Source organism: Streptomyces sp. NPDC002088, from assembly GCF_040296605.1.
Taxonomy (GTDB): Bacteria; Actinomycetota; Actinomycetes; order Streptomycetales; family Streptomycetaceae; genus Streptomyces.
The window spans coordinates 1-43,181 of sequence record NZ_JBEOXO010000047.1; the positions used below are offsets into that span (position 1 = coordinate 1).

The following is a 43,181-nucleotide window of genomic DNA, read 5'->3' on the forward strand; positions in this document are numbered from 1 at the left end:
CAATACCCGGGACCGGCGACCGACTCGGCGGATCACCGCCAAGGTCATCACGTTGCAGCCCTCGATAGTTCAGTAGTCAAGCAACGGCATTGTCCCGGAACTTCGAAGTGGAACCGGATCGAGCACCGGCTGTTCTCCCACATCACCATGAACTGGCGCGGCAGGCCCCTGACCAGCCACGAAGTCATCGTCCAGAGCATCGCCGCGACCACCACCAAGACCGGCCTCACAGTGCACGCCGAACTCGACACCAACCCGTACCCCACCGGCATCCAGGTCAGCGACGACGAGATCGCCGCCCTGCCGATCACACGGCACCGCTTCCACGGCGACTGGAACTACACCCTCCACCCCCAGCAGCCGCTGGACGCAACACCGACGAACAGCACGCCGGACCAGGCCCCCGCGAACACATCACATCAACTCGCGCCACGTTTACTGCAGGACCCGGAACTGACCGGTATGACCCGCCAACAGCTCAGCGCACTCATCGACACACTGACTCCCGCGCTCGAGGTCCAACGCGAGCAAGTGCTCCGCACGCATCGCGGTCACGAGCGACTGGTCGCCCCCGGCACAGGCGCCAAGGCCAAACTCACCCCAGCCGACCGGATCCTGGCCACCGTGCTCCACCTGCGCAAACTCGCCACCATGGACCTCCTCGGCCAACTTTTCGGCGTCACCGCCATGACCATCAGCCGCGCGAAACAGGAAGTCCGTCCGCTCCTGGAAGCGCATGCAAGATCAAGAAAGCGTGTTAAAGATCTACACGCCCTTAGCCCATGCCGCGCCCGCGCAGTCCTGCACCCTGTCGAGGAGTACGTCGCCCACGCCTGCCGTTCCGCAGCAGCGGCCGTCGTTGTCCCAGAAGCCGGGGCGCAGCCGCTGTGGGACTCCCGAGGTGAGGATCGACGTCAGGCAGCGGTCCCGCAGTTCGGCGACCCCGAGGCCCGCCACCTCGGTCACTCCCGCGTGCGACAGGGCCGCGAACAGATGCGAGGTGCCCGCCGGACCGTGGCACCACGTGTACGTCACCGGCTCCACCTCCCGCTTCGACGGCGGAATCGTGTGCGGGACGATGAATCCCCCGTCCTCCAAGGACCCCACGGACAGGACGTGCCGGGCTCCCTCCACCACGGCCTCGACGAAGTCTTCCCGGTGCAGCGCCGCACCCGCCACCGCCAGCGCCGCGGCCACCCCGGCGGTGCCGTGCGAGTAGTTCGGCATCCTCCCCTGCCAGCCCGGCGCCATCGCCCAGTCCAGGCCCGTCTCCGTACGGTCGGCCATCCGCAGCAGGGCCTCACCGCCGGTTGTCGCGATCGGCTCGGCGAACTCACCGCCCGCCCAGACCGCGGTCAGCACCACACCCGCGGCGCCCCCGATGATGTCGGTCAAGGGAGCGTCGGAACCTGAGTGGGCGTTTGATGTTGATTCACATTGACCGTTTCAGCGCACTTTGCCGCGTCTGTCGCCAACGCGTACGGCCTGAAATCCAGGAAGCTCCCCACCATTGGGGAGCTTCCACCCCATTGCTAAACCAGACGGAATTCGAGCGCCATGTGCGAACCAATCGGGCGATCCGATCATCGCCTCGAAGGGTGCGATTGTGCTCCTATGGAGCGAAGTATCCCGAAAGCCGCCGACCTCGAAGGCGACATATCTCTTCTGAACCCACCTAAACGCCCTCTGAGTGGGCATTTAGAGATGCTCTATGCCGGTAAGTAACTTTCATGACTGTCAGGCTTGAGATGTTTGCCCTATGAGCTCGTAACACGATCATGCGACCCAGTCCCAGCAGTCGTGTCGTGGTGGAGCGTGGGAACGTGGCCCTGGATCGTGGGCGTTGACCTGTGTGGGGAAGAGGGGCTGGATGAGCGTGGTGTGGGCGGCGACGTCGCCGGAATCGGGACTGTTCCATCCGGTTGAGAGACGTTCAGAGGTGAAGGATCTGTCAGACCGCTTCGATGACCTGCGTTCCCGTGGCCAGGGGTACGTCGAGGTTCGCTCGCCGAACGGGGAGTTCCCGGTGCTGATCCTGGCCTTCCGAGATGATCACGCGGTCGTCCATCTGATGAGTGACACCGAGCGGATGTCTCTGCTCGTAGGAGACGGCACCGTGCCCTCGGGTGCCGAGGTCGAAGTTCCGATCATGGACGACCTCGCCGCGTTCACGGGCGACTTTGTCCTGGATATCGATCGGGCGTGGGACCTGGTGCACGACTTCACCCAGACGCGGGCGGCCGGCCCTCTGGGTGAGTGGTGTGAGCTGTAGCTAAAGGCTCGCGACACGATCATGATCGGTGCTTCTTCAGTCGCCTCCAGCAGATGAGGCCGCAGGCCAATGAGACGAAGGCGTCGTGGAGTTCGGTTCTGCGTTCCCAGCGGACGGCGAGGCGCTTGAACTGATGGAGCAGGGCGAAGGTCTGCTACACGACGTAACGGAGCTTGCCCATGCCCTTGATGTTCGGAGCGCCCTTGCGGGAGTTGACCGGCAGGATCCGGCGCTTGCGCAGCTCCTCGCGGTGGGGGTTGGAGTCGTAGCCCTTGTCGCCGAGCAGCGAATCGGGGCGGCGGCGTGGCCGGCCGGGAGGCCCGGCCACGGGCGGGATGCCGTCGGCCAGGGCGAGGGTCTGGGTGACGTCGTTGACGTTGGCAGCGGTGGTGATGACTTTGAGCGGGGTGCCGCGGCCGTCGCAGATCAAGTGGTGCTTGCTGCCCGTCTTCCGCCGGTCGACCGGTGACGGACCGGTGTCGGTCCCCCTTTTTTTCGCACGGATGTGGGAGCCGTCCACACACGCCCTGGACCAGTCGAGTTCGCCGACCGCATTCAGCTCGGCGAGCAGAATGCGGTGCAGCCGGTCGAAGACCCCGGCCTGCTGCCACCGCTCCAGACGCCGCCAGCAGGTCTGTCCGGAGCCGAACCCCAGCTCCAGGGGCAGCAGTTGCCAGGCTATGTCGTTGTGGAGCACGTACAGGATGCCCTGCAGACACAGCCTGTCCGCCACCGGCCGCGGCCCGGGTGATCGCTCAGGCCAGGACGGCAGCAGCGGCTTGATCAGCATCCACAAGTCGTCATCCACCATCCATGGCCGAGTACTCACACTCTCCCGAACGGCCGAATCGTCACATCGGTCACGCCCAACCAGGGCACCTCAACAAGATCGTGTTACGAGCTCTAGGCGGTAGCGGATCGCGCTGGGCTGATGGATTCTGAAGCGGAATTGACGCTGTTTCAGTTCAATTCTGTCTGCCTCCCCTCATCCCGCACTCTCGCGTTGCTAAATCCTGAATCTAACCTCCCCTCAATTCTCGCTATTTTCAAACAAATTATGCGTGGGAGTACGCTCGTCGCGTCTTTCCGGTAATCTGTGGCCAGATCCCACGCCGAGCGTGGAGCCAAAAGCCCAACAGCTCCAGAGCGCGCCATCGGCCCACACGGAGGCTGGGGTGACGGACGTGCCGGCCGTCAGGCACCGCTGGCTTGGTCGTAGCATGGGGATCCTTCCCGAGCCACCCCCAGGCGGCATCTCCCCGCAACCACTCAACTAGCTGGACGTGTCGATGTACTGCTGATTGGCAGAACTCTCAGGTTCCGGCGTTCCGGACCTGTTGACGGAATGTCAGAAACTCGGACCACATGTGCAGGCCAACTCCGCGCCGCCGCCGTCTTAAAGGGCCGCGTCAAGGACACCAGCAGGGGCATATCGATACAAAGCAGTCCGTAGGTTGGTTTCGTCGAATCCGTCCCAGCTGCACTGGCCCTTCATAGACGCACCAGAGGCGGTCGCCGGCGCGGTGGCGAAGTTCGTCCAGCACGGGCCAAGCACTGACCCGACCATCTCGGCTGCGCCGCATCGCCCAGACCGCCCCGCGGGCGCGATCGTGTTCCATCCAGCGTTCCTGTTCCCCGGTAGGGGATGTGGCAAGCTTTCTGATCGCCTACCAGGTGGTGCGGCATTGCTCCCACCCGGCGCGAGCCCGGCAGAGTGGCGCCAACTCTCACCAAGCGATCTCACCGTCGCCACACCTCTACTGCCTCCCACAGGGACGCAGAGCGGGGCGGCGGAGAGACGGCCGGGTGTCGGGGACATCCTTAGGTTTCACTCGCTCTCTACCATGTCCGTCGAGGCGGGTGCGAGGGCAGCATGCATGTCTGCACAGCCGCTGATACGGAACATCGCGCCCGGCTTGGGCCAGCGCCGCCGGGCTTCCACCGCTCAACGGGGAGGGTCTTACTGTGAGTCGAACACGCTTATGCCCCAGAGTGCTCATCGTTGGTGCCGGCCTGGCCGGCACCGCCACGGCGATCCGTCTGCTCTGCTTTGCGCGCAGGCCGTTGGAGATCGTCCTGCTCGAACGGCACTCCGAGTATCGGTCCGCGGGCGTCGCCTACCACCGGGACGGCAACCCCTGGGGCCATGTTTTCAACATCCAGGCGGGCCGGATGTCGGTGTTTCGGGAGGATGTCCTCGACTTCGTCCGCTGGGCCAACGACGAAGCGGACCGTAGCGATTGGCCGGCGCCCTGGGCCGAGTTCGAGTTCGCCGAGCAGGGGCCGGCGCCCCGGCGTATCTTCCAGGACTATTTGATGGATCGTTTGGCCAGGGCCAGACGAGAGGCCTGTTCCGGTGTCGTGCTCGTCGAGGCGGACGGTGAGGCGATCGACATGGAACTGTGCTCCCCGGGAGTCGAGGTGACGGTGCGGCAGTGGTCTGCGCCGCCGGGGAGCTGTCTTCCGGCCTCGCAGGGCCCGGAACCGGCGGTGATCTTTGCCGATCACGTCGTTCTCGCGACCGGCCTCGAACTCCGGGAGCCGCCCTTCGCGGCCGAGGTACTCGCGCATGCCTCTTTCGTGCGCAACCCGTTTTCCGCGGCTGGCGTCAGCAAGCTCGACGGGCTCTCGCCGGAGGCGACGGTCGCGATCGTTGGCTCCACGCTGAGCGCGTACGACTCGGCGGGTCTGTTGCTGCGGCAAGGCCACACCGGGCGGATCTACCTCATCTCGAAGACTGGAACGATTTTCCGGACGTACCCTCGCGGCCACGAGCACGAGGTGGTGCGGTTGCCCTGCCCGAGGTCGCTGATGGAGCCATACCGGAATCGTGAGGAGTTCCTGGCCCGGGTCCGGGCGGAGTGGACGTCGGCGTGTGCGGCGATCAGCCGGGAGTACCCAGGCATCGACCCTGCCGTGGTCGCGGAGCGGGTAGCCAAGGCCTGGGAGCCACATCTGCCCGAGGCCATCGGGCAGATTCCCTCTTCGGAACTGCGGGGCCTGCTGGATGAGTTCAGTACCGCGATGGCCTCGTTCCGCGTCGGCGCGGTGGAGCACACGATGGCGATCATCGAGCGAGCAATGCACCCGGCCGACGGGCGGGTGAAGCTGGTCGTCGGCAAGGTGGAAAGGATCACGCCAACTGGCGCCGGACGACTGGCCGTTTCGGTCACGGCCCCAGAAGGGAAACGCACCCTCGACGCCGATCTGGTGGTGTCCAACTTCAGCCGGGAGTGGGACTACAGAAGGGCCAGCCAGCCTCTCTGGGCGAATCTCCTGCGGAGGGGGATCGCGGTACCCCATGAGCGTACCGGGCGCGGCGTGGAGGTCGACGAACGGGGCGCGCTCCTGGACCTGCGCGGGACGCCTGTGAGGCCGATCTCAGCGGTCGGCCCACTACGCGAGGGCGACGAGATGGTGCGGAACGGGCGCATCGGAGCGTTCACCTTCAATCTCGCCGCCATCAAGAACCAGTCAATTGTTGTCGCCGCGCGCGCGGTCGAGGAATTGGAGTCGCAAGAGGATTTGGCTCCCTTCCGTGATCAACTCCAGCGCTATGTCAGCAATATGAAGGAAGCAGCCCTGGCGAAATTCGAGGACGCTGTGAACCTAGAGGTGAGGAGGCTGGTCGCGAATTCGCGCAAAGAGCGGGAACTGCTCGCTTCCCGCTTGACCGTCAGCATCCGATCCATGGACGAACCTCCGATCCTTTCCCCCTGCGCGTTCCGGCACGACCGCGTGACCAGAGCCCTCGTGCACTGGACCGCCGTCGAGCGGCTCACGGACGTCACCGTGACTCCACGGCAGCTACGTCGGCAATTAGGGATAGTGAACACCGAAGACCTGGAGGTCTAGTTGAACAGGCACCGTATTCAGGGATCCCTCTTGATCAGCGGCGCACAGCGTGTACTACGAGGTGTCTGTAACCGCACAAGAAGTCCGCTGGAGGGATCGATCCTGGTCGCACCTACCCTCGAAGCGGGTTTGTACGAAGCGATCGTGTCTGCGCGGGCGGTCGTCTGCGGTTCGGGTGGGCTGACCGGCCACATGCAGTCCCTCTGCCGCGGCAGGGGGATACCCGTGCTCCGGGTCGACAAGGCGGACCTCGCCGATCTGGTCGGCGAAGTGACGCTGGATCTGGAAAGCCAATCGATCGTCGTCGAGCGCGGCGCGAGTGCCTTGAGCCCCTCACCGGACGATCTCGGTTCGGCATGTGCAGTCATCGCGGACCTGCAGGACATCCGCACGATCAACTCGTCCGGTCCTGACGCGAAGCGGGTCGACTCCTTTTTCATTCGGGAGGAGTTCCTCTGTCTGGCGGCGCGACTGCGTCCGCTCGACGCCCTGGCGGGCAACCCGGCCGACATCAACGCCTACGCTCGTGCCGTAGCGGACCGACTGTGCGCCTTCGTCCATGCACTCCTGCCCGGCCAACGGCTTGTCCTACGGCTTCTCGACCTCCGCTCCGACCACGCCGCCGAGGTCACCGAGCTGGCCACGGTCGCAGTCGAACCGAACCCCGAGCTGGGCCTGCACGGCGCGCGTTGGCTGCGTGGTTCGACCGCGTACCGGGATGCCCTGCACGCCGTACTCGGCTTCCTGCGCGAAGGTCTCGGCGACGCTGCGGACCGAGTGTGCCTCTCGGTTCCATTCGTCACGGACGATGAGGAGTTCGCCCAGCTCAGGGTGCACCTGGATTTGCCAGTTGGCGTGCCTTTGTCCGCGTTCATCGAAACGCCCGCAGCAGTGCACGCCACGGCGGCGATCTGCGCCGCGGGAGCAAACGAGTTGTTCGTCGGCGTGAAGGACTTGGTGCAGTTCTACCTCGCGGCGGACCGGAGCAACCACCTGGTGGCCGACATCTACCAGACCCGGCACCCAGCCGTCATGGACGCACTTCGGAAGGTAGTGGAGTCCGCGCGCACTGCGGAGACCCCTGTGCGGGTGTTCTCGCTGGGGTCGGACCTCGCCCACTACCTGGAGCACCTGCCGACCCCCGACGGCTATATGTTGTGCACCGCGGAACTTCAGCAGATCCTCCTTCGGACGCGCCCCTGACAGATTGGGCTCGACGCACCTCACCAACGTCAGCAGCCGCTCGGCATGCCCGTGCTCGGCCAGGCCCAAGCCGTGGCTTTCTCACGGAGGAGCGCCGGCGACTACACGAGGCAGCCCTGAGGGAGTGACGGAAGAGACCTACGTGGCCGATCTGCTGGTGACTGTCTTCCATGATCTGGAGCCGCCTCGCTGGCCGGTGAGTACCTGCCCGGTGATCGTCTCTGGTGACGGCGCTAGCCCCCTGCGCTCAGGGCATCCAATGTGGCCAGAATGTCGGCGGGTTCGGCGCGGGTGGTGTAGTCGGTGTTGACGTAGGACCAGGGGATGGTGCCGTGGCGGTCGATGACGTAGGTGGCGGGCAGCGGGAGGGTGCGCGGGTAGCCGCCGTTGACGCGCTGGAGGTCGAAGCCGAGTTTGTCGTAAACGGCTGCAAGGTCGTCGGGGAGGTCGAAGGCGAGGCCGTATTGCTTGGCGGTGCCGGAGCCGATGTCACTGAGGACGTCGAAGGCGAGGGAGTGCTTCTCGCTGAGCGTGAGTGACTCGTCGGGGATCTGCGGAGAGAGGGCGACAAGGCGTGCCCCGCGCGCGGTGATGTCGGTGTGGTGCTGCTGGAGAGCGCGCAGGGTGATGTTGCAGTACGGGCACCAGGCGCCGCGGTAGAAGGTCAACACGACCGGGCCGCAGGAGAGTAGGTCGGCCAGCGCCACGTACTCGCCGGTGGCGGAGGGCAGTTGGAACCGCGGAGCCTGAGCGCCGACGCTAAGGGCACGGTCGGCCTGCCCTGAGGCAGCCAGTTCCTGCCCCGCTGTGCGCAGGATCTCCTGTACGTCGGCGGGGATTTGCTGCTGGCGCGCCTCGTAAAAGGCGCGCAGTTCGGCGTTGAGGGTGGTCATGGTGTCCGGTCCTTCCAGTCGGCATCCGATTAACTTGGAATGACCGTTTCAAGATAGTGGCGGGTGCGATCCCATACCAGCGGGTGGTGGGTATATCTTGAAATCATCGTTCCAGGTTGGTGGGTTGAGCATGCCGGACATCAAGCACTTTGCCCCGGATGCGGTCCTTGAGACCGTAATGCGGCTGTTCTGGCGACGGGGCGTGGCCACGACCGGGATCCAGGACATTGTTACCGCGACCGGCCTCAACCGTTCCAGCCTGTACGCCACCTTCGGTGGCAAGCAGGAGCTCTACCGTGCCGCGCTGCGCCGCTACCTTGATCAGCGCTCCCGGCCGGTGCTTCGCCGTCTCGCCGAGGACGGTCGGGGTCTTCCGGCCGTCGCCGGGTTCTTCGACCGGCTCATCGAGGCGCGGTGCGCGGGCGAGTACGCCCGGTGGGGATGCCTCGTCTCCAACGCGCACGCCGGCGCCGAGCACAGCGACCCCGAGGTGCGCGCCCTTCTCGACCACCATCACCAGGAACTGCGGGACGCCATGCAGGCGGCACTCGTCGCGGCAGAGGCCCAGGGGCAGCTCGCCGCTGGCGTTGACCCAAGTACCAGTGCCGAGCTGCTCACGCTGCTCGCCTACGGCGTGAACCTGCGCTCCCGGGCTGATGCCGACGCCACATCGCTGCACTCGACGGTGAAGGCCACCCTGCAAACCCTGAACGGCCGCACTTCCGTGTGACGACAGCCAACCAGCAGGACCCCGGCCAAGCGACCGAACCTCACCTGGGCGGCAGCCTCGCTCAGCGGCTACGCGGCCGCGAACATGGTGGACCAGCCGTTGCGGAGGAGGAACCCCCGGTGTGGACAGGCGCGGGCGGCGATCAGTTCCCGCTCGCGCGGCTGGAGGTGCTGGGCCCGCGCACCGGGGCTTCGGCCACATCATCGAGCGGTTGCGCCGTCCGGACCGGCGTCCCACGGTGCCGGGTTCGCTGTCGGGCCGAACGTGGGGCGCCTCGGCTCCGTTCACACGCCGAGGACCTGGGAGGCCATGGCGGTTCCCCGCACCCGAGCGTCGATCTTGGCGAAGGCAAGGTTGCGGGAGGTGGAGGTGTCGTCGGCGAACGGCGAGAAGCCGCAATCGTCGCACGTGCCCAGCTGGTCCACGGGAATGTAGCGGGCGGCGAGCAGGATCCGATCACGCACTTCTTCGTGCGTTTCGACGGTGGTGCCGATCGGGTCGGTCACCCCCACGAACACCCGGATGCCCGGCCGGAGCTGGTCGGCGATGATCCGCAATACCCGCTCGGGGTCTGCCTCGCTGGCCAACTGAACGTAGAAGTTGCCAACCTCGAGCCGGAAGAGTTTGGGCAGCAGATCCGCGTAGTCGACGTCCAGACTGTGGGTGGAGTCGTGGTCGCCGCCCGGACAGGTGTGCACCCCGAGCCGGGTCCGCTCGTCCTCAGTGAACCGGCCGAGCACCGCGTTGTTCAGCGCGATGAAATCGTTGAGCAGCTCTCCGCTCGGGTCGAGCTTGAGGGAGAGGCGGCCCTCGGTGAAGTCGAGCTGCACCCCGTGGGCACCCGCGTCGAGGCAGCCGCGGATGTCGGCCTCCGCCTCGTCGGCCAGGTCCCGGAGGAACGCCTCACGGGAGTAGCCGTCGAGGGGTTCGCCCGGATAAAGCAGGCTGAGTGCCGAAGGCGCGATCACTGCCTGCTTGAGTGGTCGATCGGTGTGGCGTCGGGCGCTGCGCAGGTAAGTCTCTGCATGGACCTGGTAGCGGAACGGTCCCGCGGTCAGGCAGGGCAGCTGCCGGATGTGGCCGTCGGCGAACGGGATGACCGCGCCTCCCGGGTCGAGGGCGGTCAGACCCGTGATCGGATAGGTGGCGAAGCTTGGCTTGGCCTGCTCCCCGTCGACGAGGACGGAACAGCCTAACGCCTCCAGTCTGGCCAGGGTGTCGGCGGTGGCCTGGTCCTGGAGCCTCGCCAGTGCGGCGTCGCCCAGGCGTCCTTGGGCGTGCTCGGCGAGGGCCGTCTGAAGGGCGCGGGGTCGGGGGATGCTGCCGATCGGTTCAGTGGGAATGCTCATGCGCCGAACCATAGGAAGCGCCTTCGACCCGGGCAAGGGGGCCTGGACCTACTACGCTGCCGACTCGTTGCGGGCGCGACCTGCACTTCGATCCGCATCTCCGCACGCCACAGGCCGCGGCGTGGCTGCGGCGCTCGCCGACATGATCCACGGTAACTGAAAGCAGATTTCATGAAAGATGAGCTCATCGGCGTGAATTCACGGACAAGGGTTGACCCGGCGATCTGGTCGGAGGCTTCGCCGCCGCCCCTTCCCCGCCCATCGCTGCCACGCGTCCGGCCGACTGGAAACACGCCCGCGCCAGCCGCGGCGTCCGCCCCCAGGTCATATCGCGCCAGGTGACCAAGCGATCAAAGAGATGCGGATCGGCGCGGTGCTCACCGTGACGCGGCCCCTGTGATCGCCTGCGGGCGCTGGCCCCGGATCGGGGCGCACGCGGAGCTACGCGCTTTGCAGCAGCGGCCCGACGAGTGCCCGGCGGGACCGGTCTGGCGCTGGCTGGGGGGCAGCACAGAAGACACTGCTTCGCACTCGGGGTGGCCCACTCCCCCTCCGGAGGCGGAGTATGGAAGGGACCCATATCAAGGCCACGCCGTTTCGCTCGTGAGAGGACATCCGCCATGCCGCACATCGCCATTGACAACAACGAGCCCGGGATCCGCGGGTTGATGACCCAGCGGCCGGATACCGCGGCCCCGCTGAGTCAGTTAGCCGAGACGCTCCTGCGCTCCCCCATGTCGCTCCCGCCCGGGGAGCGGGAGCTGATCGCCGCTTATGCATCCCACGTGAACTCCACGCCCTTCTGTTCCGGTTCGCACGGGGCGTTCGCCGCCGCCCAACTCGAAGAGGGGCCCAAGGTCGTCGACGCCGTGCTCGCAAATCCCGACACCGCGCCGATCACGCCGCGGCTGCGGGCACTCCTGCGGATCGCGGCCGAGGTATGCGGGCCTGTGCAGTCCCTCAGGGCCGACATAGTCGCCGCCGCGCGGGCGACTGGCGCCGACGACGCGCAGATCCACGACACCGTCCTGATCGCCGCCGCGTTTTGCATGTACAACCGCTACGTCACCTGTCTCGACACCGCGCTCCCGGACGATCCTGGCTATTTCGGGGACGCCGCGAAGTGGATCGTCGCCCAGGGGTATGTCGCCGAGATCTGACTGCTCCGGCTCACGCCGCAGCAGTCAGCCACGGTCCGCTCACGCGGCGTCGAAACCGTGGAAACGCAGGGGTCCGGCCCCACCCCGGGGCCGCGGTCCTTCGTTCGCCCTCGGGCTTCGCGGATACGACAGCCCAGCCGGATGTGAGTCCCCGTGCACGTGCCCGTGCGCGTTCACTGTCCCGCACGGCCTGGTGCAGGGACCGCTGCCGAACGCTTCTTCCCAGCAGCATCTCAGCTGACGCCGGGCTCCGGTTTGTGTGTTGCTGGGGCCTCAGGTACCGGACCATGAGTAATGGTCCAGGCCTGATGAGGCGTCGGATAAAGTTCCACGGATCCCGTACCGGACGCAGTCGGTACGGGATCCGCCGCGCTCTCCCGACCGACCAGCAGATCGTCGGCGACTCGATTGACGGCGGCCTGTGGATACTCCCCGTAGGCGGTCTTCTATCTAGCACTTTGTGGCTGCGAGCTTCCCCACCGGCGGCCGGATACCTCCCCGGACCTGTACGGACACCGGCCAGCGAAGCTGGCCGGTGTGAAGAACAGCAGGGAGATCATGGAAGTCCTGGAGGCGTACGACCTCACGGGGAGTTACCGTGCCGCGGCCGAGCTGGCCGGCCTCGACCACCACACGGTGTACGGGGACAGCAAGCCCCCTCCGAGCGTCAGGACGTGACGCGACCGTCGGCACACGCCACGGGGGAGGCATGTGCCGACGGAGCCTAGGAGACGTGTTCACGCCAGTCGGCATGGCTCTCCAGCCGACGGAACGCCCCGTCATAAAACAGCAGCGCATCCTCACCCGGGCCATGGCCCAGGTTCAGGACCTCGCCGAGGAAGATCGAGTGGTCGCCGCCGTCATAAACGGCCGCCAGGTCGCACTCGAACCAGGCCAGGGAGCCGCCAAGGATCGGGGCCCCCGTCTGCGGCCCCGGAATCGCGTCCACGGTCTCGAACTCCTGCGCGCCGCGCGGCCGACGGCTGTCGGCAAAATGGCGCGCCAGCCGCTCCTGCCGGTCTGACAGCACCGACACCACAAACGCGTGGTGCTCTCGGATCACCTCATGCATGGAGGCGTCGCGCATCACACACACCAGGACCTGCGGCGGGGAGAGGGAGACCGACGTGAACGAGTTGGCCGTCATGCCGCGCGGCTCATCCCGCCCTGCAGTGATCACCGTGATGCCGGTGGCGAATCGGCCAAAGATCCCCCGCAGTTCCCCGGGGTCGAGATCCCGGCCCTCCGGCGCCCCGACCCGGGTGGGCCGGGGTGCGAGCGCCCGCGGCGGGTCTGCTGGCGAGGGGCGAGCCGCGCTGCTCATACTCATGGCCACCAACCCTCATCCGGCAGCGCGGGTCGTGGCGGCCGGCACAGGGCTGCCCGCACCGTGTGTCGGCGGCCCTGCCGACTTCGTGTAGCGGCCCAGAGCGGCGCGAAGCGATACTGGCACCGGAGCCGGCCGGGTCGCGGCGTTCGGGCCGCGCATGCAGGCGACCCGTTGCCGTCCGCGTGCCACCAGCTCCTCCAGACCGTCTCTCAGCCGCACATAGTCGAAGGCGAACTCGATCTGTGTCTGGGTGAGGTCCACCAGACGCATGCGGATCGAGAGCTCGTCGAATGCGGTGATCTCGGCCAGGAACTCGCAGTCCACGGTCAGCGTGAACAACTTCAGATCGCGCTGCAGATCGGTGATGACGTCCGGCGCCTGCTCACGCAGGAACATCTCCCGGCACCGGCCTTGCCAGCGCAGGTAGTTGACGTAGTAGACGTTGCCGACAAGGTTGGTCTCCTCGAAGCCGACCACATGCCGGTACTCGTAGAACTCTTTCACTCTCCAACCCCGCCTTCGTCTATCGCCATCGTGAACACCACCGGTTCCGCGGCTCCGGCCAGCGTCGTCACGAACGACGCGATCCGGGTGAATCCTCCGCGCAGCGCCGTCCACGGCCCGCTCGCACCGCCCAGCGAAGCCTCGCTGGTCAGCGTGGTCTGCGCATGGCCCGTCTTGCGCAGGCACTCGATCGCACCCCAGACCCGGGTGGCCGCGATGTCGTAGCTCTCGCCCCGCTCAGAGGCGAGCAGCCCGGCCAGCGCAGCACCGTCGGTGCCCAGCAGATCGGCCCACTCACGGTCGGTGCGTGCAACAGCGACCTCCACATCACAGGCGACAGGGCCATCCGCGGCCACGGCGAACGTGACACCCGCGCCGTGTGAGGAGGAAACCTCCAGGCCCGCAACCAGCGGCTTGCCGTCCGGCCGATACCCGACCTCCGTGTCCCGGCCGACGGCCCAGCTCACTGCCTGACGGGTATCTGCGCGCCGGGCATCGCGCGAGGGCGTCGTCGACGGTCCGGCAGGGACGATTGCGGTGCGCAGGCTGGCGGCCAGGTGCGGCTCGGCATGGCGTTCCAGATAGGTGGCCAGCAGCGCCGGCCGCCACGGACCTGCGCCGTCTTGCTTGCGTACCGCCTGGAGTTTCAGCCCTTCCCAGCGTTCGACCAGGGCTCCGTCTGCGTCTCGCACCTCGATGTCGTAGAGATAGGTATCGCCCTCCCGCCATACCTCCGTAGCGTGCGTCGTCACCTCCGTGCTTGTCCCAAGTCGTCCAGGATCGACCAGCCGCAGCTGCTGGATCGACGCCGGAAGCAGCGTTGCGTCCGGAACGCAGCACTGGATCGAGTGCATCAGCGCATCCCGCACCCCTGGATCGGCCAACGTCAGCTCGGCCGGGTGGAAGCCGTCGAACCAGTCATCACGCGGGCGGCTTGAGAGCCGTGCCACGCAGCTGCGTGCAGAAAGCTGCCGGTAGCCCAGCAGACGCTGGAAGCGGTCGCCTTGGAAGAGCACCGAGCCGTAGAGCTCCTCGGCGGGTTGCAGAGGGATCGCCGGGTCCGCTCCGCCGCTCGGCCGCGGGATGTCTGCCGGTGCGGCCAACTCGTAGCGCAGCGTGGCCCGGAAGTGATCGACCTGGAAGCCGGTGTCGCTCGAGCGCAGCGTGGCCCGGACCGTGCCTGGGGCAGCGGCCAGGACCGCAGTCCGCAGCGTGATGCTGCCGTCGGCGGGCACCACGATCGGCCGCAGGAACTCCACATCGGTCAGTGTCGGTGTGGTGGTGCGGCCGGTCAGCGCAGCGGCCGCTTGAGCCATCGCCTCCATGCCGAGCACGGCGGGAAACAGTAGGTCGCCGTCGAGCATGTGATCGGAGAGGTAGCGATCGGAGGCCGCCGACAAGTCGGCATCGGCGACAAGTTCAATCCCCGGGTAGTGGATGCGCGGCCGCTCCAGGAACCGGCCCAGCGGCAGCTCATTGGTCTCGAGTGCGATGGTCGGTAGTCCTGCGGCGCGTCCCATCACCACGACGGCGTCCGGTGTCTCGGGTGCGCCGATCAGTTCCTTGAGCATCGCGACGCCCTCGGCGACCGGTATCGGCGAGATTCCCTCACGCATCAGCGACTCCAGCACACCGAGCCGCTCGCCCATCCCGGAGCCGGACCACACCGACCACTCCATCGCGATGCAGCGGCACTGCGGGTTCTGCTCGCCGTAGCGGCGCGTGAGATCGGTCAGCCAGTCGTTGGCGGTCGCGTAGTCGCCCTCCCCCCGTAGTCCCGCCCGGCCGATGATGCTCCCGAACGTCACCAGCAGCCGCAGGGGAGCGTCATCGACGGCCGTCAGCAGTGTCTTCAGCCCATCGATCTTGGGGGCCAGGGTGCGGCGGAAGGTGTCCTCGTCCAGGTTGACCAGAGCCTGCGGATGGTTTCGGCCGGCGCCGTGCAGGATGGCGGTGACCGGTCCCAGCGACCGGCATACCTCCTTGACAGCCGCCTTGACCTCATCCGCTGCAGTGACGTCGGCCTGCAGGTAGCGGAATCGGAGGCCGGCATCTCTCATCCGGTCCAGGTTTGCCGCCAGTTCCGGATCCGAGCCCGGGTCTGAGCGCCCGAGCAGTGCCAGCCCAGCTCCGGTGTCTTCAACGAGCGCTAGTGCTGCCTCGGCGGTAATGCCCTTGCCGCCACCGGTGACCAGCAGCACGTCCTGATCGCTCAGCACCGGTGCGGCTGGCGGCGCGCCGCTTGGCTGCAGGGCACGAAGCACCGGCACCGACCGGCGGCCTTCGACGTCGTACCAGACCTCTGCGAAACCGTCGGTCGCCGCTGCGTTTGCCTCCACGCGGGCGACTACCTCGGCGACCTGCCGCTCCGACAGCGCTTCCGGATCCGGCAGGACTACGACGGTTGTCGTGACGTTCGGGGCCTCCAGGTGCAGCGTCTTGGCGATGCCTGCGGCACCACGTCGGCCGCCGACCGCAACGAGCCGCACCGGGGTCCTGCGGGCTCGGGACAGCGCCGCCCGCACGGCCGAGATCATGAGCGGCACGTGGTCGTCGTCGGCCTCGCGCGGCAGGCACAGCAGTACACCGTCGCCGAGGCCCGCGGTGCTTAGCGCCTCCTGAAGCGGCACTGCCAGTGGATGGGAACTCGTGGCGAACAGCTCCCACTCGGCTGGCGAGGAGCGAAGCACGACCGGCGGCACCGGCCCAGTCGGTGTCAGGTCCACCGCAAACGACCGTACCCACGGTGCGACGCCTGCGACCTGCTCGTGCTGCCCGTCCTCGCTGAGTGCCGTGTCGGCCAGCTCATCCAGCATCGCCGCCAGCTCCGTCAGCGTCGATGTGGCATAGGCCGACGTCGCAAGCACCGCGCTCACGCCGAGCTCGCGGGCAGCCTGCGTCACGATCTGACCGACCGTGATCGAGCTCAGATGCAGCTCGTCGATCGGATTACTGTCCGGATGCACCGCCTCCAGCGGCAGTTCCGCCCGCTCGGCGGCCAGCCGCCGCAACACGGTCAGGCTGTCGGCCCCCGGTGTCGGCTGCTCGATCCCGGCCGACGGCTCGTCGAGGGGCTGAGGGTCCTGCGTCCCGACGGCAAAGTCCACGTCCGGCGCGGCCTCGCACGGGCTGGCGAGGAATGAAAACTGCTTGTCCAGCGGCAGCGGCTTGACATACCGGTCGCGGAAGAGTTCCTCGTGCCGGATCGGGGCGCCCAGGGCGTAGGCCGCTCCGAGCGCCTGGAACAGCCCGGCCAGCGACGGGCCGTCAGTTGCCACCGAGACCGCGGGCACCGCCGGTGCGATCTGCAGAGCCAGATTCCGCAGGATCTGCCCGGGGCCGACCTCGATGAACAGGTCCGCGTCCGCAGCCAGCGTCTGGATCGCCTCGCTGAACCGGACCGGATCCAGGATCTGCCGGGTCAACAGCTCGGGGACGTCGACGTCCGGCGGTAGCGGCGCACCGGTGACCGTCGAGACCATGGTCCGGGTCGGCTGAGTGAAAGCCTGCCCGGCCAGGTATGCGCGGAAGGCCTGCGCGGCCGGGGCGACGGCTTCGGAGTGGAACGCATGCGAGACCGAGATCCGGGTCGCGGCGATGCCGCGGGCCTGGGCGCGTGCCATCACGGCCTGGACCGCCGCTGCCGGGCCGCTGATCACCGTCTGCGTGGGGCTGTTGAAGCCGGCCACGACCACGGGCTCGCCGCCAATCAGGGCCTGGACATCGCCTGCCGAGGCCGAGATCCCGGCCATGGCCCCACCGCCGGCGCTGGCCTTATCCATGATCCGGCCTCGGGCAGCGGCCGCGCGCAGCAGAGCGTCCTCGTCCATGGCTCCGGCCCAGTGCAGCGCCGACAGCTCGCCGAGGCTGTGCCCGGCAGCTGCCGACGCCGTCACACCGAGCTGCGCCAGCACCCGGAGGCCGGCGACCGAGCCTGCGACGATGCGCGGCTGCGCAACCGCTGTCGCGACCTGGTCTCCGTCTGTCGGCAGCTGGAGGCTGCAGTACAGCTCATCCACCGTGGGGAACCGGCGCCGCAGCGCGCCGCCGTCCGCGCGGCGGCCCGCGCCTTGCCCAGGGAACAGATAGGCGATGTGCGGTGCTTTCCCAGTGGCACCGAGGAAGACGCCGCCGGCGGAGTCGAGGACTCGGCGGGCGCCGTTGTCGAGGGCCTCCAGCAGCTTGCCGAGGCGGTGTTCGGCCTCCTCCGGGGAGCTTGCGACGACTGCGGCCCGGATCGGCCCGCCCGCCAGCTCGCCGGACAGCGTCGCCGCGAGGTCGCCGAGTTCGGCGAACGACAGCTGCGGCACGAACTCGGCGAGCTGCGCAACGCGGCCGCGCAGCTCCGCGGTGCTGGACGCGTCGAGCAGCAGCAGCTCGGTGTCCTGCCGCGAGCGAACCAGGCGCTGCGTCGTCGTTCCCAGGCCGGTGCGGCGGACACCGTCGGCGTGCTCGACGACGATGTGGGCGTTGATTCCGCCGAAGCCCATCGAGGAGACACCGGCCCGGATCGGGGCGCCGTCGGGCCACAGTTCGGCGCTGTCCGGGACACGCAGCGCAGGCGCATCACCTGCGAGTGCCGGATGTGGCCGGCTGTGGCCGGTAGCAGGGGGGATGATCTGGTGCCGGACCGCGAGCACGGCCTTGATCAGGCCAGCGACCCCTGCCGCGGCCTTGGTGTGGCCGAAGTTGCCCTTGATGGTGCTGATTGCGGCGGGCGGGGCAGCCTGGTCGGCGGCGCGGCGTGCACCGGTGAAGGCCTCCAGCTCGGTGGCATCGCCGACCGCGGTCCCGGTGCCGTGGCCCTCGAAGTAGCCGACGCTTTCCACCCCGAAGCCGGCCGTCGCGTAGGCACGGCTGATCGCGCGTCGATGGCCGGTGGCCTCGGGCCGGGTGATGCCGCCCTTGCCGTCGGAACTCTGCCCCCAGCCTGCGATGGTGGCGTATCGGAAGACACCCTGACGCACGGCGTCGTCATCGCGCATCAGCACGAGCATGCCGCAGCCTTCGCCCGGCCAGAATCCGTTGGAGTCCTGGTCGTATACGCGCATCTGGCTGGTGGACAGTGCTCCGGTCTTCGCGAAGCCGACGAGCTCGAACGGGTCGATGCTCAGATCCACGCCGCCGGCCACCGCGGCGTCGATCTGCCCGGTGGCCAGCGCGGTGCAGGCGGTGGAGACGGACAGCAGGGAGGAGGAGCAGGCCCCGTCCACTGTGTAACCGCCGCCGCCGAAGTCGAAGTAGTTGCAGATGCGGCCGGAGATGGTGTTGGCCAGCCCGCCGGCCAGGGTGTCCTCGGTGATCGGTGGGAAGGGCGCCTTGTAACGGTCTTCCAGGCGGTCCAGGAAGGCGGCGAGGTCCGTGTCAGCCCAGCCCTGTTCGCGCAGGGCTGCCCCTACGGTGCGCTTGACGTATGGCCAGCGCAGCCGCATCAGGCTGGCGCGGCTGAACTCGCCCGTCAGGGTATTGCCGATGACAACGCCGGTCGCGTCCTTGGGGAGGCCCTGCCCGTGCGGGAAACCTGCGTCGTCCAGGGCACGCATCACGGTGTCCAGGGCGAGCCAGTGGGTCATGTCGGTGGAGCGGAAAGTGGAGCCGCCGATCCGGTAGCCGATCCGGTCGAACTCGAATCCCTCAAGCACTGCGGCCATGCGGCTGTAGTGCCGGTCTGGTGCGTCAGGATCGGGAGAGTAGTAGTCCTCCGCTCGCATCCGCTCGTCCGGCAGTCGGCGAAAGGCCCGCCGTCCGGCCAGCACGTTGCGCCACAGCTCCTCGGGGCTGTCGGCGTCGGGGTAGCGCAGGGCGATGCCGACGACGGCAATCCGCGGGGTTGTCATGCGATCACCGGCCCGGGGCCGATGGTGAGCGGGCCGGGAACTGTCATGGCCTTCTCCTTCGTGCGTGCGTGTGCGGGCAGGGCCGCGGGAGAGGCAGCGCTGCCGGGTAGCAGGGGTGGATGCATGGCTGGCGCCGTCATCGACGGCTCATAGCGCTGCGGTTTCGCGTTCGGTGATCGGCTCCGGGCCGACCGGGCGGGAGGCTGGCGGGATGGGGGCCCATTTCTTGCCGTGTGCGCTCATCGCGGCCGGCTGGTACGTCCAGTCGCGGTTGCCGGCAACGGCGACGTCCCGGGCCGCCGTGCTCCCGCGGCGCCAGGCGCTGCTCGCTGAGTTGAGGACGAAGCCGAGGGCGTGGCGCGCGTAGGTCAGCAGGGGGAAGGTGCAGTTCTCTCGCCAGGCGGCCGAGCCGTGCCTGCGATACCAGGTGACGTGCCGTGCACCGGCCGGGAGCGTGAACGTCGCGACCGCGCGCTGCTCTGGCTTGCCGAAGCCCATGTAGGGCGGCACGAAGTCGAGTTGGCCGAGCCGGGTGAAGATGCGTTCGGAGGCTGCTGCGTGGGTGATCTCGCCGCTCGCCGCCGCCGCGATGTCCTGTTGGGAGGCGCGGAGCGTGGCGACCACCTCGGGCAGGTGGCTGCCGAGAACGCCCATGCGGGACGGCTCGGTGGTCTTGGCCAGGTCTGCTGGATCGCCGCTTTTCAGGTAGCGGACGAGCAGCGACAGCGGGCCGAAGGCCCCGAGCACGTTCCCCAGGACCCAGTTGCGGTTCCAGGCGTTCCAGGTGTCGTAGCTGGCGAACGACTCAAACGAGGTCGACACGACGTCGTCGTAGTAGTCGAAGGCCCGGTTGACGGTGTCCTCGATGTGCTGGAACCGCTCGGTGGCGAAATCATCCTCGGCGACGGCCTTGAGCAGTGCTTCGGCGATCAGGTCCACGGCGACCACGAGGACGGACATCCCGCTGGAGAACAGCGGGTCGACGAAGCCCGCTGCATGCGGCAGTTGGAGGATCCGGGGCAGGAGCATGTGGGGTGAGGAGTACTGCAGCCGCCCGGAAGACACCCACGGGCGTACCGCCTTGGCCGGTGCGAGATGCCGCTGGATCGTCGGGTACTGCGCGATGATGCGTCGAAACTCCTCCTCCGCAGGACCCTCTGGGTGGGGATGGCGTGTGCGGTCGAGCATCAACCCGACGCTGGTGAGCGGGTTGGTCGACTCACGGTGGTTGTTGAAGGGAATCACCCACAGCCAGCCGCCGTCGAAGATGTGGTGCATCGTCGCCTCGCCCAGCGGCGAGGGCACCTTCTTGCGGGCCTTTTTGTCGAGCAGCAGGTCCGCACTCCTCACACCGATCATGTGGGTGAACAGCGTGCGGGTGTCGGTGCGGAACCGCGGTGTCTCGTCCCGCATGCCGAACAGGTCCGAGACAAGTGACCGCATGCCCGAGGCGTCGATCAGGTACTTGGCCTGGTACACCGCTCCATCGGCCGCCCTCAGTTCGACGCCGGCATCGTGCGATGCGATGTCCTCGATCCGGGCCTGGGAGACGAAGTCCGCGCCGTACTGGACGGACATGGCCGCGAGGTAGCCGTCGGTGTCCTGCCGGAACAGGTGCGAGTCCGGGCCGATCGGCGGTGTGAGCGTCGGCAGCTGATTGACGTGCTCACCTTGGTGCTCGCGACCGGCGGAGTGGTACATGAAGCTGAAGGACCTTTTGACGCCGCAGGCGCTGCTGATGTTGTCCCGCAACGTGTGGAAGGAACCAAGCCAGCCGATTTCGGGAACCCCGTACTTCTCCCCGATGATCCGCAGCCGGATGCCCGTCTCCGGGATGAGCGACTCTCCGATGGCGAACCGCGGATGTGAGGCACCTTCCAGCAACAGGGTGCGGACACCGTGCTTGGCAAGGATGCAGGCAAGCATCGACCCCCCGATGCCGGAGCCCAGGATGGCGACGTCATAGCGAGTGCTGGTAACGGTCACGATTGCCCCTGCCTTCGTCGGTAGTGCTGCACGCCACGCGGCAACCAGCGTCCAGTGGCATCGTGTTGGCCGCCTACTCTTCGATTGCCGCGGTCTCGCTCCATCGGGGCCGTCGCAGGTCAGCACGCGAAGAGAAGCCCTGGTCTCGCCGGGCGCGCCAGCATGGCTGGCGCCGGAGCACGTAGTGACAGACGTGCGGACGGCTCCGGTTGGGGGTCCTTGTGTGCCGCCGGGGCTGATCTGCGTTCACTGCGCGGCTCACTCAACGAGAAGGGGCACCACGGATGACGGCAATGCCGCTTGGCGACCGTGCCGGCCCGGGGGTCGAACGCCCGCTGGCCTTCTGGCTCGGCGTGATCGCCTGCACAGCCGGGGTCGTCCTGCACCTGCCGATGTATCTCCACGCTCGCGACATGGGCTACCGGATGGCGGGCATGCAGGCCGACACACCGATGCTCGTCGGTATGGTGCTGGTCGTCGTCGGCCTGGCCAGCGTGCTCTATGGCTTGCTGCCCGCGAAGGGCGCCGAGGTCCGGCAGGCCGCCTCCCGGGTCCGGGTGCGGGCCCTGGACGATGCGCCACTGCGCAAGCAGCATGCGGCCCTGCTGTTGGCAATGACCGTCGCGATCACCATCGACGTGATGAAGCCGACGACGCTGTCTTTCGTCACGCCGGGCATGGCCGCGGAATACGGGCTGCTGCCGGCGAACCCGCACGGACACGTCACGGTGGCGTGGGTTCCGCTGGCCGGCATCACCGGCACCGTGGTTGGCTCGCTGATATGGGGCGTGCTCAGTGACTGCATCGGCCGCCGCGCATCGCTTCTCTTCGCCGGCATGCTGTTCGTGACGACCTCGATCTGCGGAACCATGCCCGGATTCACCTGGAACCTTGTCATGTGCGCGCTGATGGGTATCGGGGCGGGCGGCATGCTGCCGGTTGCGTTCACGCTGTTGGCGGAGACGATGCCGGCCCGGCACCGAGGTTGGGCCATGGTGCTGATCGGCGGCAACGGCGTCGGAGCCTACTTGCTGGTCAGCTGGCTGAGCGGGGCTTTGACACCGCATTACTCGTGGCGAATCCTGTGGCTGATCGGGCTGCCGACCGGCCTGTTGTTCATGGTGGTCGGCCGGTGGATCCCGGAGTCGCCGCGCTACCTCATCGCCCGCGGGCGCACCGCAGAGGCGCGGGCAGTCATGGCGCACTACGGCGCGGCGGCGCACGACATCAGCCACGGCCGGATCGGCGAGCCTGGCGAGGGCGTCGGCGTCGCGCCCCGCGTCAGAACGCCGCTGCTCGAGACCAGCCTGGCGATCGCCTGCCTCGGCCTCGGCATCGGTCTGGTGACCTACGGCTTCCAGCAGTGGGTACCAACGAACCTGCAGCGACTGGGCTACACCTCAGTGAAGTCCGACTACACCATCCGCAACGCGTCGCTGATCGGGCTGCCGTTGACCGCCCTGTCCGCCTGGATGTATGCGGCGCTCGGCAGCCGCAGAACGCTGCTCTCAGTGTCGCTCGTCACCTCGACAGCACTCGCCGTGTTCGCGATCTGGGGGGACCAGCTGGCGCACACCCGAACGTTGCTGTCGCTCCTGCTGGTGGTGCCGATCGCAGGGACCAGTTCGCTGGCGGCGGTGGCCGTGGGCTACGCCGCCGAGGTCTATCCGACCCGGATGCGCGCCCGGGGGACAGGACTGGCGGCCGCCCTGACCAAGGCTGGCGGCGTGCTTATCCTCGCCGTCGTCGTGGGAATCAAGACAGTGCCGTCGATCGGAGCCACGGCAATCTTCGGCGCAATCCCACTGCTACTGTCGGCACTGGCATTGCTCCGCGTCGGCCCGGAGACCAAGGCTCGACGTCTGGAGTCCATCACCGAGGACGCCACGCCAACTCCGGAAAGGGTCTGACCAGCCCATTAACCGCCGTTGCGCTGCAACTGCCGCACACTACCTTGGCCCGACACGGGTGTCCTGAAATGGCACGAGGCGGCTTCCTCTTTCGCGTCAGGTGGGAAGCTGCCAGGTATTGAATGATCGTCAATACGCGAGGGGGGACTCAGCATGAACGGCGATGCCGGATACCGTGCGCCACGGCGCGCCGAGACCATATCCGGAACCCCCCAGATGGCAGCATATCGCCACATTCGCCGAAACCTGACACAATCGCTGGCCGGCCTCCCGGATGCCGCACAGACGGACGTGCCAGCGTGCCCTGGGTGGACGGTTCACGACACCGTGGCGCACCTGGTCGACAGTTGCCGCCTGGCCGAGCGCAACCTCGCAGGTCGACCGCCCCACCACGTCCGGGGCGAGCTTCCCGCACTACTGGCCGAATGGAACCGCAGCGGTGCGCGCGTAGATCGCGGCCTGCGTAAGTCCGCCAGTCCCAGCGCAGGCTCGGTTCTCGTGATGGATGCCTACACGCACGAGGTCGATATCCGCCACGCCCTGGGACTGCCGGTCCCAGTGGCACACCCGGCTTTTCGTGCCGCCTTCGAGCTTGCGGTGGACGGCTTCCGTGCAGCCGTGCTCATGCGGGGATGTCCTGCGTTGCGTCTGGAGACGACGGACGGGGCGTGGCACGTCGGTGACGGCGCCCCGCACGCGATCGTGTTCGGAACCGGACACGATTTGTACCGGTCTCTGGTGGGGCGTCGCACGGTTCAGCAGATCAGGGAGCTGGCATGGACCACGGATCCCGGGGCCTGGTTGGAGGCGTTCGGCTGGGGGCCATTCCGGCCTCCGCTGGACCCGGTGGAATGAGCAGAGGCCGGGCCCCGGCCTCCGCTCGACCCGGTGGAATGAGCAGAGGCCGGGGCCCGGCGCGGAGCCCTCAGGCGACCCCGTTCAGCGCCGGCGCGCCCCAGTTGTCCAGCTCCGGCAGCGCCAGCAGGATCGGCGTATCGACGGCCTTTATCGGGCGCAAGCCGATGTGCTGGCTGGCATGCGTCTTGTCCGGTCGGACGACTAACCGTGCACCGCGGCCGAGGAACACCGGCTTGCGCAGCCATGGTCGCGGCTCGTGATCGCTCATGGAGACCGCTGCGGCACGCACACACCACGTTCCCGGCGGCACGCCCGTGAGGGTGTATGCGCCGGAGGAGTCCAGGATGTCGCACGCTACTGGAAAGCCTTCGACGACCGGGGTGCGAAAGGCCCCCACGTAGACGCGGACTGACTTGTCGGTCTCCGGGATGCGAATTGTGCCGGTGATGGTCCCGCGGGAGCCTTCGTTCGCCGCGCGGGCGTCCAGGGCGAGCAGGCCGCCCTGCGACAGCGCGCGATAGCGACCCGGAGAAGTACCGACGCTGCGCGCGAAGCGGCTGGTGAAGGTGCCGAGGCTGTTGTATCCCACTGCGTAGGCGATATCGGTGACGCTCCTACTCGTCTCCAGCAGTAGATTCTTGGCCCGAAACAGCCGGACCGCGGCCAGGAAGCGCCCCGGGGATGTGCCGGTCGCTTCACGAAACGTGCGTGAGAAATAGAACTTGCTCAGGATCGCCGAGTCGGCTATATCGTCCAGCGACAATGGCTCGTTGTAGCGGTTCCATATTGTGGCTACGGCCCGCTCTATTGCCAGTTGAGTAACGTCCAAGATTCTCCCCCATTTTTGAATACTTGAACCCGCCTGATCACCTCTTCGTGATCACCTCCCATTCGTCCGCGAGCCGCGATGCCACAGGCGACAAGACCCTCTCGGTCAACGCTGACCAGGGGCTCGTGGCTGCTGCGGCGTTCAGGTCAGCCCTGCCGGACCACCGCGTTCGCACTCGTGCGCGATCGGAGTTTTTCGCTGCACCCCCCCGGGCGGCTTCTTCCTGGCTGCCCTCTTGGCGAGGATCAAGCATGTCAGCGGACTATGCCTGTGAATTCGGCAAACTTTGGTAAAGACGCTGCGCACCAAGACACCGGTCGCGTTGCTGTACAGGGGTTACGGTTCCGTCGAAAATGAAGCAGCGAAGAAGAAAATGTCGCAGTCCACCGCATTAGCGCACGGAAAGTGCGATCGCGTCCTGGTATGTCCGATGCCCGGTATTCATCCCGCGACCCGGAGGATGGACGCGCGTGGGACGGCCGGTCCGACGCGCGGCCGATCACATCGACGATGCCAACCGCGATGCCCGCGCCCGCCCCGGCGGCCTGTCCTCTCATGCTGCTGGCGGCACTTCGGCCCGAGCGTCGTTGACGGCGACTGCAGCACTCGAACGGGGTGGACCTCCCGGACACGACGCGCATGCGAGGCCGAGGCGCGGGCGGGACCTCCGAATACTGGCCACCGGCCGGCTTCAACGGCCGGCGAAGCGACGGCACAGCCAGCCCAATGCCCCGCCGTTGTCCTGAGCGGGCGCATGCGCAGGGCCCTCATCGCAGAGCAGGCCGCTGTGAAACGGTCACCGGCAAGCCAGGAACCCTGCCGCCCTCTCGGCGATCATCACCACGCTGAGCAGCGTGTTGGCACACACCATGGCCGGCATCACCGAGGCATCGGCGACGTAGAGTCCGCCGACGCCGTGGACGGCGCAGCGTTGGTCGACGACCGCGGTCTCGTCGCTTTCCGGGCCCATCCGCGCGGTGCCGACCGGGTTGTATGCGGAGTCCACGGCGTCGTCGATGTAGTTGCGCATCAATTCCTCGTCGCTGAGGGTCTTCTGCTCCACCAGGACCACCTCCTGACCCTGGTCGAGAATCTTCGGAGAATGAGCCAGATCCCAGCAGCCGCGCACGGCCTCGGCCAGCAGCGGGTAGTCGCGTTCGTCAGTGAGGTAGCCGAGGTCGATCCGCGGCGGCGTACTCGGATCGGCCGACTCCAGAAAGACGCGCCCGCGCGAGTGCGGGCGTCTGGCCACCGCCATCACACCGAAGACGCTCCGCGCCCCGGCGACCTCACGCAGCTTCGGGAAGTGGTGTGTGAGGTCGAACCGGTTGACCATCGCGTAGTACATGTCATTGAAGCGGGACGTACTGCCGGACGATGACGTGGTGCGCAGCACAATCTGGCCGGTGGGAGCGCCCTCGCCGGCCGCGTCCGGCTTGGGACTGAGGAACACCCCGATGCGTGGCTGATCGATCAGCCCGGCGCCGACGCCCGGCAGGTCGGCGTGGACGCCTATGCCCAGGCGGCGCAGTTCGTCAGCCGGCCCCACACCGGAACGCCACAGCAGCGCCGGGGAGCCGATTGCACCCGCAGCGAGAATCACGCGTCGTGCGGAGAGTTCCTCGCCGTCGACAACAACCCCGACCGCCTGCTGATCGCGCATCAGGACCCGGTCGACGCGACAGCCGGGGATGATCTCCAGGTTGGATCGGTCCCGGGCGGGCCACAGATAAGCCATCGCCGTGGACACCCGCACCGAGGCGTCTCGCCGGGTCGACGGGATTGCCCCCACCCCGCTGGACGCGGGGTGGTTGTGATCGGCGACGTAGGAATGCCCGGCGGCCGTGCAGCCGTCCAGGAAGGCCTGCTGAAGTGGTGTCAGTTCATGCGCCCGCCAGCGCCGGATGGGGATCGGACCGCCGGCCGCGTGAAACTCACGGTCTCCGTAGTCCAGGTCATCCTCGAGCGCAGTCAGTGTCGGCAGGGTCTGCTCCCAGGACCACAGTGGGTTGCCGAGGGCAGCCCACTCGTCGTAGTCGGCGGGGGTACCCCTGATGGCGACTGTGTTCCCTACAGCCGACGAGCCGCCGGTCACCTTGCCTTGGGGGAACGGAACGCGGCGACGAGCGGTCAGAGCCGCGGTCAGACCCCAGGAATGCTGAACGAGCGACATGGCGTTGCCGTCGAGCAGGTCCGCGGGCGTGGCAGCGGTGTCCCCGTAGTGCGGCCCGGCCTCGATCAGGGCGACGCGCCTGCCGCCCTCCTCACTCAGCCGCGCCGCAAGAACGGCTCCCGCGCCGCCTGCGCCCACCACGATGTCGTCGAAACGCCGCATCCCTCTCTCCTTCCCTCACTCACTTCAGCCTGCTTGCATCGGGCCTTCACGGCTTCTTCCGACTTGCGCAGCGTCGAAGTAGTCGGGCACCGGACTCGGCCATAGCGTCCAGATCCAGATGGGGCATCACGCCGATCGGAAGGGGAGAGTGCTGTGGAAGATGCAGCGATGGCGAGGCCGGGGTTGGCGATTCAGGCCGGAACTGTGCCGCTGGCCGTGCAGGTCGCCCAGGAGGCGGAACGGCGGGGACTGGCGTCGTTCTGGTCGAGCGAGTTCTACGATCGCTCTGCGGTGGTGACACTGGCTGCTGCGGCGGCCGCCACCTCGAGGATTCGGCTCGGCTCGGCCATCGCCTGGGGTCTGGGCCGTACCCCGGTGACCTTGGCGACGGAATTCCGGTCGCTGGCCGAGCTCGCGCCGGGACGCATCACCCTCGGCCTGGGCACGGGAAATCAGCAGGTCATTGCGGATTGGCATGGGGCGGACGAACGGCGGCCCGCGGCACGACTGGCGGAGCTGGTACCGCTGATCCGGCGGATCTGGGAGCTCGACACCACCGCGGTGGAACACGACGGCGAGTTCTATCGCTGTCGGCTCGCGGCCGATCCGCTGCTTCCGGCATGGCCGCTGGCGGATGCCGACGCATCCGGACAGCGCGGTCACTCCCGGCCGGCGATCCTCGTGGCGGGAGGCCGCCGCCCAATGATCAGCGCCGCGGGCGCCGTGGCCGACGGCTTGATCGGCCTGCCGCTGTGCAGTCGCGCGTTCGTCGAGGAGAAGGTGCGTCCCGCACTGGACGCTGCCGCGGCGCGAGCCGGCCGGGCCGGGCCGATCCCGATCACGGGCGTGATCATTTGTGCGGTCGGTGAGCACTCCGCCCAGGCGCGGGTCTTCGCCGCCCAACAGGTCGCCGTCTTTGCCGCCCGGCCATCGGCCGCCCCGCTGATGGCCTTCCACGGCTTCGGGGCCGAAGCCGCCGACATCCGCGACGCCCTCGCACGCCGCGACGTTCCTGCGGCTGTGGCTGCGGTCTCGGACCGGATGCTCGACGTACTCGCCGCTTACGGCACCCCGAAGGAGGCCCTCGAGCGCTACGCCGCGATGTTCGACGGTCTCTACGACGAGCCGCTGCTGTTCTGCGCCGGCAAGGGCATGCCGCAGGGCGGATTCCGCGACAGCCTGATGGCCGTGTGTGAGGCATTCGCATCCTGATGACATGCCATACGCCGCGCGATCGGGCCGATCGCGCGGCGTATGGCACCCGAGGCAGCTGCTCAGCGACGCATCACAAGGTCATCGTTCATCAGGTAGTCGCCGACCGTCTCGAAATGGGTGTACGACAGCGCGATGTGCTTCGTCACCGAGTGCATGTCGCGGAAGCAGCGCTCCAACCGGCTCGTCGCATACAGCGAGGTAGTCCCGGCCAGCGTGTACGTTGCCTCCACGGCCGCGGTCGTACTCTCGGCGAGCGATGCCGATGCCAGGCGAATCAACGCGCTGAGCTCGTCGCCGCCTTCCCCGGCCGCTGCAACGATCTGCCGCGCCGCCTCGTGCAGCAGCAGCCGCGTCGAGTACACGGCGATCTCTGCCCGTGCGAATCGCTCCTGCACTACGTGGTTCGCCGCCAGCGTCTGCGTTCCGCTGGCCGGGGTCTTTGCGTGCGCGGTTTCATGGAAGGTGTCCAGCGCGTCCCGCGCAATGCCCAACGCTACTGGTGCGGTGGAGAACGGGCCGAAGTCGAAGTACCCGATCGGATAGCCGCGTGATGCCCGCGCCGGAGGGGCCTTGGCCATCCGTGCCTTGCGCACGGCTAGTTCGTCCGGCACGAACCGCTCGTCGATCCGAAAATGGTTGCTGCCAGTGCCGCGCAGGCCGACAGTGAACCAGGTGTCGCGGTACTGCACTGCGGATGTCGGCACGAACAGCATGATGATGTCCGGACCGGCCGGCGTCATGACCGGCTCCCAGTCCTTGCTGACCAGGGCTGTGCAGACCAGCCAGTCGGCGTGCGCCGAGCCGCTGGCCATAGCCCATTCGCCGCGCAGCAGGTAGCCGCCATCGACCGGCTCCGCCAGTCCGGACGGCTTGACGCCGCCGACGACAAAGCCGTCGCTGTCCAGGAACAGCCGACGTGAGCTCTCTTCGGGCAGGTAGTCGGACAGCCTGCCGATGGCGCCCTGCACGCCGGTCTGCCAGGAGACTGACGCGTCCAGGCGGGCCAGAGCCTCCAGGACGGCCATGCCGGTGTCCAGGGCGACCTGCTGCCCACCGAACGTGCGGGAGACCCACATCCGGGTGAAGCCCTCATCGCGTAGCGCCTCGAATACCGGGCGCGGCATCTGACGGGTGTGCTCGGCCTCCTCGCGGTGCCGCTCAATGAGCGGGGCGAGCTTCTCCACGCGGGCCAGCCAATCGGCCTGCTCGGGCGGTACGGGCGGCTCGGGCAGCCGCGGCCGCTGTCGATGGTCGCTCACGCGAGACGTTCCCTTCGTGTCCGCATCGGTTGGGCTCGGGTTCAGCGCTTACGGGCGACGCCGACCCACATCGGCAGCGGCTTGGGGCCCGAGGTGTCGACCGGGCGCCAGTTCTGCGTCTCCACGACACCGGGCTCCACCTGATCAAGACCGTCGAAGAAGCGCGCGACCTCGCCCCTGGTGCGGCGGACCACGGCCTCGCCCAGCTGCTTGTCGAGCGCGTCCAGGGTGGCGTTCATCGCTGTGTCTTCATCGTCCTTGGCGAAGTGCGACACGGCGACGAAGCTTCCGGGCATCATGCGGTCGAGGTAGGTGTCCAGCAGGCGCGCGCCCTCACCGAAGTCCTCCACGAAATGAAGCATGCCGAACAGAATCAAGGCGACCGGGCGGGAGAAGTCCAGCGTCTGTTCGGCGCGTCCCAATACGCTTTCGGCGGCGTGGAAATCGTCCTGCAGAAACACCACGCTGCCGTCGGTCTCGGCCGCCAGCAGGTGCTCGGCGTGTGCTACCACCTGCGGATCGTTGTCGACGTAGACGACTTTCGCATCCGGGGTTACCTCACGCGCCGCCAGGTGCACATTGCCCATGGTCGGCAGTCCGCTGGCTATGTCCAGGAACTGTGTGATGCCGAAGTTGGAGGCCAGATAGCGCACGACCCGGCCCAGCGCGTCACGCGCATGCTTGATGTCGACCTTCACACCTTCGACTCCACCGGTCTCACCAGGCCAGTTGGCGAAGGCGAAGGCGGCAACCTGCCGGTCGGTCTCGAAATTGGCGCCACCGCCGAGCAGATAGTCCATCACCCGCGGAACATGCGGGGTCTGTGGGTCGACGCCCGGGGGAGCCGCCACTGTGATCGTCGCGCCTTGACTCGCTGACGCAGCCTTGTCTGACACGCTGCCGCCCTCCAGTCCTCAAAGCTCCGGCCCTGGTGGCCGGACATGTCCAGAGTGGCCACCGGCAGCACGCCCGGCTTCTCCGTGCGTGCCCTTGCCGGGAGCGATCGCCGCCAGGCAATGAGTGAGTAGTACGCACCAGCCAGCCGGTGCGACGCTCGCCGGGAGTTGGCCGAACCTCGCGCCTGAAGCGCCCGAGCTCCCGAGGACAGATATGACGGCTCAGTATGACGACATCATCGTCGGCGCCGGATCGGCCGGTGCGGCGCTAGCGGCCCGGCTGACCGAGGACCCCGGCCGACGGGTGCTCCTTTTGGAGGCAGGCCCGGACTACACCGCAGCGCAACGCACACCGGAGGACATCCGCTACGGCCGGAGCATGTCGTTCGTGGACCACGACTGGGATATCCGCGCCGACGTCCGGGACGGCCGCAAGATCCGCTACCCGCGCGGCAAGACCACTGGCGGATCCTCGGCCGTCGGCGCAACGGTCGCGCTGCGCGGCATACCGGCCGATTACGACGCCTGGGCGGCCGTCGGCAACCCAGCCTGGTCCTGGTCGCAGGTTCTTCCCTACTTCCAGAAACTCGAAGATGATCTCGACTTCGGTGAGAGCGAGTTCCATGGCTGCGGCGGCCCGATCCCGATCCGCCGGTGGCGGCCCGAGGAACTGGCACCGGGGCAGACGGCATTCGTCGAAGCGTGCGTGCAAGCGGGGTTTCCCGAGGTTAAAGATCACAATCATCCTGAGGCCACCGGTGTCGGGCCGATTCCATCCAGCCGGCCAGACCACGAGATGCGGGCCACCACTGCGACGACGTACCTCGCGCAGGCCAGGGGGCGTAACAACCTCGAAGTCAGGGCCCACACGATGGTCGACCGGGTGGTGTTCCGTGGTTCCAAGGCGATCGGCGTGATGGCGGCGATAGCCGGGGGCTCCTACGAGCTCATCGAGGCCAACCGGATCGTACTGGCCGCCGGTGCGGTCGCCTCCCCAATGATTCTGCTGCGTTCCGGTATCGGCCCCGCGGAGGACCTGCGCCGGCATGGCATAGACATCCGAGCGGATGCCGCCGGCGTCGGCGCGAACCTGGTCGACCACCAGCGCACCGGCGCGTTCATGGTGGCGCAGCCAGGTGCCACCGATCCGAGCCAACCGTTCCTGCAGGAGATCCTGCGGACCACCTCGCCGGTCTCGGGCGAGTTCAACGACCTGCAGTACTACATGGTCAACTACTTTGGCCTGGCGCCTTTCCCGGAACTGCAGATGCTGGCCGGCGCCGACGAGATCCTCGGCGTGATGGTGGTGGCGCAGCGTCCCGGCTCCCGCGGCAGGATCACGCTGTCCTCCGCCGACCCTACGGCGCTGCCGGCGATTGAGCTGAACTTCCTCGACACTGAGCGCGAGATCGACATTCTCATGGATGGTGTCCGCACCGCGTGGCGGCTGGCGCAGCATCCCGGCATCGCCTCGCTGGGGCAAGGCTTCGTGGTGCTTCGCGACGCCATGATCGACAACGATGACATGGTGCGGCAGTACGTCAAGACGAGCCTGGACAGCGCCTATCATCCGGTGGGCACCGTCCGGATGGGGCCGTCCTCCGACCCGTCGGCCGTCGTCGACGAGCGCGGCGCAGTGCACGGCCTGGATGCCCTGTACGTCTGCGATGCGTCGATCATGCCGGCGACGGTGCGCGCGAATACCAATCTCACCTCGATCATGATCGGGGAGCGGACGGCGGATTGGCTCCGCGCCGTGTGACCGGCTGACACACAAGGCGGCTCCGGATCGAGGGATCCGGAGCCGCCCTTCTGTGGGGAGGTGTCAGGGGGTGGGGAAGAACCGGGACACGAATGCCTCCCACGCACGGTCGCCGAAGATTGCGCGCTGCGGCCGCAGCAGCCTGACCGGGGTGCCGATTCGGTACCGGATGCGCGGCCTGGCCGCAGTGATCGCTTTCTCCACGACGGCGGCGACATCGCCCGCTCGCACGGAGGTCCGACCGCGCCCCTTGGGGTGCTCCACCTCGCGGTATGCGCCGTGCCACTCGACAAACTGTTCCCAGAAGTCGGCGTACAGGTCGCTGTCTGCGTCCAGAGCGAGATCGTCCACGGTGGTCGGCACGAACGAGCCGAGAATCGGCGACGGCTCGATCACCACCACCTTGATCCCGGCCGGCGCGACCTCCAACCGCAGCGAATCGCTGATGGCCTCCAGCGCATGTTTGGTGGCCTGGTAGTAGCCGCGCCCTGGTGTGGCGAACAGACCGAAGATCGAGGACATCATGACGATTCGGCCAGAGCGCTGCTCCCGCATGCCGGGCAGCACCAGCTGCGTCATGCGGGACAGGCCGAAGAAGTTGGTCTCGAACTGCGCGCGCACCGCGTCGATCGGCGTCTCGCCTATCGTGCCGTTCAGGCTGTATGCGGCGTTGTTGACCAGGACGCCGACGGCGCCGTGCTCCTCGGTGACACGCTTGACCGCGGCGGCCATCGACTCCTCGTCTGTGACGTCGACTCGCAGCGTCGTGATGCCCTCGTCGGCCAGGTCCTGCAGGCCTTCTGTGCTGCGGCCGGTGGCGTAGACCGGCCAGCCGGCACGGTGCAGACGCAAGGCGGTAGCGCGACCGGTACCGGAGGAGAGCCCGCTGCGGGAGTTCACCCCGGTGATCAGGACCGCGCGGGACGGGCTCATGTGTCGCCACCGGAGGCGGGGACATCCTGTTGTGAGATGCGGCTCGCCGTCACCGAGGTTCCCAGCCCAAGGCCGTCCACCATGCGGGTGATGAAGTTGAACAGCGCGGTGGTGAAGAACGCCTCCAGCAGCTCATCGGAGCTCCAGCCGGCCTCCAGGGTCTGCTGCCAATCCGCATCTGTGATCTTGTACGGCTCCCGGCTGAGACGGGTCAGCAGATGCAGCAACACCTTGGTGCGGTCGTCGACTGGCAGGTCGTCCGGGGAGTCGGCGGTGGCGATCGCCTGCGCCAGCTCCTCGGGGCCGCCGAAGACCTGCAGGAAGAAGCTGTGGGTGCCGACGCAGTAGGGGCATTGGTTCACTTTCGATGTCCAGGCAGAGATCAGCTCCCTCGTCTGCCGCGGCAGGATGCCGTCGAGGAAGATGCCCTTGTAGCCGGACAGGATCACCTCGAGGAGATCCGGTCGGGTGGACGCGAGGCGGAACATGTCCGGGACGAACGGCAGGTCGGTGGCTTTCCTTATCTCGTCGTAGAGTTCCGCGAGGCGGCCGTCGGCCTCCTCCTCGGCGATCAGTGGCACTCGGACGTTGGCGGTTGCATCGTCCATGCTCAGTTCACCTCTCAAGGTTGGCAGCGGCGACGCGCGGGAGATTGCGGCGACGCAGCACGGGCATTGCCTCGGCCTGGAAGTCGACGTCCGCGTCGAACGCCTTGATCATTCCTTCGATGACCAGGAGCGACAGCAGGGGGAAGGCGAACTCGGGCACCGGATACAGCCCGAAGCGGCGCTGCAGCTCGAACAGGCGGCCGGCGAAGCGCGCCAGGTCGAAGTCGCCGGACTTGGCGCCGGAGGCCTCCTCGACCAGCGTTCGCAGGCTGGCGCGGAAGCCCTCGAGGTCGCAGTCGTCGGCCATCTGTGCTGCGCTGTCGATGACGATCTGTGCGCACATGCTGCCGTCGCCCATCACCATGTTGATGAAGAAGTCTGCAAAGGACCGGCGCACGGGCTCGGGCAGCCGGATGACGAAACCGGCATCGAGGATCACCAGGCCGCCGTCGCGGTCGAGGTAGATGTTTCCGGGATGCATGTCGCAGTGCACGATGCCGTCGACGAACAGCATTTCGTAGACCGCGGCCAAGACGGCACGCACAGCGGACTGGCGCGTGTTGACAGCCAGCTCGTCGGGTTCGAACCGCCGTAGGTCGCCGATGTACTCCATGACCACGGTCTCGGATGTGCACAGCTCGGGCAGCGGGGCGGGGATATGCACGTTCCCGAAGTCCGCCAAGTTGTCCCGCAGCACGGTCAACGATGCTGCCTCGGCCTCGAAGTCCAGCTGCCGCAGGATCGCCCCGCCCACCTGCGCGTGCATGAGCCGGAACGGCATCTGCCGTAGCGGGGGGAGCACACCCAGCATGCCCATCATCGCCGCGGTCAGTGCAAAGTCTCGTTGCATCATCCGGTCGATGCCAGGACGCCGCACTTTGACCGCGACACGGCGACCGTCGTGGGTCACCGCCTCATGCACCGTAGCGATGCTGCCGCAGGCGAGCGGCTCCCAGTGGAACTCGCGGAACGGCCACGGGCGGTTGCGGTAGCTGCGCCGAACGGCGCGTTCAATCCGGCGTCGGCCCGGCGGCCGGACGGCGTCGGTGAGCCGGCTCAGTGCCTGGGTGACATCGTCGGGCAGCAGGTCTCGCCGGGTGCTCAGCAGCTGGCCGATCTTGATGTATGAGGGTCCGAGATGCGTGAGCATCCTGACCCATCGGTCGCCGTTCCGTAAACCCCGTGCGTGCGGGGAGCGGCGCCAGCGCGCGGCGACGGCGGACGCGCCGAAAGCCAGGCCGTAGCCGAGCATCACCATGCTCACGCGACCGCAGCGCAGTGCCAGGGCTGACAGGTCGATGAGCCGGGCCGGGATCACTCGCACGTTCGCCCCCTGCTGGTCGCACGTCATGGTGAGGGCGACCCGTCGTCGCCCGACCCGATCGTCGCGGCCCAGGCTGGACGTCCACTACTTCCACGGTGCCCTCGGGGCGCAGCGGGTGCGAGGTAGGCGCCGCGCACACCGGCGGTGTGCGCGGACGCCGTCAGGATGCGCTGACGGTATCCAGCCCGAACGCCGCAAAGACCTCGGCGTCCTGGAACACGGTGGTTCTGCTGATGCCGGCGGCAGTGACGGTGAACACCTGCAGGGTGTGCAACTCGTACGCGCCGCTGTCGCCGCGACGATAGGCGGCGAAGCCGGGCTGGCCGTTTGCCGCGATCGGGTCCAGCCGCCAGCTGCTGCCTGCCTTGGCGAAGACCCAGCCCATGAACTGGGCGTAATTGGCGCGACCGACAAACCAATTGAGCATCGGCGGCATCTCCATGAGGACATCGTGGGCGAGGAGCTGTTTGAGTCCTTCGATGTCCGCCTGCTCAAAGGCCTTCATATAGCGTTCGACGCAGGCCCGCTGCTCCGTCTGGGAGGGTTCCGTGACGTGGTCCTCCAGGACGCCCGCTTCTTTCAGGCGCGCCCGTGCCCGCTGCAGGGAGCTGTTGACCGAAGCGACCGACGTGTCCAGCACGTCCGCGGTCTCGGCCGCCGAGAAGGCGAGCACCTCGCGCAGGATCAACACAGCACGCTGACGCGCCGAGAGGTGCTGCAGCGCGGCGACGAACGCCAGGCGCAGGCTGCTCCGATCGACGGCTGAGCCGGCCGGGTCTCCCAGGTGCAGCAAGGCGTCGGGGATCGGCTGCAGCCAGGTGACCTCGCCGCCATGGACAAACGGCTGGAGCGGGTCGCTCTCTGCCACGGTGCCTGACGGCAGCGGCCTGCGGCTGCGGCTCTCCAGAGCATTCAGGCAGGCGTTGGTTGCAATCCGATATAGCCAAGTCCGCAGCGAACCGCGTGCGTGATCGTACCGGTCCCGGGCCCGCCAAGCCCGCAGATACGTCTCCTGAACCAGGTCCTCCGCGTCGTGCACCGAGCCGAGCATCCGATAGCAGTGCGCCAGCAGTTCCGGCCGGTGTGGCTCGAGTTGGCGGTTGAAGTCCTCCGTCGTGGTCGCCACGCCCGATCCCTTCCGATGCGTCCCCTTGCCGGGCACCCTATCGCACGGAAGTGGCGGTGCGGTGGCGCCTCTCAGGGGAACAGCCCAGCTCACGTCATGCGCCTGCTGTTGTGCAACGGACAAGCTGCACCTGCGGATGACCCGCAAGCAGCCGCTACTTGCCTTCCTGCCCTGCTACCTCGCATTTCTTGCACGTTGCCCCGTTCGCGCGCAGCTCCCCGTCGGGCAAGCCGCGAGTAGGTCCGCATCCGGGCCGATGCAACGATGGGCCGGGACGCCGGGAATTCGCGCATTCCGCCGAAAGGGGAGGCCATTGGCCCGCACGTGGGCGGCGCTGCGGCGCCGCGTTCTCACACCGAGTACGTCGCAGACGAAGCTGTCGAGACGCGGCTTCCACGAGAAGAGCCCAGAAGCCACGCACCTGCTCGAGCAGGCTGGAGCCACGTTCCTCACCGGATTTGCTCTCGCGGCTGAGGCGCATGAACCCTGCAACGCCGAGCGAGGCCTGGACGAAGTGCCACGACGGTTCCGTGGCTTCGCCTACGAAGGGGCGGGCATGGCGTTTGCGATCCGTGACGCCATCGCCCCGACGCGTACGCGCTACAACGCCCGGTTCCTGCAGGGACGCGCCGACAGCCACATCTACCTGGTCTACGTCGGCGCCGGCTGGGCTCTGGGGCGTGTGCCGCCGATGCTGTGGAAGCGGGCCGTGAACGCGTTGCCGGATCCGGTGTACCGGTGGCTCATCCTGGACGGATACGGATTCCACCAGGCGTACTTCCACACCGACAAGTACGTACGCGGGCAGTTCGTGCGCCACGACTTCCCCTGGCCGCCGCAGGGCCCGCCGGCGTACGCAAATCGCGTCATCGACCAGGGCATCGGACGCGCCATGTGGTTCGTGAACGGCGCCGATCCGCACCGGCTGGCCGACGCTGTCGACACCTTCCCGCAATCGCGGCGCGCCGACCTCTATGCCGGGGCAAGCCTCGCCGCGACCTACGCAGGAGGCCTGGAAGAAGCGGAACTACTGGTATTCAAGCAGCGGGCCCGCCACTACTTGCCGGAAGTCGCCCAGGCCAGTGCGTTCGCCGCGACGGCCCGCGTGCGTGCCGACCTGGTCGTGCCGCACACCGAGCTCGCCACGCGGATACTCGCCGGCACCACGCCGCAGAACGCGGCCAGGATATGCATGGATTCATTGCCGGACGGCTCGGAGTCGACGCCTGCCGGTGAACCGGCATTCGAGGTCTGGCGCCAGCGCATCGCCGAATCCCTCACCTCGGGCAAGGACGCGGCCACCGCCCGTGATCTCCGATGACGAGCCTCTCGACCACGCGGCCCCCAGGCCCCCGGGTTCCGCCCGGCCCGCCCCGCAGCGCAGCCATCGCACTGCTGCCACGGATGATCCGCAACCGGCTTGAGGTGATGGACCAGATCGCCGCCGACTATGGCGACGCGGCCCGCATACCACTCGGCCCCAAGACGTTGTACCTGTTCAACCACCCCGACCACGCACGCCACGTCCTAGCCGATAACGCAGCCAACTATCACAAAGGCATCGGCCTGATACAGGCCCGCCGGGTGATGGGCGATGGCCTGCTGACCAGCGAGGGCGACCTGTGGCGCAAGCAGCGCAAGGTGATCCAACCGGTGTTCCAACCCAAGAGGATCGCCCGGCAAGCCGAGTCGATCGTCACCGAGGCTGAGGCACTGATTGGCCGGCTCCGCACGCACATCGGCAGCGGACCCGTCGACATGCGAGAGGAGATGACGGCGCTGACCCTCGGTGTCCTCGGCCGCACGCTGCTGGACGCCGACCTGGGAGCATTCGACTCCGTCGGCGACGCCTTCGAGACGGTCCAGAACCAGGCGATGTTCGAGATGATGTCGCTCGGAATGGTCCCGCTGTGGCTTCCCCTCCCGCGCGCACTGCGCTTCCGCAAAGCGCAGCGATACCTGCAGCGGATCACTGACACGCTCGCTGCACAGCGGGAGAGGCATCCCGGCACCGACGACGTCATCAGCCGCCTGATCACCTCTGTGCGCCAGGAGCCCGACCCCCGCTTCGGGCGCCGACGCATGCGCGACGAACTCGTCACCCTCCTGCTGGCCGGACATGAGACAACGGCCAGCACCCTGAGCTGGGCCCTCCACCTCCTCGACCGCCACCCTGAAGTCCGGGAACAGGTGCACGCCGAGGCCCTTGAGGTTCTCGGCCACGGCCCGGTGACGGCTGAATCACTGCACCAACTGCGTTACACGACGATGGTGCTCGAAGAAGTCATGCGGCTGTATCCGCCCGTGTGGATCCTGCCCCGGATCGCACAAGCCGCCGACCAGGTGGCTGGCTACCGCATCCCAGCCCGCGCCGACGTGCTCATCTGCCCGTTCCTGCTGCACCGGCACCCATCCTTCTGGCCGGACCCACAGCGCTTCGATCCCCAGCGCTTTTCCCCCGAGGCCCGAGTCGGCCGGCATCGCTACGCATACATTCCCTTCGGGGCCGGCCCGCGATTCTGTGTCGGGAACAGCCTGGGCATGCTGGAGGCAACGATCGTGCTCGCAATGCTGGCGCGGGACCTGCGGCTGCGAACCATCCCCGGCTACGAGGTCGCCGGCGAGCCGATGCTCACTCTCCGGGTCCGCGGCGGCCTGCCCATGAACGTCGAACCCGCGCGATGAACCACGCGTCCCGCCCGCAGTCGCGGAGCCTGCGCCACCATCGGCGCTCGCCGCACGCAGAGCTTGACCATCCGCACGGTGGCCATCCCGACGCGTTACCCGCCCGGAACCGGGCCGACCAGCCGCCCCACCCAGCCCCGCTCACCGGATGACCACGGGAGTCGTCGTGCAGCACAGCACCTATCAACTGGCCACCGCCACCGCCGACAAGAACCTTCAACTCGTCCTCAAGGTCCTGCCCGCGATCGTGGTCATTCTGGCCGCGTCCGCCGTGTGCGGACGACTCGCCCTGCTGGTGAAGCAGCCGCGCGTCTTGGGCGAGATGGTTGCCGGCGTGCTGCTCGGACCGACCCTGTTCGGCGCCTTGTTCCCGGCCGCCCAGAAGGCCATCTTCGCGCCCGAGGTGAAGCCCATCCTGTATGTGCTGAGCACCATCGGACTCACTGTCTTCATGTTTCTCGTCGGAGCCGGCTTCGACCACGGCGGCGGCACCGCCAAGAGGGACACCAAGAACGCTGCCGTGCTGGCCGGCGCAGGCATCCTCCCGTCTCTCCTGCTCGGTGCGGGCGTCGGCTATGTACTGCACGACCGGCTCTCCCGGCCCGACGTCAGCCCCTTCGAATTCGCGCTCTTTCTTGGCGGCGCACTGTCCATCACAGCGTTCCCGATGCTGGCCCGCATCCTCTACGAGCGGCGGCTGGAGAACTCCCGGCTTGGCCGCATGACCCTGCTCGGTGCCTCCGTCGACGACGCCGTGGCATGGTGCTTCCTTGCCGTGTTGTCCGCCATGCACAGCGGCTCCGGAATCATGGCCGCACTGCGCACCATCGGACTCACCGCAGTGTTTGTCGGCGTCATGCTCACCGCAGTGGCCCGCATGCTGCGGCCGATGGGTGCGCAGGTTGAGCGCACCGGTCGATTCGGCTTCGACCAGATGTACGTCGTCGTCGGCATCGTACTTCTGGCCGGGCTGTTCACCGACTACATCGGCATCTACTCGGTCTTCGGCGGCTTTGTCGCTGGGCTCTCCATGCCCCGCAACGCAGCTTTCCGCGAGGCTCTGCACAGCCGCATGATGGACCTCACCAGCGTCCTGCTGCTGCCCATCTTCTTCGCCTTCTCCGGCCTCAACACGGAACTAGGCGGATTGGCCGGCTGGAGCATGCTCGGTCCCTTCCTGGCCATCCTTGCCGCGGGCTTCATCGGCAAGTACGTCGGGTGCGCGGCCGCCATGCGCGGCATCGGCTTCTCCTGGCGCGAGTCCTGGGCGATAGGTGGCCTGATGAACGCGCGTGGGCTGATGATCCTGCTCTTCATCAACATCGGCCTCGCTCAAGGCATGATCACAAAGGAGATCTTCTCGATGCTCGTCCTGGTCGCGGTGATCACCAGCGCAGGGGCTGTGCCGCTGTATCGCTGGGCGCTGCCGGAGCGCCTCGAGCGGCACATGTTGCACCGCGCCCGGCAGCCGGTGCCCGCTCAGCCGGAGCCGAGCCCGCTCGACCCCCGACCCAATACGGCTTCTCTATGACCGCCACCGAGACCATGCGCCCGGTATTGCCGCTGACCGGACACGACGAATAGCGCCAGTCCCCAAGCACGCGCGCCCGTCACGTGAGTCCGTTCAGCCGCTGCAGGGCGGCCGCCGCCGTACGGTGGGACCCTGGGAGGCGGTTGGTCGCCTCGTCGCCGGACGGTACGCCAACCAGACCCGCGCACATCACCACTGGTCACAAGGCTGCTGACCAGCTCTTGAAAATATCTCTGTAGGCGCGATGAGTTCCAGCCCCCCCGCCGGTATCTATCTGCGGAGCGCAAACGACTCCCGGAAAGCCGCAAAGCGGTAATCCGCACCGGTACGAAGAAGCGAGGAAGACCTTGACTGCGAACCAGACGCGTGCAGCTGACGAGACTGCCATCCGCAACGTGCTCCAGCGCGTCTACGAGGCCTGGAATGCCAACGATGCTGATGCGTTCGTGGCCGAGTACACCGAGGACGCCAGCGCGATCCTGCCCGGGTCCTACCGGAAGTCCCGGGAAGAGATCCGCGAGAGCATGAAGGCAGGCTTCAGCACCTACCTGAAGGGCTCGACCACTACCGACAAGGTACGGGACATCCGTTTCCTCAGCGACGACGCCGCTGTGGTCATCAGCGAGACGGGCATCCTCTTCCCGGGCGAAACCGAGGTGCCGGAGGACCGCGTCGTGATCGCGAGCTGGGTGCTCACCCGGCAGGGCGGCAAGTGGCTGCTCGCGGCCTACCAGAACTCCCCTGCCGTCATGAACCGGGGCTGAGAACCGCCGCCGGCTTGGCGCCCCTCTACCGCCGCCGCGGAAGAGGGGCGCCTTCCGCTCAACGGCCTCGCGGGGTTCCCTGAGTCCGAGTGCGTCGAGCCCGCCGAGGTGCCGGCTGGTACGGCGAGTGACGAGCAGTTGATCGCGATGCTCGTGGACTGGAAGCGGGCGCTGGAGACCGCCTGGAGGGTGAGATCACCGACCACCTCGGCTATGACAAACACGATCCGGCCGAGAAGAGCAGCGGCAGCAGCAGCCGCAACGACACCGGGGCCATGACCATGTTGGCCGATGTCGGCCAGGTCGAGGGGCAGGTGCCGCGGGGACGCCGCCGGCACGTTGGAGCCGCGGATCGTCGAGTAGCGTCAGCGGCGGCTGTCCGGGGTGGACGAGATGGTGCTGCCGGAGGGCCTCGCCCACAGTGGGGCCAACATCACCGGCGAGGTGATCGAGGGCATGACCGAATGGCAGAACCGGCCGCTCGATCGCGGGCGGTTTCTATCAGTGCTGTGCGTGGACGCCATCAACGGCGGCCAACACGAGTTCGAGGGCCGGGTTCACCGCGGCCGTGGCGATGGAGCCGCAGCCCGGTGTGGTCACCGCGTCGGTGCGAGCGCGGGTGCACACGTAGTCATCGGTGCTGTCCGCACGGCGGTAGCTGGTATTCATCGGAAGGCCGCAGGAGCCTGATGCCCTGGCACAGTGGCGCGCCCTCCGGTTGGCGGGCGAGCCCCGGTGCTGGTGCGGTTCGCGCAAGCTCGGCCTGGATGTCCAGATACCTGCCGTTTTTGAGGTCGCTCGGGAACGGTTGACGAGATCCCGGGCCGGGGAAGCGGACGGTGGGGCGTCAGTCGCGGTCACACTAGAGTTGTGCGATGTCCCAGATCTGCCGTTTCGGTTGTCGGCGCGGGGGCATGGCGCCGGCCAGGGTCATGTAGCGGGTGGCACGGTGGCGCTGCCCTTGCGCCGCGTACGGCTCCAGCAGCTCGAGCATCCGCGCATCGTCGGCATCCCTTTCGCCCGTGAGGAAGTAGCCGACGATGCGCGGCAGATGTAGGTCACCTATTGTCACGGCGTCCGGGGCGCCAAGGGCGCGTTGTATGGCTTCTGCCGCCGTCCACTGGCCGATGCCGGAGACCGTTTGGAGACGAACTGCGGCCGCCTGTGGTGCCAACGCCGCCGCCTCTTCCAATCGGTGCGCGACCCGTGCGGCACGCACTACGGTGCCTGAGCGCTTCTGATCCACTCCCGCACGGTGCCAATCCCAGGACGGGATGGTCGCCCATCCGCGTGCGTCCGGCATCACGTACATGTGCAACGCCGCGGCCGGGCCGGGGGCAGGTTCTCCATGCCACCGCAAGAGCAGCTGCCAGGCGCGGAAAGCCTCGTCCGTGGTCACCTTTTGGCCCAGGATCGCCGGGATTAGCGATTCCAGCATCCGGCCGGTGCGTACGAGCCGGATGCCTGGGTTCCGTTTCCAGGCGCGGGCCACGACCAGATGGCGAGGGGCGAAGGCCGCTGCGGACTCTTCGTCTTCGGCACCGAGCAGGGCGGGGAGGGTGTCAAGCAGCCAGTCAGCACCTGGGCCCCAGGCTTCGGCGGCCACCTCATCGCCGTCTGCAGCTAGCCGCACCGTGCCTGGGCCGAGGGGGGTGCGACTGGCTCGCCAGACGGCGCCACCGACCACGCGGTAAGCCGGGTCTTTGGGCCCACACTGCAGCACGCGCAACGAGCGGCGCAGGTCGTAGGGGCGGGGTGGGCGCCAGCGGCGCCGCAGAGTAGCGGGGGCAGACATAGCTGCTGCAGATTATCGACTCGCGCCGACGGTCCGCAGCCGAGCTCGCAATCCGCGACGGTGCCTGGATGTTTGGGGCGCGGTGGGAGGCATGCCGCGCGGGCGAGGGACGACCGGTAAGGACCGCCTCGCCGGGGGCCCCCCCCGGGGGGGGCCCCCCCGCGCCGGGGGGGACCCCGACCCCCCCCCCCCCCCCCCCCGGCGCCGCCCCCCGCACCACCGCCCGGTGGGG

Annotated in this window: 30 protein-coding genes and 4 pseudogenes; 16 read left to right on the forward strand and 18 right to left on the reverse strand. The window is 67.7% G+C overall.

Annotated elements, in window-relative coordinates; genetic code table 11:
* Nucleotides 1–93: 93 nt before the first annotated feature.
* Nucleotides 94–729, forward strand: a pseudogene (locus tag ABT114_RS50820) (ISAzo13-like element transposase-related protein); the annotation flags it as partial.
* 36 nt (nt 730–765) lie between these two features.
* Here ABT114_RS50820 and ABT114_RS47370 read toward each other — a convergent pair.
* Nucleotides 766–1,401 (reverse strand): annotated as a pseudogene (locus ABT114_RS47370) (lanthionine synthetase LanC family protein); the annotation flags it as partial.
* A gap of 469 nt (nt 1,402–1,870) precedes the next feature.
* Here ABT114_RS47370 and ABT114_RS47375 point away from each other — a divergent pair.
* On the forward strand, nt 1,871–2,272 hold the full coding sequence (locus ABT114_RS47375; RefSeq protein ID WP_351152749.1) for a hypothetical protein: 402 nt from the start codon (nt 1,871–1,873) through the stop codon (nt 2,270–2,272).
* A gap of 19 nt (nt 2,273–2,291) precedes the next feature.
* Here ABT114_RS47375 and ABT114_RS47380 read toward each other — a convergent pair.
* Nucleotides 2,292–3,083 (reverse strand): annotated as a pseudogene (locus tag ABT114_RS47380) (IS5 family transposase).
* 1,181 nt (nt 3,084–4,264) lie between these two features.
* Between ABT114_RS47380 and ABT114_RS47385 the strand changes: the two are divergent.
* The gene (locus ABT114_RS47385; protein WP_351152752.1) at nt 4,265–6,127 is read left to right on the forward strand and encodes an FAD/NAD(P)-binding protein; all 1,863 of its coding nucleotides are present in this window, start codon (nt 4,265–4,267) and stop codon (nt 6,125–6,127) included.
* The gene (locus tag ABT114_RS47390) at nt 6,128–7,330 is read left to right on the forward strand and encodes a putative PEP-binding protein (RefSeq protein WP_351152755.1); all 1,203 of its coding nucleotides are present in this window, start codon (nt 6,128–6,130) and stop codon (nt 7,328–7,330) included.
* Between the two features lie 233 nt (nt 7,331–7,563).
* Here the strand turns inward: ABT114_RS47390 and ABT114_RS47395 are convergent, their stop codons facing one another.
* Nucleotides 7,564–8,223 carry a peroxiredoxin-like family protein gene (locus tag ABT114_RS47395; protein WP_351152758.1) on the reverse strand — a complete coding sequence of 220 codons (660 nt, stop codon included), beginning with the start codon at nt 8,221–8,223 and terminating at the stop codon, nt 7,564–7,566.
* A gap of 130 nt (nt 8,224–8,353) precedes the next feature.
* On the opposite strand from ABT114_RS47395, the gene ABT114_RS47400 reads away from it, so the two are divergent.
* A complete protein-coding gene (locus ABT114_RS47400; protein WP_351152761.1) occupies nt 8,354–8,953 on the forward strand; it encodes a TetR/AcrR family transcriptional regulator in 600 nt (199 codons plus the stop codon).
* A gap of 284 nt (nt 8,954–9,237) precedes the next feature.
* On the opposite strand, the gene ABT114_RS47405 is transcribed toward ABT114_RS47400, so the two are convergent.
* Nucleotides 9,238–10,302, reverse strand: coding sequence for a cobalamin-independent methionine synthase II family protein (locus tag ABT114_RS47405; RefSeq protein WP_351152763.1), 1,065 nt, complete (start codon nt 10,300–10,302; stop codon nt 9,238–9,240).
* 620 nt (nt 10,303–10,922) lie between these two features.
* On the opposite strand from ABT114_RS47405, the gene ABT114_RS47410 reads away from it, so the two are divergent.
* Nucleotides 10,923–11,462 carry a carboxymuconolactone decarboxylase family protein gene (locus tag ABT114_RS47410; RefSeq protein WP_351152765.1) on the forward strand — a complete coding sequence of 180 codons (540 nt, stop codon included), beginning with the start codon at nt 10,923–10,925 and terminating at the stop codon, nt 11,460–11,462.
* A gap of 537 nt (nt 11,463–11,999) precedes the next feature.
* Nucleotides 12,000–12,140 (forward strand): hypothetical protein, encoded by a 141-nt coding sequence (locus ABT114_RS47415; protein WP_351152827.1) that lies wholly within the window; start codon nt 12,000–12,002, stop codon nt 12,138–12,140.
* 46 nt (nt 12,141–12,186) lie between these two features.
* Here the strand turns inward: ABT114_RS47415 and ABT114_RS47420 are convergent, their stop codons facing one another.
* The 4 genes from ABT114_RS47420 to ABT114_RS47435 all read right to left on the reverse strand — a co-directional run bounded on the left by ABT114_RS47420 (nt 12,187) and on the right by ABT114_RS47435 (nt 21,119).
* Nucleotides 12,187–12,786, reverse strand: a complete 600-nt coding sequence (locus ABT114_RS47420; RefSeq protein WP_351152825.1) for a flavin reductase family protein — start codon at nt 12,784–12,786, stop codon at nt 12,187–12,189.
* Nucleotides 12,787–12,804: 18 nt separating this feature from the next.
* Nucleotides 12,805–13,296 (reverse strand): acyl-CoA thioesterase, encoded by a 492-nt coding sequence (locus tag ABT114_RS47425; RefSeq protein ID WP_351152768.1) that lies wholly within the window; start codon nt 13,294–13,296, stop codon nt 12,805–12,807.
* Nucleotides 13,293–19,133 (reverse strand): type I polyketide synthase, encoded by a 5,841-nt coding sequence (locus tag ABT114_RS47430; protein WP_351152770.1) that lies wholly within the window; start codon nt 19,131–19,133, stop codon nt 13,293–13,295. The genes ABT114_RS47425 and ABT114_RS47430 overlap by 4 nt, the downstream gene beginning before the upstream one ends.
* 147 nt (nt 19,134–19,280) lie before the next feature.
* Entirely contained in the window at nt 19,281–21,119 is a 1,839-nt protein-coding gene (locus tag ABT114_RS47435) for an NAD(P)/FAD-dependent oxidoreductase (protein WP_351152773.1), read from the reverse strand.
* A 284-nt stretch (nt 21,120–21,403) separates the two neighbouring features.
* On the opposite strand from ABT114_RS47435, the gene ABT114_RS47440 reads away from it, so the two are divergent.
* Nucleotides 21,404–23,029 carry an MFS transporter gene (locus ABT114_RS47440; RefSeq protein ID WP_351152776.1) on the forward strand — a complete coding sequence of 542 codons (1,626 nt, stop codon included), beginning with the start codon at nt 21,404–21,406 and terminating at the stop codon, nt 23,027–23,029.
* Between the two features lie 153 nt (nt 23,030–23,182).
* Nucleotides 23,183–23,884, forward strand: coding sequence for a maleylpyruvate isomerase family mycothiol-dependent enzyme (locus ABT114_RS47445; protein WP_351152778.1), 702 nt, complete (start codon nt 23,183–23,185; stop codon nt 23,882–23,884).
* A 70-nt stretch (nt 23,885–23,954) separates the two neighbouring features.
* On the opposite strand, the gene ABT114_RS47450 is transcribed toward ABT114_RS47445, so the two are convergent.
* Both ABT114_RS47450 and ABT114_RS47455 read right to left on the reverse strand, forming a co-directional pair.
* Entirely contained in the window at nt 23,955–24,716 is a 762-nt protein-coding gene (locus ABT114_RS47450) for a helix-turn-helix transcriptional regulator (protein WP_351152781.1), read from the reverse strand.
* Between the two features lie 796 nt (nt 24,717–25,512).
* Entirely contained in the window at nt 25,513–27,051 is a 1,539-nt protein-coding gene (locus ABT114_RS47455; RefSeq protein WP_351152784.1) for a GMC family oxidoreductase, read from the reverse strand.
* A gap of 153 nt (nt 27,052–27,204) precedes the next feature.
* Here ABT114_RS47455 and ABT114_RS47460 point away from each other — a divergent pair, with 153 nt between their 5' ends.
* Nucleotides 27,205–28,263, forward strand: a complete 1,059-nt coding sequence (locus tag ABT114_RS47460; protein WP_351152787.1) for an LLM class flavin-dependent oxidoreductase — start codon at nt 27,205–27,207, stop codon at nt 28,261–28,263.
* Between the two features lie 62 nt (nt 28,264–28,325).
* Here ABT114_RS47460 and ABT114_RS47465 read toward each other — a convergent pair whose 3' ends face one another.
* Both ABT114_RS47465 and ABT114_RS47470 read right to left on the reverse strand, forming a co-directional pair.
* Nucleotides 28,326–29,525, reverse strand: coding sequence for an acyl-CoA dehydrogenase family protein (locus tag ABT114_RS47465; protein ID WP_351152789.1), 1,200 nt, complete (start codon nt 29,523–29,525; stop codon nt 28,326–28,328).
* Between the two features lie 41 nt (nt 29,526–29,566).
* On the reverse strand, nt 29,567–30,421 hold the full coding sequence (locus tag ABT114_RS47470) for an SAM-dependent methyltransferase (protein ID WP_351152792.1): 855 nt from the start codon (nt 30,419–30,421) through the stop codon (nt 29,567–29,569).
* A 214-nt stretch (nt 30,422–30,635) separates the two neighbouring features.
* Between ABT114_RS47470 and ABT114_RS47475 the strand changes: the two genes are divergently transcribed.
* Entirely contained in the window at nt 30,636–32,183 is a 1,548-nt protein-coding gene (locus tag ABT114_RS47475; RefSeq protein ID WP_351152795.1) for a GMC family oxidoreductase, read from the forward strand.
* A gap of 63 nt (nt 32,184–32,246) precedes the next feature.
* Here the strand turns inward: ABT114_RS47475 and ABT114_RS47480 are convergent, their stop codons facing one another.
* From ABT114_RS47480 to ABT114_RS47495, 4 genes are all read right to left on the reverse strand, one after another.
* A complete protein-coding gene (locus ABT114_RS47480) occupies nt 32,247–33,116 on the reverse strand; it encodes an SDR family NAD(P)-dependent oxidoreductase (protein ID WP_351152798.1) in 870 nt (289 codons plus the stop codon).
* Nucleotides 33,113–33,697, reverse strand: coding sequence for a carboxymuconolactone decarboxylase family protein (locus ABT114_RS47485; RefSeq protein ID WP_351152801.1), 585 nt, complete (start codon nt 33,695–33,697; stop codon nt 33,113–33,115). Before ABT114_RS47485 ends, ABT114_RS47480 begins: the two co-directional genes overlap by 4 nt.
* Before the next feature lie 34 nt (nt 33,698–33,731).
* Nucleotides 33,732–35,048, reverse strand: coding sequence for an ABC1 kinase family protein (locus ABT114_RS47490; RefSeq protein ID WP_351152804.1), 1,317 nt, complete (start codon nt 35,046–35,048; stop codon nt 33,732–33,734).
* A gap of 160 nt (nt 35,049–35,208) precedes the next feature.
* Nucleotides 35,209–36,174 (reverse strand): sigma-70 family RNA polymerase sigma factor, encoded by a 966-nt coding sequence (locus ABT114_RS47495; RefSeq protein ID WP_351152807.1) that lies wholly within the window; start codon nt 36,172–36,174, stop codon nt 35,209–35,211.
* Nucleotides 36,175–36,310: 136 nt separating this feature from the next.
* Between ABT114_RS47495 and ABT114_RS47500 the strand changes: the two genes are divergently transcribed.
* From ABT114_RS47500 to ABT114_RS47520, 5 genes and pseudogenes are all read left to right on the forward strand, one after another.
* Complete coding sequence (locus ABT114_RS47500) at nt 36,311–37,495, forward strand: DUF1702 family protein (protein ID WP_351152810.1); 1,185 nt, start codon at nt 36,311–36,313, stop codon at nt 37,493–37,495.
* A complete protein-coding gene (locus tag ABT114_RS47505) occupies nt 37,492–38,859 on the forward strand; it encodes a cytochrome P450 (RefSeq protein WP_351152813.1) in 1,368 nt (455 codons plus the stop codon). The genes ABT114_RS47500 and ABT114_RS47505 overlap by 4 nt, the downstream gene beginning before the upstream one ends.
* Nucleotides 38,860–39,106: 247 nt before the next feature.
* A complete protein-coding gene (locus ABT114_RS47510) occupies nt 39,107–40,390 on the forward strand; it encodes a cation:proton antiporter (protein ID WP_351152816.1) in 1,284 nt (427 codons plus the stop codon).
* 347 nt (nt 40,391–40,737) lie between these two features.
* Nucleotides 40,738–41,154 carry an SgcJ/EcaC family oxidoreductase gene (locus ABT114_RS47515; RefSeq protein WP_351152819.1) on the forward strand — a complete coding sequence of 139 codons (417 nt, stop codon included), beginning with the start codon at nt 40,738–40,740 and terminating at the stop codon, nt 41,152–41,154.
* 147 nt (nt 41,155–41,301) lie between these two features.
* A pseudogene (locus ABT114_RS47520) lies at nt 41,302–41,682 on the forward strand (transposase); the annotation flags it as partial.
* Here ABT114_RS47520 and ABT114_RS47525 read toward each other — a convergent pair.
* Both ABT114_RS47525 and ABT114_RS47530 read right to left on the reverse strand, forming a co-directional pair.
* Nucleotides 41,656–41,823 (reverse strand): hypothetical protein, encoded by a 168-nt coding sequence (locus tag ABT114_RS47525; RefSeq protein WP_351152830.1) that lies wholly within the window; start codon nt 41,821–41,823, stop codon nt 41,656–41,658. The pseudogene ABT114_RS47520 and the gene ABT114_RS47525 overlap by 27 nt on opposite strands.
* A gap of 193 nt (nt 41,824–42,016) precedes the next feature.
* The gene (locus tag ABT114_RS47530) at nt 42,017–42,949 is read right to left on the reverse strand and encodes a DNA-3-methyladenine glycosylase family protein (RefSeq protein WP_351152822.1); all 933 of its coding nucleotides are present in this window, start codon (nt 42,947–42,949) and stop codon (nt 42,017–42,019) included.
* Nucleotides 42,950–43,181 lie beyond the last annotated feature (232 nt).

What these genes read in the sequence shown, in the direction of transcription:
- ABT114_RS47375 (WP_351152749.1), top strand. Translation starts at nt 1,871, where the DNA reads ATGAGCGTGGTGTGGGCGGCGACGTCGCCGGAATCGGGACTGTTCCAT.
- ABT114_RS47395 (WP_351152758.1), bottom strand. Translation starts at nt 8,223, where the DNA reads ATGACCACCCTCAACGCCGAACTGCGCGCCTTTTACGAGGCGCGCCAG.
- ABT114_RS47400 (WP_351152761.1), top strand. Translation starts at nt 8,354, where the DNA reads ATGCCGGACATCAAGCACTTTGCCCCGGATGCGGTCCTTGAGACCGTA.
- ABT114_RS47405 (WP_351152763.1), bottom strand. Translation starts at nt 10,302, where the DNA reads ATGAGCATTCCCACTGAACCGATCGGCAGCATCCCCCGACCCCGCGCC.
- ABT114_RS47410 (WP_351152765.1), top strand. Translation starts at nt 10,923, where the DNA reads ATGCCGCACATCGCCATTGACAACAACGAGCCCGGGATCCGCGGGTTG.
- ABT114_RS47420 (WP_351152825.1), bottom strand. Translation starts at nt 12,786, where the DNA reads ATGAGCAGCGCGGCTCGCCCCTCGCCAGCAGACCCGCCGCGGGCGCTC.
- ABT114_RS47430 (WP_351152770.1), bottom strand. Translation starts at nt 19,133, where the DNA reads ATGACAACCCCGCGGATTGCCGTCGTCGGCATCGCCCTGCGCTACCCC.
- ABT114_RS47440 (WP_351152776.1), top strand. Translation starts at nt 21,404, where the DNA reads ATGACGGCAATGCCGCTTGGCGACCGTGCCGGCCCGGGGGTCGAACGC.
- ABT114_RS47445 (WP_351152778.1), top strand. Translation starts at nt 23,183, where the DNA reads ATGAACGGCGATGCCGGATACCGTGCGCCACGGCGCGCCGAGACCATA.
- ABT114_RS47455 (WP_351152784.1), bottom strand. Translation starts at nt 27,051, where the DNA reads ATGCGGCGTTTCGACGACATCGTGGTGGGCGCAGGCGGCGCGGGAGCC.
- ABT114_RS47475 (WP_351152795.1), top strand. Translation starts at nt 30,636, where the DNA reads ATGACGGCTCAGTATGACGACATCATCGTCGGCGCCGGATCGGCCGGT.
- ABT114_RS47480 (WP_351152798.1), bottom strand. Translation starts at nt 33,116, where the DNA reads ATGAGCCCGTCCCGCGCGGTCCTGATCACCGGGGTGAACTCCCGCAGC.
- ABT114_RS47500 (WP_351152810.1), top strand. Translation starts at nt 36,311, where the DNA reads ATGACCCGCAAGCAGCCGCTACTTGCCTTCCTGCCCTGCTACCTCGCA.
- ABT114_RS47505 (WP_351152813.1), top strand. Translation starts at nt 37,492, where the DNA reads ATGACGAGCCTCTCGACCACGCGGCCCCCAGGCCCCCGGGTTCCGCCC.
- ABT114_RS47525 (WP_351152830.1), bottom strand. Translation starts at nt 41,823, where the DNA reads ATGAATACCAGCTACCGCCGTGCGGACAGCACCGATGACTACGTGTGC.
- ABT114_RS47530 (WP_351152822.1), bottom strand. Translation starts at nt 42,949, where the DNA reads ATGTCTGCCCCCGCTACTCTGCGGCGCCGCTGGCGCCCACCCCGCCCC.